The organism is uncultured Polaribacter sp., assembly GCF_947503875.1.
Lineage (GTDB): Bacteria > Bacteroidota > Bacteroidia > Flavobacteriales > Flavobacteriaceae > Polaribacter.
Map to the genome: position 1 here is coordinate 1 of NZ_CANNFH010000005.1, position 57,671 is coordinate 57,671.

Sequence of the window (57,671 nt, forward strand, 5' to 3'; positions counted from 1 at the left end):
TTTGTACCAGCATCGAACTACAATGGTCCAGTACCGGTAGTGAACTATGATTTGGTAGATGACAATGATGCTACAGATACAGACAGTTCAACCTTAATAATTACGGTAGCTGCGGTAAATGATGCACCAGTAGCAACAGATGATGTTTCAACTACATTAGTAGATACGCCTGTTATTTTAGATGTAGTAAATACAGATAATAGCAATGGAGTTGATTCTGATGTAGATGGCGATACTTTAACGGTAATAGACATCAATGGAACTGCAGTAACTCCAGGAGATGGAGTTGAAGTAGCAGTAACAGGAGGAACAGCAACGTTATTAGCAGATGGAACAATAGAAGTAACTCCAAGTTTAGGTAGTACAGATACCATTACATTCTCTTACACGATTAATGATGGAAATGAAGTAACAGATACTGCAAACGTAACAGTTACTATAGGAAATACAGCACCAGTAGCCACAGATGATGTTTCAACTACATTAGTAGATACGCCTGTTATTTTAGATGTAGTAAATACAGATAATAGCAATGGAGTTGATTCTGATGTAGACGGCGATACTTTAACAGTAACAACTATCAATGGAACAGCAGTAACTCCAGGAGATGGAGTTCAAGTGCCAGTAATAAGAGGAACAGCAACGTTATTAGCTGACGGAACAATAGAGGTAACACCAATCTTAGGTAGCACTGAAACCATTACTTTCTCTTACACGATTAGTGATGGAAATGGAGGAACAGATACTGCAAACGTAACAGTTACAGTAATTACAGATCCAGACGACGAAGGTGAACCAGAGTTAGATACTGATAAAGATGGTATTCCAGATACAGTAGATTTAGATGATGATAATGATGGTATTCCAGATTCAGTAGAAGAAAATGGAGATCCTTTAAGAGATACAGATGGTGATGGTATTCTAGACCGTTTAGATTTAGATGCAGACGGTGATGGTGTGAATGATGTAATTGAGGCAGGTCATGGTGAATTAGATACAGATAAGGATGGTAGAATTGACGGTGCAGATACAGGATCTGGTGATAATGGTTTGTTTGATGAATTAGAAGATACACCTGATAATAATGTTATTAACTATATCCCATTAGATACTGATAATGATGGAATTCTAAACTTCCAAGATGTAGATGATGATGGAGATGGCGTACTAACAGAAGACGAAGATGTAGTTACAGTAGATGGAGATCCTACAAATGACGATACAGATGGTGATGGAGTCCCTAATTATTTAGATACAGATGACGATAATGATGGCGTACCAACTGAAGACGAGGATGTAGTTACAGTAGATGAGGATCCTACCAATGACGATACTGATGGTGATGGAATCCCTAATTATTTAGATACAGATGATGATGGAGATGGTGTTCCAACAGAAGACGAAGATGTAGTTACAGTAGATGGAGATCCTACAAATGACGATACTGATGGTGATGGAATCCCTAACTATTTAGATATAGACGATGATGGAGATGGTGTTCCAACAGAAGACGAAGATGTTGTTACTGTAGATGAAAATCCTACGAATGACGATACAGATGGTGATGGAATCCCTAACTATTTAGATTCAGATGACGATAATGATGGCGTACCAACTGAAGACGAGGATGTGGTTACAGTAGATGAAGATCCTACCAATGACGATACAGATGGTGATGGAATCCCTAATTATTTAGATACAGATGATGATGGAGATGGTGTTCCAACAGAAGACGAAGATGTTGTTACAGTAGATGAAGATCCTACGAATGACGATACAGATGGTGATGGAATCCCAAACTATTTAGATATTGACGATGATGGTGATGGTGTTCCAACAGAAGACGAGGATGTAGTTACAGTAGATGAAGATCCTACGAATGACGATACAGATGGAGATGGTACCCCAAACTATTTAGATATTGACGATGATGGTGATGGTGTTCCAACAGAAGATGAAGATGTTGTTGTAATAGATGAAGATCCTACAAATGACGATACAGATGGAGATGGAATCCCTAATTATTTAGATACAGATGATGATGGAGATGGTGTTCCAACAGAAGACGAGGATGTAGTTACAGTAGATGAAGATCCTACCAATGACGATACTGATGGTGATGGAATCCCTAATTATTTAGATACAGATGATGATGGAGATGGTGTTCCAACAGAAGAGGAAGATGTTGTTGTAATAGATGAAGATCCTACGAATGACGATACAGATGGAGATGGTACCCCAAACTATTTAGATATTGATGATGATAATGATGGTATTTTAACGATTGATGAGGATAACAACGGCGATGGAGATTTTACGAATGATGACGACAATTTAGATGGAGTTCCAGATTATTTAGATAGTACAGATACAGATGGTGATGGAGTTCCAGATTCTGTAGATTTAGATGATGATAATGATGGTATTCCAGATTTAATAGAAAATGGTGGAGATAATTCATTAGATACAGATGGCGATGGTATTCCTGATCATTTAGATTTAGATTCTGATGGTGATGGTCTTACAGATCTTGAGGAGTCAGGTTCAGGAGCATTAGATGCTAATGGAGATGGAGTTATAGACGGTTCTAGAACCGGTTCAGGGCTTAATGGATTGTTTGACGATTTAGAGACGTTCCCAGACAGTGGTATTATAGCTTACACAGTTATTGATACAGATAAAGATGATAAGCGTAATTTCCAAGATGTAGATGATGATAATGATGGTATTCCTACTTCAGATGAATTTATGTTTGATTGTGATACAGATGATATAGCAGATCACTTAGATTTAACAGATTGTGATTTGGTGCCTAATGCATTTTCACCAAACGGAGATGGTACTAATGATTTGTTTGTGATTCCTGCATTAGTAAAATATCCAAACTTTACATTAGAGATTTATAACAGATGGGGTAATCAGGTATATGATTATAAGAATAATGGTAGTACATCTCCAACATGGTGGGATGGTTTTTCTACAGGAAGGTTAACGTTAAATAAAAGTAAGCCAGTACCTTCAGGAACGTATTACTACATTATTAACTTTAATGATGGTACAAGGGAACCAATTGCAGGTTGGGTTTATTTAAACAGATAATAGATAAAAATAAAGGCAATAGAGATGAAAAGATTGATATTAATAATTGCAGTTGTACTATTTACTGTTTCGGCAAAAGCACAACAAGATCCTCAGTATACACAGTATATGTATAATATGAATATCATTAACCCAGCGTACGCTGGGTCTAATGATGCATTGAGTTTAAATTTTTTAGGGAGAACCCAGTGGGTTGGTATAGATGGAGCGCCGCGCACATTTACTATGGGTATTAATTCACCTGTAGGAAAGAATGTAGGCTTAGGTTTGTCATTAATAGTAGATGAAATTGGGCCTATTCAGGAGCAGAATGCTTATGGAGATTTTTCATACACGTTAAGGTTAAGTGAGAAGGCTAATTTAGCTTTAGGGTTAAAGGGAGGGTTTACCTTTTTTAATGTGTGTTTGCCTTGTTTAAATCCTGTTAATGGAGGTGATCAAGCCTTTGTGAATCAGAATGTAAATAGAGTAATGCCAAATATAGGAACGGGTATTTATTATTATACAGATAAGTTTTTTTTAGGAGCTTCTGTACCCAATTTATTAGAAACTTTGCATTTTGATAAGCGAGGTGGACAAATTACGAGAGCCTCCGAGAGGAAGCATTTATTTGTAACTTCGGGTTATGTTTTTACGTTATCAGATGCAGTTAAGTTTAAGCCTTCTGCAATGGTAAAAGCAGCAGAGGGAGCCCCATTATCTATAGATTTATCAGGGAATGTTTTGTTATACGACAAATTAGAATTTGGTTTATCTTATCGTTTAGACGAGTCAGTTTCTGGTTTGGTAAATGTTAGAGCTTCTAACAGTTTACGAATCGGATATGCTTATGATCATACCATAACTAATTTAGGTAATTTTAATTCAGGATCCCATGAGATATTTTTGTTATTTAATTTCGATTTTGAACGCGATAAGATTAAATCCCCAAGATTCTTTTAGAAAACATCCAATTATGAAAAAAACACTACAAATTACAATGGTTCTTTTTCTCTGTTCTATTACTTTATTAGGACAAAGTAGAGCTACCAGACAAGCAGATACATTTTTTGCGAATCTTTCTTATGCAGACGCATCAAAGGCCTATAAGGCTTTGTCTAAAGAGAACGCTACAGAACATGTTCTTAGAAGATTAGGAGACAGTTATTATTTTGGGGCACAAATGCAAGATGCATTTGAGGCTTACAAAGAATTATTTGATAGATTTCCAAATCAAAGTTCAGAGCAAATGTTTAGGTATGCACAAGCGTTAAGAAGTGTAGGCAAATTTAAAGATTCAGATATCTGGATGAAAAAGTTTTACCAGAAGGCCAGTAAAGATGGTAGAGGGAAAAACTTTACATCAAGTCTTATTACTGTAGCAGACCTTACCCCAACAGTACCAAGTTATACGGTAGAGAACTTAAAAAGCATCAATACAGTAAACTCAGATTTTGGAGTTACCGATTATGGGAATACGATTTTGTTTTCATCACCCAAAAAGCCAAGTGTTTACATAAAGCGTGGTCATACAAGAAATAATAAAAACTTTTTAGATATCTATAAGGTTGTAAAGGATAATATTAGCACTACAGCCGGGGATAATTCAGAAGTTAGACCAATGTTTACAGATAAGATCAACTCAAAGTTTCATGAATCTTCGGTTACTTTTTCACCAAAAAGACAAACGATGTATTTTACAAGAAACAATTACCTTCGAGGTAAGTATAAAGAAGATAAAGATGGCGTTAATAAGTTAAAGATTTATAGGGCTACATGGAACAAGCGCAAGTGGGATGATGTTGAAGAGTTGCCGTTTAATAGTGATGATTATTCTACAGGACATCCAAGTTTAAGCGCAGATGGAACAAAATTATATTTTGTATCAGATATGCCAGGCGGATTAGGAGGAACAGATATTTATGTAGTATCAATAGAAGAAGACGGTAGTTTTGGCGTACCCCAAAATTTAGGACCTACAGTAAATACAGAAGGTAGAGAGATGTTTCCTTACATAGCATTAGATGATGTGTTGTACTTTTCGTCAGACGGTCACTTTGGTATTGGGGCCTTAGATGTGTTTTCTACTGTAAAAGGCAAAGAAGGTTATACAATACCAGTAAACTTACAAGCCCCTGTAAATTCAAAAATGGATGATTTTGCATTTTCTATAAATCCTTTTACAAAGCAAGGGTATTTATCTTCTAATAGATTAGGAGGTTTAGGAGACGATGATATTTATGGAGTAACACAATTAGAAATAGTTAAACCTATTGCACCTTGTGAGCAAATGGTAACTGGTATTGTAAGAGATACAAGAGACCAAAGTTTATTACCAGGCGCAAAAGTTGTTTTAAAAGATACAGAAGGTAAAATAGTACAAGAGGTTTATGCAGATGCCAGTGCTCAGTTTAGTTTTACGAGATTAGCTTGTGATACAAATTATACCTTAACAGGCTCTAAAGAATATTACAAGGATGACTCTGCAGTTGTGTTAACCACCAAAGATAAAAAGTTAACAGTAGATTTAGATTTAGCTATTGCCTCTGACTTTGCACGAAATGAAAGGGGAGATTTAATCATACGAATAGAACCTATTTATTTTGATTATGACAAATCTAACATAAGGCCAGATGCAGCTGTTGAATTAGATAATATTGTAAATATTATGCGCAAATACCCAAATATGATCATAGAGAGTGGTTCACATACAGATGCCAGAGGAAGAGCATCTTACAACGAGGCTTTATCCGAAAGGCGCGCACAATCTACGGTTAACTATATTGTAAGCAGGGGCATCAATCGTTCTAGAATTTCAGGCAGAGGGTATGGAGAGACAAGATTGGTAAATGGTTGTACAGATAATGACAGCCATACAAACCGCGTAAAGTGTAGCAGAGAAGAGCATCAACAAAACAGAAGAACAGAATTTGTAATTGTAACAAAATAACAAATTTTAGTTAAATAAAACCAAAAGAGCCCAAAAGGGCTCTTTTTTTATGCCCAAAAGTCGGTATTTTCAATAAATTGATTAATTTCGCAATCTGATTAGAAAAGAGATAAAATGAGCGCTAAATTTACTGAATATAAAGGACTTGACTTACCAAAAGTTGCAGAAGAAATTCTTAGTTATTGGCAAGAAAATGACATTTTCGATAAAAGTGTAACTTCTAGAGCAGGAGCAGAGCCTTATGTATTTTTTGAAGGGCCGCCTTCTGCAAACGGACTTCCAGGAGTTCACCATGTTTTGGCAAGAGCTATTAAAGATATTTTTCCGCGTTATAAGACCATGAAAGGTTACCAAGTAAAGCGTAAAGCTGGTTGGGATACACATGGTTTGCCTATAGAATTAGGTGTAGAGAAAGAATTAGGAATTACAAAAGAAGATATTGGTAAAAAAATATCTGTAGAAGAGTACAATGCTGCTTGTAGAAAAGCAGTAATGCGTTACACAGATATTTGGAACGATTTAACAGAAAAAATGGGCTATTGGGTAGATATGGAGAATCCGTATATTACTTATGAGCCTAAATATATGGAGTCTGTTTGGTGGTTGTTAAAAGAAATTTACAACAAAAAACTAATTTATAAAGGCTATACAATTCAGCCATATTCTCCCAAAGCAGGCACAGGTTTAAGTTCGCATGAGTTAAATCAACCAGGAACTTACCAAGACGTAACAGATACCACAGTTGTTGCACAATTTAAGGCTGTAAATAAAACACTACCAGATTTTTTACAAAATTTGGGTGATATTAATTTTATTGCTTGGACCACCACTCCTTGGACTTTGCCCAGTAATACAGCTTTAACTGTTGGGCCAAAAATAGAATATGTTTTAGTAGATACTTTTAATCAGTACACATTTAAACCAGTAAAAGTTATTCTAGCTAAAAATTTAGTTGGAAAACAATTTGGAGGTAAAAATGCTTTTGAAGTAGAGACTTCTGAAGAATTACAGGCATATAAAACAGGAGAAAAGAAGATTCCTTTTTATATTGTAAAAGAATTTGTAGGTAAAGATTTAGTAAATATTAAATACGAGCAAATTTTAGACTATAACTTAGAATTTGCTAATAAACAAGATGCTTTTAGAGTAATTTTAGGAGACTTTGTTACCACAGAAGATGGTACAGGAATTGTACATACAGCACCAACTTTTGGGGCTGATGATGCCTTGGTTGCTAAACAAGCAAATCCAGAAATACCTGCGTTATTAATAAAAGATGAAAATGATAATTTAGTTCCTTTAGTAGATTTACAAGGTAAATTTAGAAAAGAAATTAAAGATGATGTTTATGGTTTTGCAAGTGAATACGTAAAATCGGAATATTTAAATGAAGCAGATTTTGCAGTTGAATTAAAAAATCAACAAGAAAAATTAAAAGACGTTTTAAAAAATCAAGATAAATATTTAACCGTTGATGAACGTTTAGGACTAAAATTAAAGAACGAAAACAAAGCGTTTAAAGTAGAAAAATACAAGCACAGTTACCCAAATTGTTGGCGAACAGATAAACCAATCTTATACTATCCATTAGACTCTTGGTTTATAAAAGTAACCGATGTAAAAGACAAAATGCATGGTTTAAATAAAACCATTAACTGGAAACCAGAGTCTACAGGAACTGGGCGTTTTGGAAATTGGTTGGCAAATGCTAATGATTGGAATTTATCTAGATCTCGTTATTGGGGAATTCCATTACCAATCTGGAGAACAGAAGATGGTAAAGAAGAAATTTGTATTGGTTCTGTAAAAGAATTAAAAGAAGAAATGGCAAAGGCTGTAAAAGCTGGCGTTTTAGCGAAAGATATTTTTGAAGATTTTGAAGTGGATAACAATTCCGAAGAAAACTATGCAAAAATAGATTTACATAAAAATATTGTTGATGAAATTATTTTAGTTTCAGCATCAGGAAAACCGATGAAACGTGAAAGCGATTTAATAGATGTTTGGTTTGATTCTGGTTCTATGCCTTATGCACAATGGCATTACCCATTTGAAAACAAACAAAAAATTGATGGAAATGAATCTTTTCCAGCAGATTTTATTGCGGAAGGTGTAGACCAAACACGTGGTTGGTTTTATACGCTTCACGCAATTGCTACTATGGTTTTTGATTCTGTAGCTTACAAAAACGTAGTTTCTAACGGTTTAGTTTTAGATAAAAACGGTCATAAAATGTCTAAACGTTTGGGCAACGCTGTAGATCCGTTTACTACCTTAAGCACATATGGTGCAGATGCCACACGTTGGTATATGATTGCAAACGCAAATCCTTGGGATAATTTAAAATTTGATTTAGAAGGTATAGAAGAAGTAAAACGTAAGTTTTTTGGTACGTTATACAATACCTACTCTTTTTTCTCTTTATATACTAATATAGATGGTTTTACTTACAAAGAGCCAGATATTCTTCAGAATAAAAGACCTGAATTAGACAGATGGATTTTATCTGAACTACATACTTTAATCAATAAAGTAGATAAATTTTATGCAGCATATGAACCAACAAGAGCAGCAAGAGCAATATCTGATTTTACACAAGATTACTTGAGTAATTGGTACGTGCGTTTAAGTAGAAGGCGTTTTTGGAAAGGAGATTATCAAACAGATAAAATATCTGCATATCAAACGCTATACACTTGTATGAATACCATAGCTAAGTTGGCAGCCCCAATTGCGCCATTTTTTATGGATAGATTGTACCAAGATTTAAACTCGGTAACGGGTAAAGAAACATCAGAAAGTATACATTTAGCAAATTTCCCTGTTTTTGATGAAAGTTTTGTTGATGAAAGCTTAGAACGTAAAATGGAAAATGCACAAACCATTTCTTCTTTAGTACTTTCTTTAAGAGCAAAAGAAAAAATAAAAGTGCGCCAGCCGCTGCAAAAAATTATGATTCCTGTTGATAATTTGCAACAGAAAGAAGAAATATTGGCAGTAGCAGCATTAATAAAGAATGAGGTAAATATTAAAGAAGTTCAAATATTAGAGGATGCTTCAGACATATTAATCAAACAAATAAAACCAAATTTTAAAGCTTTAGGTCCAAAATTTGGAAAGGATATGCGTTTTATAGCTGGTGAAGTACAGAAGTTTACGCAAGAAGATATTAACACAATAGAGAAAGATAAAAACATTTCTGTAAAAGTTAATGGAAAAAATATTACCTTAGAAATCTCAGATGTAGAAATTTCATCTAAAGATATAGAAGGATGGTTGGTAGCAAATGAACGCGGTTTAACAGTGGCGTTAGATGTTACCATAACAGAAGAATTGCGTAAAGAAGGTGTTGCTAGAGAATTGGTAAACAGAATACAAAATGCACGTAAAGATACTGGTTTAGAGGTAACAGATAAAATTAAGTTAACCGTTTTAAATTTTGAAGATTTGCAAACATCTATACAAAATAATAAAGACTATATTATGAGCGAAACATTAACCAAGGAATTGGTTTTTGTAGATGCATTAGAAAATGGTACAGAAATTGAATTTGATACCATTAAAAGTAGAATATTAATTGAAAAAATGTAAAAATATGCCAGATACTAAATTAAAATATTCGGAAGAAGATTTACAAGAATTTAAAGCTATTATAAATAAAAAAATAGCAAGAGCACAAGAAGATTTGGCTTTATTAGAGGCTTCTTATAAAAATGACGCTAACAACGGTACAGATGATACTTTAGCTTCTTTTAAATCTTTTGATGAAGGCTCTGAGGTAATGAACAAAGAAAAAAATGTACAATTAGCTATTAGACAAGAAAAGTTTATTAGAGATCTTAAAAATGCCTTATTACGCATAGAAAACGGAACTTATGGTGTTTGTAGAGTTACTGGTAAACTAATACAAAAAGAACGTTTAAGATTAGTACCACATGCTACTTTAAGCATAGAGGCAAAACGCAAACAATAATAATTTAAAGCTTTCAATTTTTTTGAAAGCTTTTTTTAATTAAAAAATAAATTTAAAGTGTTTAAATTTAGGTTGTTTTTCTTTAAAACCGCTTTAGTAATATTTATAATTTGTGTTAATTTTTTATCTATAAAATCTTATGCTCAAAAGAAAGTAACTAAAAGTTTTACCACAGAAAGTAATAAAATATTTATTAATACAGAAGGTTTAGATAATGTTGTTTTAGAAAATGCAGAAACCAATTTTTTAGAAGTTATTTTATATGCAGAAAATCCTACGCAACAACATATTGTAATAAATCAAAAATCTTACGAGACTAGTATTAACTTTAAATTACCCGTAGTTTTAGAAAAAGAAATAATTTTTAGAAAGTTTATTACAGAAAGGCTGCAAAGAGCAAAAGCAATTATAAGAATTCCAGAAAACAAACAAGTTATTGTTTATGGAGATAATATAGATGTAACTTCTAAAAGCTGTAAAAATCATTTAGAAATTTACTTAGAAAATGGTATTGTAAAATTAAATCATGTGCAAGCAAATGTGCTTTTAAAGTTGTATTCTGGCAATGTATATGCTTCTTTAAAAAACACAAATGTTGCTATTACTTCTAAAAAAGGTACAATAGAAATAGATAAGATTCTCTATACGCAAACGTTTAAAAAACAAGTAAAAGATTCTCAAACCCAATTCGCAATTTATAGCATAAAAGCAAATGCTTTTATAAATTTAACTAAACAATAGTTTTATTTATAATGTTAGAAACTATCTAAAAATTAATAGTTTAAAGAAAACTTAATTTTCTTTAGATAGACTTACAGAGGCTATAAAAAACAAGTGTATTTTGAATAATATGCTTATTTTTGTGAATATAAAATTAACAAAATGTCAAAAAAGACAATCGCTATACTTACAGTTTTAATTGCTATTATTTTAGATCAAGTTATAAAAATTTACGTAAAAACACACTTTTATTTAGGAGAAGAAGTGGTTGTTTTTGATTGGTTTAGAATACATTTTACCGAAAATAACGGTATGGCAATGGGTTTTGAGTTTGGTGGTAAAACAGGAAAATTATTTTTAACTTTATTTAGAATAGTTGCTGTAACTGCCATAGTATATTGGCTTGTAAATCTCATAAAAACTAAAACGCATAGTGCCGTTGTTGTTGCGGTAGCTTTAATACTTTCTGGTGCTGTGGGTAATATTTTAGATTCTATTTTTTATGGGGTTATTTTTAATACGCCACAACATGCTGTTGCCACGCTTTTTTCTGAAGAGGCTAACGGTCAACTTTTTTATGGTAAAGTGGTAGACATGTTCTATTTTCCTATTTGGCAAGGTAATTTGCCAGAATGGTTGCCTTTTGTTGGTGGAGACCCATTTACATTTTTCCAGTATATCTTTAATCCTGCAGATGCCTATATTTCTGTTGGTGTTGCCTTGTTATTTATTTTTAGTAAACAAGCTTTTCCCAAAGAAGAATCAGGTGTAACTACTTAATGTTTTACAATCAGTATTTATTACCTCGTGTAAATTATTGTTTTAAAATTTCAGTTTTAGTACGCTAAAAAACAACGCTATACTACTATATTTTTGCCTTAATAATAACTTAAAATTTATATATTATGGCAGTAACACATCACAAAGAAGACATTTTAAAACGCATTAATGGTCCAGAAAGTTTGGCGGGCCAAGTAACGGCAAGTCACGCTTGTGTAACATTATTAGATGTTATAAAAGTATGCGCAAGTGTGCAAGGAGATAATGTACACGTAGAAGTAAAATTAGCAGGAGTTACAATTGGGACTGGAACTCTTAATTTAAAAAATCCATCTATAAAAATAGGAGGCGGGGCTGCTGGTTTTAAAGCAGAAGTTACTATTACATTAAAAGAAAATCCTATAGCTTTAGAGTTCTGTGGTAAAGTAGGTTTACCAATTATAGGTTCTAAATCTGGTTGTACTACTTTGCATTTATAATCTTTTTTTCTTTTATCTTTAAAACCTGTTATAAATTTTATAACAGGTTTTATTCGTTTATAAATTTTGGGGATGTATGCGTATTTTTAAGTATTTAAGTGTTTTTCTTTTAGGATTTTTATTAGCTAAGTTGTGGTATGAGAAGAATAATATACAGCACAAACAAGAAGATATTTAAGTAGTGGTAAATGCTATTGAAAATCTAAGTAAATTAGTCGTCACTAGCGGTACTTTTTCTTAAGTCTATAATTATTCAGATTCAAAAAAATATTTTTTATGATTATCTTTCTTTTGATAAAAAAGCAATTGTTACCAGAAATGCTAAAGTAGAAATTGGTTATGATTTATTGAAGTTAGAAATAGCGCTCGATTCTTTAGGTAAAAAAATAATTATAAATAAAATACCAGAAGAAGAAATTGTAATTGTGCCAGACATTAAATATTTCGATTTACAACAAAGTAGTTTTAACGCTTTTTCTAAACAAGAATTAAACAAAATAAATGAAAATAGTATTGCTAATATTAAGGAAACTATAGCGATTACCAATTTAAAAAAAGAGGCAAAAGAACGTTTTTTTGAAGAGATTGCTAAAATTTATCAGCTCTCAGTGGTTTATAATTGGCAAGTAATAGACAATACTAAGTCTGGTTTCTTAGAACGATTTAAGGATTAAATTCATTTGACTTCGTTTATAAAACTAAAAAAGACCAACACTTAAATGTTGGTCTTTTTTTATTAGGTTTTCAAATTTTTAAAAACCAGCCCCTGGTATTTCTGGACTTTGTGCTTGTGCTTTTTGCGGGTTTAAAATTAAATAGGTTCCTAGTGCAGTTAAAGCTGCATATTTGCCATAATTACCAATCTTTTTAATTGCTTGTTTACGTGTAATTTCTGGAGAAATATCTTGATTGCTTTTTATGTCTTTTTTCATGATGTTGTATTCTTTAAAATTACTGTTATTATTCAATTATTATTTTTTTGTTAACTGCTATTTTTTCATTTTGAAGTTTTACTATATATACACCAGCAGCTAAATTTGGTAAAGAAATACTGTTATTGCCGTTTGCTATAAAAGATGTACTTAAAACCTGTTTACCAATAGCATTATAAATTATTACAGAAGAAGTACCGTTTTGTAATCCTGTAATTTTTAAAGTGGTATTATTTGCTTTAAAAATGTTTACATTGTCTGCAATTTCTGACGCAGTACTTAATGCTTTTGATAAGGTATGTATGTAAAAACGACCTGTATTATTCGTTTTTTTAGAAAGTACTATTTTATAGTTTGCATTTTTTTGGTTGAACTTTACAAATGTGTTTGTTACCCTATCTTCTAAATAAATATTTAATCCTTTAGGTATGTTATTTTCTTTGAGAGAGAATACAATTTCTTCACCAGCATTTGCAATAACACCTACAGGAATTACCAAATTATTATAATTATCTGAAGGTAACGTTTGTATTGCTAATTTTTCACCTTTATTGTTTGCTAGTAACTCAGTGTAAATTCCAAAATCTTGCGCTACACCGTCAAACATTTTAGAATCATACCCATTATCAAAACCTGTTGTTTTGCCTTCTATATAAAAAACTTTAGCAGCTCTTTTAACTGAATTATTTTCTACCAATAACTCAAAAGAGGCATTACTAGTAGTACTCTTTAAGAAAGTATCTGTATTTTGATGACTTTGATTAGCAGTAGAGAATATAACATCATTGCTACTTCCAGCCTCTATAAAGAACCCCTGTGCTGGGGCTATATTAACTGGATTTGTATTATTGTAAGTTACATATTGTGAGCCATCCCATAACCAAAATGTACTGTTGCTTATTACAGAATTATTGCCTGCTAAAACTGCGGAATTAATATATGAGGTATATGGATTCCCTAAGAGATTAAAAGAATTTCTTGTACCTACTGTGACAGGTATGGTAACGTTGGTTGTAACAGCATTACCAGTTATAGATAAATCACCAGGGGTGTCTAATTTTACAGAAACGCCAAATCCTGGAAAAACATTTCCTGTAGATAAATTTGTAGCATATATCCAAGATGGCCCTGTGTTATTAGAAAAAGTACCAATACCAATATTACTGCCAGTACCGGTTGCAAAACTATTGTTCGCAATAATGTCTTGTTGTGTTTCTCCAAGAACAGGTGTAGCTACTAAATACCAGTTTGTAGTTGGTAAGTTTCTATTGTAAGTCACATTTCCAGTAACAGAGGCATTTGCAATTAAACTAGCGCCAGAAGCAATATCAATTGAGTTTACAGTAACTGCTGAAGAAATAGTTGGGTAATTTGTTACATTATTAGGTACAATTACATTTGCGCTTATCGGAGGTGCAGCATTACCTATCCAGTTACTTGCTGTTTGCCAATTATTATCTGTGGTGCCAGACCAAGTATAGGCAGAAGAAACGGTAGTTGCTGTTGCTATTTCTAAATTATCAATAGTGAAGCCACCAAAAATAGGACTTTCAGGAGTAATAACTATTTCATCAATATCTGAAAAAGTACCTGTAGTTGTATTAGATAAATCTATACTTAATAATGTGTTATGTGCAGGCATATTTAATTGTAAAGTACCTACTTCTATACCATCTTTTTTACCTGTAAATGTAAAATTTAAAGTCTCATTTCCTACAGCCCTTTGGTATGCAAAATCAAGAGAATTAATTTTTGTTTCTGCACCGTTATTTGTAGCTAAGGTAGCAGAAGATACCGCAACATTACCATTACCAAACCAGCCTAAAACAGCTTCTTCTTCAGAAGCAGTTGCCTCAGTACCTGCACCATTACCACTAGGTGCCAAAGCTAAAAATATAGGTGCTGTGGTTTCAGACGAAACTCCAGAAACATTAAAGTTATTTAACAAGCTGTTTGCACTTTGGTTTACATTAGGGTTTGCCGTATTTGCTAAAACAACTAAAGAATTTCCAAATTCCATGGCGCCCGGTGTTTGCGCATAATTATTTGTAATACTAATAATTGTAATTATTAATATAACTATGTTGTAATTATTTTTCATATGAGGTTATTTTACTTTATTAGTATCGTTATGTTTTTAACTGTTTAAGGTTAAATGTAGATACTAGAAAACTTTAATTTCTAGAAGGAAAAGTACCTTGTAAAGCAATAATGTAGTTGATTACTAAAAAAGGAGGTCGGTTTTCAAAAGCTTGACTATTTCCTGTGAAACCTATTTGAGTAGATGCGCTAGAAGTTTGGCTTGTAACCGTATTCGTTGCTGGCCCGTAAGATTTTACTGTAGTAGTACTTAACCCTGGTCCAAAATTAGCAACCGCAGGTACATCACCAGTTACAGGTGTTGTATTTACAGCATTGTCTGTGCTTATTACATTTGCAGAGTTTGTAATAGTGGTAGTAGCAACATGATTATGTTGAGGGAGATTAAGAGTATTAAGAACTTGACGGTCTACCCCTCCTCGATCACCAATTCTATTTGTTGTTTGTAAGCCAGGACCATTACCAACACCTACAGCAACTCTACCTCTTAAATCTGGTAAAGCAAAAGTTGTTCTACCATCTCCTCCATATGTAGTTCCTAAAATAGAAAATAATGCTTCATTTGATGAAATAGGTAATATCTGTCCTTGGCATAAAGCCCATCCTCGTGGTGCAAAATTACCTGCAAATAATTTTACTTCTCCTAATAAAGGATCACTTTGTGCGTTTATTTTTATTGTTGAAAAGAATATGAATAAAATTAAAAATCCGATTTTAGTAGATAGTGTTTTCATGTTTGTTTTAGTTTAGAAGAAATTAGTTTTTAAAATTGAATACTTAAATAAGTAGAATTTCTAAATGTACTGATTATGTAACAAATAAAAAAACAGGTAGTTATACCTGTTTTTTTATTTGTCTTTAATTTTAAATTTTAGTGTTGTTTTACAAATTAAAATCTGGTGTAATTTCTATGAGTTTTTTTTGGATACCATAAATAACCAAACCTGCCACGTTTTTAGATTGTGTTTTTAAGAGTAAATTATTTCTATGACCTTCTACAGTTCTTGGACTTATAAATAGTTTTTCTGCAATTTCTGCAGTGGTATGTTCTGCGCAAATTAATTCTAAAACATCTATTTCTCTTTTAGATAATAGTTTCTTATCTAAATCGCTTTTTATGCGTTTTCCGCTAGAAGAAATTATGTTTTCGTGAATAATTTTTAATACAATTTCATCATAATAAAAACCTTTATTAAAAACCTCTTTAATAGTTTGTATTACTGTTTTAGGATTAGAGTTTTTTAATAGATAAGAAGAGGCACCAACATCTATCATATTTGTAATAAAAGATTTGCCTCCATAACTAGTTAAGGCTATAATTTTAATATCTGGTTGTGCTTTGTGTATTATTTTTGTGGCTTCTACACCATTAACTTCTGGCATTTTTAAATCCATTAAAATAACATCTGGAAACTCTTCTGTGTTGGCAATAAAGTTAATAAGTTCTTGCCCGTTTTTTGCTTCAAAAACAATGTTAAAGTTGGGTTCTCTTTCTAATAAAAATCGAATTCCGGCTCTAAACAATTCTTCATCATCTGCAATTGCAATATTTATTGTGTTCATTTTTTAGGGGGTTTATAATATTTAATGTAATTTCAAAGCCTGTATTTTTTTGGCTTTCTACCAAAAAATTAGCGTTTAGTAAAGCCGCTCTACTTTCTATGTTTTTCATTCCTAAACCTTTTTGGTGTTTGGTATCATCTATATCAAACCCTACACCATTATCTGTATAAGAAAAAAGTAAATTTTTGTTTTTTGTAACAATATTTACAACACTATTTTTTGCTTTACCATGCCTTACAGAGTTGTTAATTAACTCTTGTACAATTCTAAAAAGATGTAATTCTTTAGCTTTGGATAAAAACTCTTTTGGATATTCTAAATTATAATCTATTGCAATTTTTCTACTATTGCTAAAACTATCTGCCAATTCTTCTATGGCTTCTTTTAAGCCAAACTTATCTAATATTGGTGGTAATAAATTGTGAGCTATTTTTCTGGCGCTTTCTAATGTTTTATCCGTTGCTTTTAAAATAGCATCATTTACTAAAGTGTATTCTTCTGGTTTAAGATTGCCATCTTTTAAAAGGTTTGCATTTAAATTTATTACGTTTAGTTTTGCGCTAATATCATCATGTAAATCTTGGGCAATACGTTTGCGTTCTTTTTCTTGTGTTACAATAATAGATTGTATCATCTCTTTTTGATGATTGATTGCCAGATTTTTTTTTTGCAATTCTTTTTGTATTATTTTTTTTCTAGATAAAAAGAAAAATAATAGCAAAGCAAGTCCCATTAAAAGTAGCAGTAAAACGCCTATAAGTACAATTGTTATCACTTGGTTTTCTTTTGTAAACAAATTTTCCATTAGGGCTTAAGCTATTTTGTAAATAACGAAGTTAAGGAAAATACTTTTTTTAATAAAAGTACTTATTTATTCAGCAAAAAAATTACCTAATATAAAAAACAGGTACTTATACTTGTTTATTTAAAAGAGACATCTTTTACTTTTCTAAAGTTTTTATACCATTCTGCAAATACCAAGATTTGATAAGATAAATAAAGAAAACTATTTATTTTCCAGACTATTATTTTAATAGGTTTAATCTCTATATTTTCTAATCCAATATTTCCTAAAGTAAATAGTAAGGTGCTAGATAATAGGTAAACAAAAAAACCAGAATTAAAATAAATAAACAAATTATTTGCTTTAAAGTCTATTTTTTGAGTAAAAAAAATAAAACTATAAATTAATAAAGGAATTGATGTAATGGCTATTTCAAAAACATTCCATCTAAAATAATCTTTAGGGTAAAAACTGTAATATCCAATTAATAAAATAATAATTGCAATAAGAATTTTTTTTATTGCAGCAACTAGCTTTTTTCCATTAAGTATCTTAGAAAAAAATATGCTTAAAAGAATAAACTGACCTATAAAATAATAGTGAGAAAGATATAAGTTATTTTCTCCTAAATTATTTAAGTAGCTCGAATACATTTGTATAAGCAAGCATATTAGTAAATACCAAGATAGTATTTTAAAAGCTATCGAGTTTTTTCGATAGCTCTTAAAATATAAAAGAGTGTTTATAAAAAGTACAAAATAACCGCTGTAGATTAGAAATTTATCCAATTTTTAACTATTTAAAACACTATCATCATCACAATACTCTGGACAAGGATTTGTAAAATCATAGATATCTCCACCACCATCTTCATCTAAAGTAACACCATCACTAGATTTAATCATGTCTTTGCCATTGGCATCAACACCCACAATAATTAGCTTTTCTATAAATACATCTTCGCCTTCAATAATTTGTTTTTCTACACCAATATAACCCCTTACACTTGCTACACCTTCTTCTGCTAACACTTCTGTTAAGTCTTTTAATGGTATGTTAAATGCTCTACAATCGTTATGCGCATTATAATCACTTTCCATTGCACGCCATCTGGTTGTCCAGTCTTTTGCAATTTCTAAGCTTATTGTGTTTCTTTTGTTTGGTTTTGGTACATCATTAATAGTTGCCATAATTTTAATATTTAATTTAGTTGGATTTTAAAAGTATATATTTTGAAATTAAACCAGATGCTTTTACCTTAACTTTAACAAAAAACAGGTGTTTTTACGTGTGGCAAAAATATTTATATGAGTTTTTTTACTTTAAAAATTCTATTAATTAATGTAATTTCGTAGCATGTCTGCATCTTTAGAACTTCAACTACAAACTTTACCTAATACGCCAGGTGTGTATCAATATTTTGATAAAAACGACGTAATTATTTATGTAGGTAAAGCCAAAAATTTAAAGAAAAGAGTAAGTTCTTACTTCACTAAAAATCACGATAGTGGCAAAACTAGAGTTTTGGTTAAAAATATTGTGCGCATAAAACACATTGTTGTAAATACAGAAACAGACGCCCTTTTACTAGAAAATAACTTAATTAAAAAATACAAACCACGTTATAATGTTTTATTAAAAGACGATAAAACTTACCCTTGGTTGTGTATTAAAAAAGAACGTTTTCCTAGAATATTTTTAACACGTAGAGTTATTAAAGATGGTTCAGAATATTATGGACCATACACTTCTGTAAGAACGGTAAGAACGTTGCTAGATCTTATAAAAGAATTGTACCCGCTAAGAACGTGCAAGTACGATTTAAGTATGCAAAATGTAAATGAAGGCAAGTATAAAGTATGCTTAGAATATCATTTAAAAAATTGCAAAGGGCCTTGTGAGAATTTACAAACGGAAGCCAATTATAACAACGCTATAAAAGAGATTAGAAATATTATTAAAGGAAATTTTAAAGAGAGTTTGGCTAAATTTAACGAGATAATGTTGGCTTTTGCTGCAAAGATGGAGTTTGAAGAGGCACAAAAGATTAAAGAAAAATTAGATCGTTTAAACAGTTATCAAGCAAAAAGTACTATTGTAAATCCGTCTATTAATAATGTAGACGTGTTTTCTATTATTTCTGATGAAACCCATGCGTATGCTAATTTCTTAAAGATTTCTAACGGAAGTATTATACAATCTCACACCACAGAAATTAAGAAAAAGTTAGATGAAAGTGATAAAGAATTACTAGAATTATTTATTGTTGAAATTAGACAGCGCTTCAACTCTTTAGCGCCAGAAATTTATGTGCCTTTTAAAGTAGATTTGGGTGATGTTGTTAAAGTAACTATACCAAAGTTAGGTGATAAAAAACGTATTGTAGAACTCTCTGAAAGAAACGCTAAGTTTTACAAATTAGAGCAATTAAAGCAAGTACAAATTGTAGATCCAGATAGACATGTAAAGCGTATTATGGCGCAAATGAAAAAAGATTTGCGTTTGTCTGTAGAGCCACGTCATATAGAATGTTTCGATAATTCTAACATACAAGGTACAAATCCAGTGGCAGCTTGTGTGGTTTTTAAAGATGGCAAGCCAAGTAAAAAAGATTACAGACATTATAATATTAAAACCGTTGTTGGGCCAGATGATTTTGGTTCTATGGAAGAGGTGGTTTACAGACGTTACAAGCGTTTGTTGGCAGAAGACCAACCTTTGCCACAGCTAATTATTGTAGATGGTGGTAAAGGGCAATTGTCTTCTGGCTTAAAAGCTTTAGAACGTTTAGGTTTGCGTGGTAAAATTGCCATAATTGGTATTGCCAAACGTTTAGAAGAAATTTATTATCCTGGAGATCCTGTGCCTTTGTATTTAGATAAAAAATCTGAAACTTTAAAAATTACTCAGTATTTAAGAAACGAAGCGCACCGCTTTGGAATTACTTTTCATAGAAATAAACGTAGTAAATCTGCCATACAAAGTGAGCTAGAACAAATACCAGATGTTGGTAAACAGACCATTACAACTTTATTGCGTAAATTTAAATCGGCAAAAAGGGTAAAAGAAGCCACTTTAGATGAGCTTAAAAAAGAAATTGGGCATGCTAGAGCTATGAAAGTTTATGGCTTTTATCATTCCCAAAAAACAAAATAAACCCCAAAATGAGCAGTTTTATAAAACGTATTATACTTTTTTTTTTACTGATTAAGGGTACGCTTTTATATGCACAAAAACAACCTAAAGTTGGTTTGGTATTAAGTGGTGGTGGGGCAAAAGGTTTTGCTCATGTAGGTATTTTAAAAGAAATAGACAAAGCCGGCTTAAGGTTAGATTATATTGGTGGTACAAGTATGGGCGCAGTTGTAGGTGGCTTGTATGCTTATGGCTATAACGCAGAACAAATAGAGCAAATTATTACAACTACAGATTTTTCTAGGCTTATGCGAGATGTGCTACCTAGAAGCTCTAATACCTTTTTTGAGAAAGAATATGGCGAAAATACCATAGTTACTTTACCTATAAATAAAGGTAATATTGGCTTGCCTAAAGGAATTTCTAAAGGACAGCGTGTCTTAAATTTATTGTTAGAACTTGTTGGATCTAATGACAATATGGTAGATTTTTCTAAATTGCAAACTCCGTTTTTTTGTATGGCCACAGATATAGAAAATGGAGCACAAATAGTTTTAGAAAAAGGTTCTTTGCCAATGGCGTTAAGAGCTAGTGCTTCTATACCTTCCATTTTAAATCCTGTAGAAATAGATAATAAATTGTTAATTGATGGTGGGGTTTCAAATAATTTTCCGGTTTCTGTAATGAAAGATAAGGGTATAGATGTTATTATAGGTGTAGATGTAGAAGGTAAGTTATATGAAAAAGAAAATATAAATTCTTTAGTAGCTATTTTAAATCAAGTAGTTAGCTATAAAATGTATAATAAAACGGAACAAGAACGAAAAAAATTAGACGTTTATATACATCCAGATATTTATAAATATGCTGCTTCAGATTTTGATAAGAAAGATGAAATCATGCAAAAAGGTTTTGAAAAAGCGAAGGAATATAAGGAGGTATTTAAAGAAATTGCAAAAAACCAAAAAGTAAAAAGTACTAGAAAAAAAATAGATTTTGATACTGATAAAGTACTAATTTCTGCTATTAATATAACTGGTCTAAAAAACTACACAAGGGCATACACACTTGGAAAGCTAAATATTATTGAAGGCGATAGTTTATCTAAACAAGAGCTTACCGAAAAAATTTATTTGCTTTCGGCTACAAGAAATTATAGCAACATAAATTATAATATAGTACCAAACACAAATGGCAATAGTACACTAAATTTTAATCTGGTAGAATCTAATGAAAGGTCTAATTTAAAATTAGGTGTGCATTATGATTTTTTGTACAAGTCTGGTTTATTGGTAAATTACAATCATAAAAGATTACTTAATAAAAATGATGTATTGTCTTTAAATGCTGTTTTGGGTGATAATTTGCGTTATGATTTTAATTATTTTGTAGACAACGGTTTTTATTTTAGTTATGGCTTTAGATCTAGATACAATCATTTTAGATCGCAAGTACCTTTTAGCGATGCAAGTTTGCCAGATATTAATAGTTTAAGTTTAAATTATAGCGATTTTACCAATCAGTTTATTGTGCAAACAACGTTTAATAGACGTTTTGCAGTAGGTATAAAAACAGAACTTCAAAGAATAAGGGCAATTACAGAGAACATTACACCAGAAAATGATCTAAATATTTCTGATAATAGTACTTATTTTAATGCTGCTGCATTTTTAAAATTAGATACCTATAATAAACGCTATTTTGCTACCAAAGGTTTTTATTTAGATTTAGAGCTTAAGTGGTATATGGCATCTTCAGATTTTGCGAATAATTTTAGAAACTATCAGCAAGCAAAAGGTACATTTGGTTTTGCAATACCAATTCTAGAAAACCTAACCCTTCAAAATACTAATGCTGCTGGTTTTTCTCTAGAAGATGTTCCCTCTAATGTATATGATTTTTATTTAGGTGGTAATAATCAAAACTACATTAACAATTTTGTTTCTTTTTATGGTTATGAATTTGCTGCGTTAGCAGACAATTCTTTTATAAAATCTGAGTTTGATGTACGCTATAAATTTGTACCAAGACATTACCTTTCTTTTATTGCAAATTATGCAAGGGTAAATAATAATGTATTTAAAGATTTTAATTTATTTGACAATATAAAATCGGGTTATGCTGTGGGTTATAGTTACAATTCTTTTATTGGACCTATAGAATTAAAATACAGTTGGTCTCCAGATAATAAAGATTCTGGCATGTTTTTATTTAACCTTGGGTATTGGTTTTAACGCATAAAAAAGGCGGTTTAAAAGTAATTTTGAGCTCTTGTTTTATGAGAAAACCTAAAAATTACCAAAGGCAACACCATTATACAACTATTTTGTATTACTTTGAAGCTTTTTAAATTTCTGTACTAATAGTAGCAGGCTCTATAGAACCATCAAAAGAGTTGTGGTATTCTTCTAAAAGATTCATAGTAGCATCAAATAAATCTTTTGTTTCTAAAAGTACACCAAAATGTAAGGTTGTGTTTTTAGGGCTAGACTCTTCAGAACGTGTTCTTTCAATTTGTTTCTCAATTTTTTGATTCAACAAAATATAAACCGATTTCTTCTCTTTTAAAATTTCTCCAATCTGTTCAAAAGAACCTGTTTTAAAGGCATTTTCAATATCACTAAAAATAATTTCTAATTTATTATCAATTTCTTTTAGCTCTTTTATTTGCCCTATTTTTAATTTCTTATGATTGTTGTTAATGTGTTTGTAGCTTATTTTAGAAATGTACTCTAAAGATTGAGACATGTCTTGTAAGTGCCCTAAAATATTAATGTAAAAACCACTTGCCTCTAAGCTAGACGCATCTAGATTTTTAATAAAATAAGTAATATTGTTTCTAAGTTCATCTATTTCATCAGATAATTTAACTACTTGGTTTTTACTCTTTTTAAGTATGGCTACATCTTGTTTTGCTAGGCCAGTAATAGCGTTTGTATAAATTCTGTTTGTACGTTTTACTACTTTTGTAATATTTTTTGCACTTTCATAAATAACGCCTTGCACAGAGCTACTTTCTGCTTCACTTAAACTGTCTTCGTCTTCTATTTCTGTAGCTTTTACTTTATGCGCTTTATAGTTTCTATAAAGTAATATACCTGTTAATAACAATAAAACTGGTACAATAAATGCAGGTTTAAAGCTAATTAGAAGTACAACAATACCAGCTGCCACAAAAGCAATTATTGCAGTACTAAACCAACCACCAATTACATTTAACACACCTGCAACTCTATACACGGCACTTTCACGTCCCCAAGCTCTATCTGCCAAAGATGTACCCATTGCCACCATAAATGTAACATAAGTTGTAGATAAGGGTAACTTCATAGAAGTGGCAATAGAAATTAAAACACTAGCCATAATTAAGTTTACAGAAGCTCTAACCAAGTCAAAAGCTGGTATTTCGTAAGTTTTATCTTTAGGTAGTTTTAATACAGGTTTTTCAAATTTAGAATTTATAAAGCTTTGCGTTTTAAGAGGTATAATAGTATTTATTCCTTGGTTTAATAACATGGCAAAACGCACCGTAATTCTAGAAAGATTATTGGCTTGAAATTTTTCATGACCTTCTCCTTGTCTAGACAAGTCTATACCTGTTTTTATTACGTTTTGTGCTTTAGAAGAGGTCCATAAAGTAATTACCATAATTGCACCAGCCAATAATAAAAGCCAAATATTAGAAGGTACTTTTTCTGCTAAAACACCCATAGAAAACTGAGTAGCATCTAAGCCAGATGCGTTCCAAGCTTCATAAGAATTTAAGGCTGCAATAGGTACACCAATAAAATTTACCAAATCGTTACCAGCGAAAGCCATGGCCAAAGAAAACGTACCAACACCAATTATTAAAACTAAAATATTTAGTTTAAAAAATTTAATTAAAAGGCCAGATAAAGCAGTCCATATTATAAAACTAACGGCAATAATTGCTATGGTATTTCCTTCTAAAACACCTTTTACACTAGCATAAAATTCGGTTCCTTTTAACCCTTTAATAATTATAAAATAGGTAATTGCTGTAATAGCAAAACCACCAAATAAGGCATTAATATAAGTTGGTCTACTTTCAAAATTAAAAGAATAGATTAGTCTAGAAAAATACTGTACAATAGCACCTACAGAAAAAGCCACAATAACAGAAAGTAAAATACCAAGTACAATATCTGTTGCTGTGTCATAGTTAATATATTTCCAAATGGCAGAAATATCTTCTGCATTGTTGCTTGTAATTTTAATTAAAGCAATTACAACTGCAGCACCTAAAAGTTCAAAAACAATAGAAACTGTGGTAGAAGTAGGCATTCCTAAAGAGTTAAAAACATCTAAAAGTAAAATGTCTGTAATCATTACTGCCATAAAAATGTACATTACATCTTGAAAGACAAACATGTTGGGATTAAAGATACCTTTTCTGGCAACTTCCATCATTCCACTTGAGGTTACTGCACCAAAAAAGACACCAACACTTGCAATAATCATTATTTTTTTAACTGAAATTGCTTTAGAACCTATAGCAGAATTTAAGAAGTTAACAGCATCATTACTAACGCCAACCACAAGATCTATAACTGCTAAAACAGCTAATGCAACTAGCATTAAAATATATATATCACCCATTTTTATTCAAAAAATTTAGAAAGACAAAGTTAAAAAGACCTTTAAATGCAAACGTTATCTTATTGTTATGAAATTCAGTTTAAAAAGTTCGAAAATAGTTAATTTATTTTGAACTCTAAACAACTAAAGAAATATTAAATTAACATAAAAACAGCTCTGTTAACATTCTCTTAACAGCCTTATAACTAAACCATAATTTATAACTAACACAGACTTTACAAAACTAGCAGACTTTTGCATCAGTAAAATAAAACAGAATAATGAAGAAAATTTTATTTATTGCTTTAGTAGCATTAACACAAGTTTTAACAGCGCAAAGTAAGGGTACGTTAAAAGGATTATTAACAGATAAAGAAACTAATAATGAGCCTTTACCGTTTGCAAATGTTGTAATAAAGGGAACAACTATTGGTACCACAACAGATTTTGATGGTAATTACGTTTTGCAAGTGCCAGCAGGAGTAAAAATAGTACAGTTTAGTTTTTTAGGATATAAAACAGTAGAAAAAACTATTACAATTGTTGCTGGAGAAACCATTACAGTAAATCAATTAATGGCAGCAGAAGAAGGTGTAGGCTTAGATGAGGTTGTAGTAAGATCTACAACAAGTAAAGAAAAAACAAGTGCTCTAGTTTTAGAACAAAAAAAAGCAGTTTCTATTAAAACTACTATTGGTGCACAAGAGTTAGCAGAAAAAGGTGTTTCTGATGCAAAAGGAGCAGTTGCTAAAACAGCAGGTGTATCTAAAGGCTCTAAAAATGTAATTGTAAGAGGTTTGGGAGATAGATACAATTCTACTACTATGAATGGTTTACCATTACCAGCAGAAGACCCAGAATATAAAAATATTTCTTTAGACTTTTTTGATACAAGTATTATTAAAAACATTGGTGTTAATAAAGTGTTTTCTGCAGATTTAAGTGGAGATGTTGGTGGCGCTAATATAGATATTGTTTCTAAAGAAGTTACTAAAAGAAGAGAGGCAAGTTTAGGTATTGGTTTGGGTGCAAACTCACAAACTATTAATAGCGAATTTTTAACTATAGATGGTACAAACAGATTTGGTACACAAAGACTAAATAATACAGTAACAGATTTAAACGTGTATTCTTTTCAGAATTCGTTTCTGCCAAACTCTCAAAATTTTCAATTAGATAACAGTTTTTCTTTTAAATATGGTAGAAAATATGATGTTGGTGAAGACAATTCTTTAAGCTATTTTTTAGTAGGTAATTATGATGCTAAATATAATTTTATAGAGGGTAACATTAAACAAAATACTACAGATGGTAGTGTTTTACCTTTTAGAGATCAAGATTTTTCTAAATATGAATTTAACGTTTCTCAATTATTAATGGGTAATGTAAAGTTTAAGGCAGAAGATTTTTCTGTAGAATACAATCACTTATTTATACATAATAATAGACAGTCTATTGGAGATTATTTTGGTAGAGATAACCCAGAGAATGATGTAAATGGAGTAGAAGATTTGGCTTTTTTAAGAAGACAGCAAACCAATAATAACGAATTGTATGTAAATCAGCTTTTAGCAAATTACAAAATTTCAGACCGTTTAGATTTACAAGCAAAAGGTGCTGCCAATTTTGTAAGAGGTAATGAGCCAGATAGAAGAACAAATAACTATATTTTAAGAGATGGTATTTATAGTCCAGATCCAAGTTCTGCGGGTACAAATGAGCGTTTTTACTCTAAATTACAAGAAAATGATTATGCAGCAAAAGTAAATTTAAGCTATAAATTAAAAGAAGACGAAGACGATAAATCTACTATAGATTTTGGTGCAGACTATAGATATACAGAGCGTTTATTTGCAGCTACTATATTTAACCACGGTTTTTTAGGGTTAACACCAATAGATATTAATAATCCTGATGCTGTTTTTAATCAAGAGTCTATAGATAATGGAGTTTTTGTAATGGAAACAGGTAGAGGTAGAAATGTTCGTGTTTTTGATCCTTTTACATATAGAGCTAAAAGATTAATTTCTGGTGTTTATAGTAATATTGTATATGAATTTAATGAAAATTTAATTGTTTCTGGAGGTTTAAAATTTGAAAGAAATCACCAAAGAGTAACTTACGATACTAACATTGCATCTAGTAGAATAGATGGCCCATCTGAAATAGATAGAAGTTATGTATTACCAAGTTTAAACATTAAGTATAATTTTAATGACAATAGTATTGTTCGTTTTGCAGCAAGTCAAACTTATACTTTTCCACAGTTTAAAGAAATAGCACCATTTAAATATCAAGATGTAAACTTTTCTTCACAAGGTAATCCAGATTTAGATCCATCAGACAATTATAATTTTGATGCAAAATATGAGTACTATTTTTCTTCTGGTGAGTTAGTAACCGTAACCGGATTTTACAAATACATTCAAAACCCAATTGCAAGAAGTGAAATTCCTTCTGGTGGTAATACATTAACTTATTTAAATGTGGGTGATGATGCTTCTCTTTATGGTGTAGAGTTAGAAGCGCGTAAAAATATTTTAAAGAGTGATGAAACTGCAGAAAGCGAGTTTACGTTAAATGCCGGTTTAAATATGTCTTTTTTACTTTCTGAAGTAAATTTAGATCCAAATTCTATTGCACAGTTTCAGCAAGCTACTAGTCAACTAGAAGGAGCTACGCCTTTTTTAATGAATGCAGATATAACGTTTAATCAAAAATTTGAAAACAGCGAATTAACTTCATCTGTAGTATTCAATTATTTTTCTGATAGAGTGTATTCTATTGGTACCAGAGGTTTTGAGAATATTATAGAAAAAGGAATACCAACTTTAGATTTGGTTACTTCTTTAAGATTAAGCAAGAAATATAGTATTAAGTTAAAAGGAACAAACTTACTAAACCCTAGTTTTCAGTTAAGTAGAGATAGTTCTACAAGTGGTAACAATGTAGTGTTAAGTAATTATAAAAGAGGTGTTAATTTAAGTTTAGGATTCTCTTACGATTTTTAGAAAACCCTAAGATTTAGTAACAATTCTTTAAAAAATAGGAAACATAAAAAACACAATAGTATTGCAACTTTGTAAGAGTTAAAAAAAACAATAAAACTAATAAAAACAAAAAATGAAAAAAGTAATTTTATCAATGTTAGCAGTTTCTGCATTATTAATGACTAGTTGTTCTTTAGATAATGATGATGAAAATTCAAGTGCACCTATAGGTGGTGTTGTAACCCCTGCAAATTTAGCAGGTAACTTAACAGAAGATTTAACTTTATCAGCTTCAGTTGCTCATAATTTAACGGGCGCACTTTTAGTAAAAGATGGTGCTACATTAACCATAGAAGCTGGCGCTAGAATTAATGCTTTAGCAGGTGGTACAGATGTTTACATTTTAATAGAAAAAGGCGGTAAAATTATTGCAGATGGTACAGCAGCAAATCCAATTTTATTTACTTCTAATGCATCTATACCAGCAGCAGGAGACTGGGGTGGTATTATAATAAATGGTAAAGCTCCTTTAAGTAGACAAGCATCGGCAGCTAGTAATGCAGCTACAGAAGTACAAAATGCAATTTTCTTTGGTGGAGATGCAGCAGATGACAATTCTGGTATTTTAAACTACGTAAAATTAGAGTATACAGGTGCAAGAATTGATGATGAGGCAGAACACAATGGTTTAACTTTAAATGGAGTAGGTACTGGAACTACGCTTTCTAACATAGCTATTTTAAACGGAGATGATGATGCTATAGAGTTTTTTGGAGGTACAGTAAACGCAACTAACATTTTAGTGGTAAACCCAAGAGATGATATGTTTGATTTTAGCCAAGGTTACACAGGTACTTGTACTAACTTATATGGTATAAGAGAGGCTAATTTTACAGCAGTAACATCAGACCCAAGAGGTATTGAGGCAGATGGTAATTTAGATGGTAATACACCAACAGATATTGCACAATCTAATTTTACAGTTAATGGTTTAACTATTATAAACAATGGTAATGCAGTTAATATGGCAGATGCTATTAAGGTAAGAAGAGGTGCTACAGCAACTATTACTAATGCTTACGTAGCTTTAGGTGCAGGAGCTTCATATTCAGACTTTATAGATTTGCAAGATGGTAAAACAGATGCAAATGATAATACCAATATTACAGCAATTGGTAACACAGATAATGGTTTAGATATTAACGATAATAAAAATACAACAACTGGTGGCGCAACAATTTCTACTTCTGCAGGTACTTCTGGAGGAGCAGATAATTCAGTTTTTGCTTGGACAGGGTATTCTTTCTAAAACAATATTTTAGTACTATAAATAAAAAAGCAGGCGATAAGCCTGCTTTTTTTATGGAATAAAAGTAAAGAGATTACTTTGTTGTTTTATCTGCACAACAAGCCATTTTACAATCTGCTAAACAACTCATTTTTCCGTCTGCGTCTTTTACACAGCATTTCGCTTTGTCTGCCATTTTCATTTCGCAGTTTTCACTGCAATTGTCAGCACAAGTATGTGCCATTTTTTTAGAAATATTAATTTTAGCTGTTGTTTCTGATGCTTTGTATAAATCTCCACCAGCAATACCACCTACAAAAGCAATTAAGTCTTTTTTAGAGGTTGTGTTGGCATCATACTCTATATTGGCAATACTATCTGTAAAAACAACTTTTGCGTCTATTACACCCTCTTTTTTAGATAGTTTAGATTGTATGGTTTTTGCACAACCAATCTCACAAGTCATACCAGAAATAGCCAAAGCTATTTTTTCTTTTTTAACATCTTTAGTTTCTTTACAGCTAGTTAGTGTAAAAAGAGCTATCGCTATTGCGAAAAATATATTTTTTGTCGTCATCATATTTACTGATTAAATTATGTTACAAATTTATTAATAATCAGGCGTATATTTTAATAAAAGTGGCACTTTTGCATTTTTAAAATAAGTATACATGAATAATCAGCAAAAAAAATGGCTTTATTTGCTATTACTTTCTTTAGTTTGGGGTAGCTCTTTTATTCTAATGAAAAAGGCTCTTTTAGGAGTTACACCTATACAATTGGGTGCAATACGCATGCTATTTACCGCTATTTTTCTGTTAACTTTCGCATTTCCATCGCTTAAAAAAATTAAAAAGAAGCATTACAAGTATATTGTATTTACCTCTTTTGCTGCCACCTTTATACCAGGGTTTTTATTTGCATTTGCCATTACAAATATAGACAGTGCTGTGGTTTCTATATTAAATTCTTTAACGCCATTTAATACTTTAATTTTTGGGTCTTTTTTATTTGGTTTTGCATTTAAAAAGAAACAATTGTTTGGTATTTTAATTGGGCTTGTTGGTACACTAATCTTAATATTACAAGGTGCTGTTTTAAATCCAGATCAAAATTATTGGTATGCCTTATTAATAATTATAGCCTCTATGGGTTACGCGTTAAACGCAAATGTGGTAAAAAAATATTTGAGTGATTTAAATGCGCTATCTATTGTAACTGGTAATTTTTTAGTACTTATAGTTCCTGCATTTATAGTGTTATGTTTTACAGATTTTTTTAAAACCTTTAGTTTTAAAGATGCTGTTGTAATGGAATCTTTAGGATATTTAGTAATATTATCTATTGTTGGTACAGGAATGGCAAAGGTTATTTATAACAAATTGGTGCATATTTCAGACCCTGTTTTTTCGTCTTCAGTGACTTATTTAATTCCTTTAGTAGCAATTTTTTGGGGTTTTTTAGATGGCGAAGAATTAAGTCTGCTACAAATTATAGGTGGTTTTATAATTTTATTAGGTGTTTATTTAGTCAATAAAAAGAAATAATTCTTTTTATTTTAAACTTTCAATTTTAAAATAAATGTATTTTTAGAGCTATAAATTTATAGGCCTTAATATATGATTAGAAAGATTGTTTTATGTCAGATTTTCCACCAGTTTTTTCTAACAACTTTACTTCTTTAATTATCATTTTCTGACTAATGCTTTTGCACATATCATAAATGGTTAAACAAGCAATATTTGCACCTGTTAAGGCTTCCATTTCTACACCAGTTTTACCAGTAATGGTTACTTTACAAAATACTTCTATGTTTTCTTGGTCTGTGATGTTTATGTCAATATCTACACCATTTATTAATAATGGATGACACATAGGAATTAAATCAGAGGTCTTTTTTACACCTTGTATACCAGCAATAATTGCTGTTTGAAAAACGGGTCCTTTTTTAGTCTGTAACTCCTCATTAGAAAAGTTAGAAATTACCTCTTTGCCAAGAAACATAGTGGCTTTTGCAATGGCAGTTCTTTTGGTAATTTTCTTATCAGAAACGTTTACCATTTTTGGGTTTCCTTTAGAATTTAAATGTGTAAAAGTCATTTAAATAATTTTTAGTTTTAAATGTTTAGTTTTTAGTTAAATTACTTTGAGACGTTTTAACTATTGAAGTTAAAATTCTAATTAATTCGTGAATGTCTAAAATTAAAGAATCTACGTCTAGATTTGTTATCTCACTTTCTTTTAATAAACGTAACCAATATTTAGTTTCTCTAGCTTCTTTAGATGAAATAGACATTTTTGCGATAAAATCTCTCTTACTTTGTCCTGCTAAAGCTTCTTCAATATTTGCTCCTATTGAAGTTCCACTTCTTAAAATTTGATTTGAAATTACAAATTCTTTTTCTATTTGCAATTTTTTATAAAGAGAAATGATTTTTAATGAAAATTCAAAGCTCTTTTTTTGAACGATACTTTCTTTCATAACTATTTTTAAAACTTAACACTCAAAACTAAACATTTAAAACTATAATTAGCGATAGCTAATTATATTAAAAACTTCTCCTTTTTTAAACTCAGTTTTATCACTTGGTAACTCAATAAAAGCATCTGCATTTACCAAACTTGCTAAATCTCCAGAACCATTTCCTGTAATTGGTGTGGCTATTAAATGGCCAAATCTGTCACTTAATTTTACTTGTAAAAAATAGGTTAAATTCGGTTTAAAAGTAACATCTGCATTTAAAATTGCAGTTTCTTCTTTAATTTGTAATCCAACAGATTTATAATACCAAGGATAAAAATAGGCCAAACAATTTACAAAGGTAGAGATTGGGTTTCCTGGAAAACCGAACACAATTGTATTCTTTTTTATATTACCCTTTCCATTCTGATAAACATTTTGCTCACGCATACAAAAAGAAGCTGCGCTTCCAAACCAAAAAGGTTTTCCTGGTCTTTGTGCCACTTTATGAAACAGTTTTTCTACACCAAGTTCTTCAAAAACTTCCGGTAAAAAATCAAATTTTCCTTTGCTAACTGCACCACTAAAAAGTAAAACATCATATTCTTGTAAATAGTTTTTTATTTTAGATTTTAAAACAGGTTTATCATCTGTAATATGTGCAGTTTCAGATGGAATTTGTAATCTTTCTAACAAAGAAACCAAGGTAAAAACATTGCTTCTTCTAATTTGATGCGCTAAAGGAATTTCTGCTACACCAACCAATTCATCACCTGTAGAAACAATCATTACTTTTGGTAGTTTTGCTACTTTTACTGTTGCTTTACCAACGGTTGCTAAAACACCAATTTCTGCTGCAGAAATTATTTTATTTTCCGCAATTAAAATATCGTTAACCTTGCCATCTTTTCCTTTTGGATGTACATTTTGCTTCTCTTTTATTGCATCAACAGTAATTGTTGCAATTCCGTTTTCTATCACAACATCTTCGTAACGAATTACAGTATCTGTGTTCTTTGGTAACACTGCGCCTGTCATTACTTCAATACAATTTTCCTTATTTTGCATTGATAGTTGTGTACTTCCTGCTGCTTGTATTCCTTCTATTTTAAAATTTCTTTGTCCGTTTTTAAAAAAGGAATAATTGATTGCAATACCATCCATTGCAACTCTATTAAATGGCGGAAAATCTCTATCTGCCTTAATTTCTTCTTTTAATATTCTACCTACAGATTTTAAAAACGGAATTTCTTCCACACCAAAATCTTGTACTGAATTTAAGATGCTATTTTTTGCTTCGTTTACAGAAATCATAAATTTATCTTTTGCTGAATTTTTTCTAATTCAGTATCTCTATCATTTACAACAAATTTATATGTTGTTCCCTTTTTAGTAATTAATTTGATTCCATTATTAAATAGTTTTGCTGTTTTCTTTTTGCTGACAGAAAGGATATCTGAATATTTTATATTGGTTTGTCCTTTTTGAATATTTAAAGAATGGCTTTTAAATATCAATCTTTCATTGGTTAAAAATATTTTACCTCCAACACCTTCTATACCTTTAAATAAATTTGCAAAAATTTCATCGTTAACCATTTCGTTTTCTAATAACTCTGGTTGAATAGTATTTATTCTTTTTCCAACCAACTTTTTCATCATCCAAGGAAACAAGAAAATAAAAAAAAGTGTCATAGCAACACCATAAATTAAAGATTGTTTTATGATTGCATCAAGACTTTGACTTGTATTTAAAAGATATAATATTAAACCATATAAAAAGGTTATGGAAATGCCTAACAAGGTTATTTGTTTCCAATTCATTTTTATTTCAAAATCTTTTTTCATGTTATTTTTTTAATGTGTAATTGTTTATTTGTTGAATCGTGTAATTGTAAACAATTAAACAGTTACACAATTAAACCTTTTTACCCTCCAATTGTACTCATACTTTCAGATGCACCACCATCTTTTCTATTGGCTTCTGCAATAAAACCATTTTCTGGTTTTTCTTTTATCAAACTTAAAAAAAGCTCTTTTAAATCGTCATTAGAAGCGCCATTTCTTATAAAATCTCTTAGATTAAAAACACCATCATCAAACAAACAGTTTTTAAAAGTTCCTGTAGAGGTTATTCTAATTCTATTGCAATCGTTACAAATAGTTCTTGTAAATGCAGGAATAATACCCACAGTTCCTAAATGATTATCTATCTTATAATTTCTAGAAGTGGATGATTTTTCTGATTGCATTGCAGTAACATCAAACGCTGTTTTAATTTCGCTTAAAATCTTTTTTAACGTCCAGTTTTCTTGCATAGCTCTTTGTCCTTTTCCGTTAAAAGGCATTTCTTCTATAAAACGAACAGCTACGTTTTTGTCTTTGGTTAATTTTACAAAATCAACAATTTCATCTGTATTAAAACCAGATTGCACCACTACATTTAGTTTTAAATTTAAACTACTTTTTTCTAAAAGTTGAAAGGTTTTGTGCACTTCAGGAAAAACATCTCTTCTTGTAATTTTCGCAAATTTTTCTCGATTTAAACTATCGATACTTAAGTTGATGTTTTTAACTTTTTTGAGCGATTCTATTTTTTCTATATGATGCGAAATTAAAGCGCCATTTGTAGTAATGTTAATGGCATCTAACAAATCGTTATAAGACAGCATTTCTAAGAAACCCACAAAATCTTTTCGTACAAAAGGCTCACCACCTGTTAAGCGTACTTTTTTTACGCCTAATTCTGTAAGAACACGAATTAAACGATACATTTCTTTAAATGTGAGTAGTTCTTGTCTTGGCACAATAGCTATACCATGAGCAGGCATACAATATTGGCATCGCAAATTACAACGATCTGTAACTGCCAATCGCACATATTCTATTTGTCTTCCAAAACTGTCTACTAGATTACTCATTTAATTTGGTAATTTTTTACTGATTAAGCCGTACAAAAAAGCACCTAACAAAGCACCAAAAAGTAAAATTAAGGCAGGAATTAATTCAAAGCCTAAAATTACAAAAATGGGTGCTGCACATGCACCAGAAATTCCCCAACCTAAACCAAATAATGTTCCACCAAAAATAGTGCTTATATATCCTTTTTTCTTTGGTTTTGGTATAATTTTGTTTCCATTAATATCCTTTATTTTTCCGCTTTTAAATAATTGCATAATTATTGCTGAAATGACAACTGCACCTCCAATAATGCCATACATATGAAAAGACTGGAATTTAAACATTTCGTAAAAACGGTACCAAGAAATGGCTTGCGATTTACTTAAAACGATTGCAAAAAAGATACCTAGTATTAAAAATTTGATGTTTTTCATTTCTATATTTTTATGTTTTCACTTCGGCAAGCTCAGTGTGACATTCTGATGTTCGATTGATATAACGTTTGTTAGTCTGAGCTTGTCGAAGACATTTTTTTTAATTCTGTGATAATTGCAGGGTTTTTAAAATTTGGCAAGATTTATGTTTAAAATAACATCGGAATAATAAACCAAGTCGCAATAATACCACCAATAAAAAAGCCTATTACAGCCAATAAAGAGGGTAGTTGCAAACTACTTAATCCTGTAATTGCATGGCCAGAAGTGCAACCACCTGCATAGCGTGTTCCAAAACCAACTAAAATACCTGATATTAATAAAATTAAAAATCCTTTTAAAGCAAATGCATTTTTACCAAAAATTTCATCAGGAAAATATTGATTTGCTACATTAGAAAAACCCAACTCTGTAAGTTCTTTTACTGTAGTTGGATTTAAATTTACATTAGCATCTGGAATTAAATACGTAGACGAAATAAACCCCCCAATAATTAAACCAATAACAAATAGCAATGCAAAATCTCTTTGTTTCCAATCTTTTTTAAAATAATCAGAAACTTTTCCTGCACCAGCCATGGTACATAGCGTTTCAAAATTGGTAGATGCACCAAAATTTTGTCCAAAATAAAAATATAAAAACAGTGATAGTGCTATTAATGGGCCACCAATAAACCAGGGCCAAGGTTGTAGTATAAAATCCATAATTTGTAATATTAATTAGTTTTCTTTATAACTTTTATTGACTTCGACAAGCTCAGTCTAAAAGATAATTATTTCTATAAAATCGTTTTTAAATAATTCATAATTTCTTTTGTTGCTCCTAAATTGTCTTCAATATATTTTTTATTGATGACACCTGTTAAGTTTCTAAAACTATTATCTTCTTTTAAATGAATAAAGGTGCTGTTAAATTTTTCTTGATTTTTTACAGAAAGACAACCTCCTATTTTTACCAAATCTACTGCTTCCTTAAACTTATCGAATTTATTTCCAATAACTATAGGAATTCCAAAAGTAGCGGGTTCTAAAATATTATGTAACCCTGTTTTTAAACCACCACCAACATAAGCAACATCTGCAGCTGCATATATTTTGGTTAAAATACCAATATTATCAATAATAAAAACTTGATATTGTTTTAGATTTCTTGGCTGCGCTTGAAATGACAAATCATTCTTAAGAACATTTGAGTATAAAACTGTTTTTGTATTGATTGATTTTTGCAGTTCTAAAATTGCATCGGTTTTAATATTGTGTGGTGCAATTATAAATTTTTCGTTTTCTGAAGCGTTGTTATTAATGTAATTCACTAACAATTCTTCATCTTCTTGCCAAGTGCTTCCTGCAACAATGGTGTATTTAGTATCTTTAAATTCGTTTATAAAATCTAAAGAATTATCTTGTTCTAAAACTTTACTAACCCTATCAAAACGAGTATCTCCAGCAACCGTTACATTTTTAAAGTTGATGGTTTTTAATAATTCTTTAGAGTTTTGGTCTTGTACAAAAAAGTGATTAAAAGCTTTTAAAGACTCTTTCATAAAACCACCATACCATTTAAAAAATAATTGATTTTCTCTTAAAATACCGGAAACTAAAATTGTTGGGATCTCTTTTTTATTTAACTCATTTAACAAGTTCGGCCAAAATTCATACTTTATAAAAATTGCCATTTTAAGGTTTAGGTTTGCAATAAATTTTTTGGCGTTTTTTTTAGAATCTAATGGCAAATAACAAACCACATCTGCTAATTTGTAATCTTTTCTAATGTTGTAACCAGAAGGAGAAAAAAAAGTGACTAAAATTTTATAATTGGAATAGGTTACTTTTAACTCTTCTATTATGGGTCTTGCCTGCTCAAATTCACCTAGAGATGCTGCATGAAACCAAATAATTTTATGGTTTTTTAATTTAGAAATTTTACCAAAGGACTCGTTCCTTCCTTTAACAAATAAGTTAAGTTTTTTATTAAATTTTGCTAAAATAGGTAGGCAAATAGAGGCCAAGAAAACTGTAAAACTGTAAGCGTAAATCATCTGTAGCAAAAGTACAAAAGTACACTGCAAGTTTTAGGAAATATTTAAAAATAAAAAAGCTACCAATTAAGGTAGCTTTATTATTGTAAAGATTTGGTTGTTTTAATACTTCATATTCCCCCGAAAAGAAAACTAAAACTTACCAATTCAATAACAAAGGTAGTTTAATAAAGCAATAAAATCGTATAAAATGTTCTAAACAACAACATAATGTTCTTAAAATACAATTATATTACATTAATTTTGTTTAAAACATTTTCTTTATACTTTTTACCAATTGGTATTTCTACATCAGCTATTTGCAATGATGTTTGTGATAGCTGATTTAAATATTTAGTGTTTATTATATAACTTCTATGAATTCGAACAAAATAAGTATTTAATTTATTTAGAATTTCGTTTAAGCTAGTTCTTACAACAATTTTTTGTTTATTTCTTAGCATTATTTCAATGTAAACGTGTGCACTTTTTAAATACAGAATATTAGTAAATTGTATTTTCGTATAACACCCTTTATCTTTCACAAAAAGTGCGTCTTTTATTATAAGATTTTGCGTATTTACTTCTCCTATTTTTTTAGAAAAGTTATGCAGTGCTATTTCAATAGAGGTATACAATTCTTCTTTAGAGAAAGGTTTTATTAAATAAGCAGGTGGCCTTACTTCTTTTGCTTGGTTTAAGGTAAATTGGTCTGAATTTGAAGTAAGAAAAATAAAAGGGAAATTATATGATTCTATTATTTTTTTTGCAATATCTATACCTGTTTTTTTACCCGATAATTGAATATCTAAAATAGCAATATCTGGTTTTTCTTTTTCTATGGTTGCAATTGCTTCAGTATAATTTATGGCAGGTTCTAAGGCATTGTACCCTAAATCGATTAAGGTATCACAAATATTATCTGCAATAATTAGCTCATCTTCTACAACTAATATTTTTACTTTACCCATTTTTAATCTATTGCTTTTCTAGCTTCAAAATCTTTTACAGTAATTTCAAACCTAGTGCCATTTACATTATTAATTTTTAAAACCCCATGTAATTGTTTTACCAATCTCTTAATTAACCTTAAACCTAAGCTTTTTGTTTTGTTTAAGTCTATTTTTTCTGAAATTCCAGGACCATTATCCTGCACAATTAACGTAATGTCTTCTGCAGAGCTTCTATTCATAAATACTTCTAATCTTTTGTTTTCTAAATCTATAAAGGCATATTTATAAGCATTTGTTATAATTTCATTAATAATTAATCCTAAAGGAATTGCTGTATCTATGTCTAATAACATATTTTTAGAATCAATTATTGTAGATACTTTATTATTACTGTCGTAAATAGTATTAATTTCTTTCACAAGTAGGTTAATAAATTCATTAAAATCTATTAATCCTTTTTTATTTTGATATAGTTTTTGATGAATTAGAGCCATAGAGTTTACCCTATTTTTACCTTCTAGGGCCAATTGTAAAGCTTTTTCATCTTCAATATCTTTTGTTTGTAACTCTAATAGACTGGTTATTAACTGAAAATTATTTTTTACACGATGATGCATTTCTTTTACCAGTAAGTCTTTTTCATTAAGTGATTTTTTAATAATTTTATTTTTATCTGATAGCTCTAAAGATTGTTTTTTTAATTTTTTAAGTGTAATAAATGTAATACTTAAAAGAAAAAGTGAGAGTAGGGCTATAATAAGGTATAAGTTTGTTTTTTCTTTTTCTTGTTTTAACTCTCTTTCCTTTTCTTTTTCTGCTTGTGTAATTTTAAAATTTGCCAATGATGCAGATAGTTCTTCAGAGTAAATTTTTCTGGTTAAGGCTATTCCTTTTTCTTTATACGCCAAAGCCTCGTCATAATATTTGTGTTTTTGTAACGCTCTTGAAAATTTATCTATTAAAAAAAAGTATCCGTTAGAGTTTTGGTTTTTACCCAAAACTTCTAGTTTTTTTATTAATTCTAAAACATTGCTTACTTCAAACTTTTTTAAGACTGTCTTAAAAACTTCTGAGTCTTTATTTAATTTAGTAATCATCTGAACATACAGTAAGTATGAGTATACTCTTGCTTCAGAATTGTATAATTCTTCAATTAATTTAGCTACTTCTTTATCATACCCACCTTTATAGATATAGGCATTAATAATATTTCGTATAGTTTTGTAATAATAAAAACTATGCTTTGGTAATTGCTTGTCTAAAGAAAGTATTCTCTCTGACGTAGTTATAAATTTATCTACATTAAGTTCATTTAGCAGATAACCGCCATAATTATATAAGAAGGCAATTTGTAAATCAATATCGTTTAAATCTTCTGCTATTTTTAAGCATTTTAAACTAAGATTTTTTCCCTTTTTTAACTCTTTTTCTATAAAATACATTACTACAGAATGTGTTTTTAGTTTTGTAGTTGCCCAGCGATAGTTGGGGGTATTTTCAGAAAATTGGTTTACGTAGTTTTCTAACTTTTTTTGCTCTTCATTTCCCTCTTTTAAGTGTGCATCCTCTAGTAATTTTGTAGTTAAAATCCACTTTATATTGTAAAAATCTTTATCAATTTTGTTTTTATTCAAGGGGTCTAGCACAGTATTATTTATATAACGTTGTACGTCTAAATAATTAACACCTTGCCTTTTTGTTAAATTAGAAATAAACAGATAATAGTCTGCATAAGTTAATTTTTCTGTTGTAATTAAATTATTTAATAGTTCTTTTTGAGGAGAATCTTTTAAGGTATTTAAAAAGTAGGACGCAGAATCTAGTTTATTGTTTAAAATATATTGTTCTACTTTAGAATAATCTAAATTTGTTTGGGAAAAAAAGTGTAAGGATGAAAGTAAGACAAAAAAACTAAAGAATAATTTCATAGGTTAGAGGCAATAAGTAATGAAAATTACGAAAAGATTTTAAGAAAACCTTGTTTTTTTGCAAAAAAAAACACCTAAACATAATGTTTAGGTGTTTTTAAAATTTAAATTTTCTTAAATTTTAAGCTTCAAATGGAGTTACAGATACGTAAGATCTGTTGTTTCTCTTCTTTTGAAACTCTACAATTCCGTCTACTTTTGCGTGTAAAGTGTGATCTTTACCCATGTAAACATTTTCTCCTGGATTATGTGTAGTTCCTCTTTGTCTAACGATTATGTTACCAGCAATTGCTGCTTGACCACCAAAAATCTTTACGCCTAAACGTTTCGATTCTGATTCTCTACCGTTCTTAGAACTACCTACACCTTTTTTATGTGCCATTTTCTTGAGTTTTTATAGGTTAAAGTTAAATTAGAGTTGGTTATTTTTCAACACCACCATCTAGTCTATCTTGTAATTCATTTAATTCATCCCACTTACCATCTGCAGCTAACTGCGCTTGAGTTGGCCACGTATCTGTAACGTGGTTTCCACGCACTCCTGCAATAATTTCAGAAATTTTTGCTGGTTCAGCTTTAGCTAAATCTGCAAATGTCGCAATTCCTGCTTCTACTAGCGTAGTTGCAATTTTTGGTCCAATTCCTTCAATTTTCTTAAAATCATCTGCTTTTGCAGCTTTTTTAGGAGCAGCTTTTTTAGCTACAGCTTTAGGAGCTGCTACTTTTTCTTCTTTTTTAGGAGCTGCTGCTTTCTTAGTTGCTTTTTTAGCACCTGAAACTACAACAGATTCTATTTGAATCTCTGTAAAAGATTGTCTGTGTCCGTTTTTCTTTCTGTAACCTTTTCTTCTTTTCTTTTTGAAAACAATTACTTTATCACCTTTTAAGTGACCTAGAATTTTTGCCGTTACTGCGGCTCCTTCTATAGCTGGGGCGCCAATAGTTACGTTACCTTTGTCATCAGTTAAAAGAACATTGTCAAAAGTTAATTTTGATCCTTCTTCGCCCTGTAAACGGTGTACGTATACTTTTTGGTCTTTTGCTACTTTAAATTGCTGCCCTGCTATCTCTACGATTGCGTACATACTTTTAATTTTGCGTATTTATACTAATTATAAGCATTTTATCTTTAAAATGCGGATGCAAATATACATCTTTTTTTAGAATACAGCATATCATTTCACAAAAAATAATTAATTAAAAAGCAAGCTATTTTTCTATTTTTAACAAAAAATTAGTTATTAATTTCTTTATTTTTGGATTACAAAAAATGCTAAAAAACGTAACACAATTAATTTGTTTGCGTCTAACCCTTATCTTATTATTATTATTAACTAAATTAACTTTAAATGAAAAAAAGTATTTTATCCCTTGCTAGTGCAATGTTATTCGCTTTTTCAACAAATGCTCAAAAGGTAGATTTTGAAGAGTACGATTTGAGTAACGGAATGCATGTAATTTTACACAAAGACACTTCTGCCCCCGTAGTAATTACTTCTGTAATGTACCATGTTGGGGCCAAAGATGAGCAACCAGACAGAACAGGAATGGCACACTTTTTTGAGCACTTGTTGTTTGAGGGTACCAAGAACATTAAAAAAGGAGAATGGTTTAAGATTGTTTCTTCTAACGGTGGTACGAATAATGCAAATACTACAGATGATAGAACGTATTATTATGAGATTTTTCCTTCTAACAAATTAGAATTAGGACTTTGGATGGAGTCTGAACGTTTACTACACCCTATAATTAAACAAGAAGGAGTAGATACACAAAATGAGGTTGTAAAAGAAGAAAAAAGATTGCGTGTAGATAATCAACCTTACTCAAGATTTTTAGAGTATGTAAAAGAAAATATATTTAAAAAACACCCTTATAAAGGCACCACAATTGGTAAAATGGAGCATTTAGATGCTGCTACGCTAGATGAGTTCTTAGCGTTTAACAAAAAGTTTTATGTACCTAATAACGCTACTTTGGTAGTTGCTGGTGATATAGATTTTGCTACTACAAAAAAAATGGTACAAGACTATTTTGGTCCAATACCTAGAGGTGCAGAAATTACTAAAAACTTCCCAAAAGAAGATCCTATTACAGCTCCTATGAGTGCTAAGGGTTATGACCCAAACATACAAATACCAGCTATAATGGCAGCATACAGAACGCCATCTATGAAAACTAGAGACTCTAGAGTTTTAGATATGATTTCTTCTTATTTAAGTTCTGGTAAAAGTTCTGTTTTATATAAAAAATTGGTAGACAATAAAAAGATGGCATTACAAGCAGGTGCTATTAATGTGAGTCAAGAAGATTATGGTACTTACATTTTGTTTGGTTTGCCACAAGGCGAAACTAAGTTGGCAGATATTATTTCAGAAATCGATGAAGAAATAGTTAAAATACAAACCAATTTAATTTCTGAAAAAGATTATCAAAAACTACAAAATAAGTTCGAAAACAATTTTGTAAATTCTAATTCTAGTGTAGAAGGTATTGCAAACTCTTTAGCGCGTTACCACGTAATGTTTGGCGATACTAATTTAATAAACACAGAGATTGATATTTTTAGATCTATTACTAGAGAAGAAATTAGAGATGTTGCTAAAAAATACCTTAACCCAAACCAAAGATTAACTTTAGAGTACTTACCAAAAGCAAAGTAGTTTAAGTAGAGTCTAAAATTAATTTCGAACAAAAGAAACAATTATGAAAACAAAAATAGCATCACTAATAGCACTGTTTGTAATAAGCATAAGTGTTAATGCACAAATAGATAGAAGTAAAATGCCAGAGCCAGGGCCAGATCCTGTGGTAAAACTTGGTAAACCAGAAACCTTTAAACTTAAAAATGGTTTGCAAGTAATTATGGTAGAAAATAACAAATTGCCTAGAGCTTCCGCAAGTTTAACAATAGACAATAAGCCTTATTTTGAGGGTGAAATTGCTGGTGTATCTGGTATGATGGGTAGCTTATTGGGTAGAGGAACAGCCAATATTACTAAAGATGAATTTAATGAAAAAGTTGACTTTTTAGGAGCTAGTGTTTCCTTTTTTAGTTCTGGAGCATTCGCATCATCTTTAAAAAAATATTTCCCAGAAATTTTAGAATTAATGGCAGATGGTGTTAAAAATTCTGAATTTACAAAAGAAGAGTTTGATAAAGAGGTACAAATTACATTAGATGGCATAAAATCTAACGAAAAAAGTGTAACTTCTGCTGCAAGAAGAGTAGAAGATGTGTTAACTTATGGTAAAAACCATCCTTTTGGAGAATATACTTCTAAAGAAAGTGTAGAGAAAATTACTTTACAAGACGTAAAAAACAATTACAACACCTATTACAGACCAAACAACGCATATTTAGTTATTGAAGGTGATATTGATATTAAAGCAACCAAAAAGTTAGTAAAATCTTTATTTTCTGGTTGGAAAAAAGGAAACATACCTGCTTACACAATGCCTGCAACTACAAACCCAAAAACTGCAGAAATTAATTTTGTAAATATGGACAATGCAGTGCAATCTGAAATTGCTATCATTAACAATATCGATTTAACTTTGGGCGATAAAGACTATTATGCAGCTTTAATGGCAAACAACATTCTTGGTGGTGGTGGTACAGCACGTTTATTTATGAATTTACGTGAAGATAAAGGTTATACTTATGGTTCATATTCTAGATTAAGTCAAAGCAGACATGCAGGTACTTTTAGAGCAACTGCAAGTGTTAGAAACATGGTTACAGATAGTTCTGTTGTAGAATTGCAAAAAGAAATTAATAAAATTAGATATCAAAAAGTTTCTGCAGAAGAATTGGAAAATTCTAAAGAAGAATATATTGGTAGTTTTGTAATGAATGTGCAAAAACCAAGAACAGTAGCCAATTTTGCTTTAAATATTGCACGTTATAATCTGCCAAAAGATTTTTATGCAAATTATATTAAAAATATAAAAGCAGTTACTTTAGAGGATGTTCAAAATGCAGCTATTAAGTATTTTAGAGGAGACAAAGCAAGAATTGTAGTTACTGGTAAAGGTATAGAAGTTCTTAAAAATTTAGAAAAAACAGATTATGTAATTAAGTATTTTGATAAATACGGGAATCCAACAGAAAAGCCAGAAATGACAATGCCAATACCAGATGGAATGACTGCAGAAACTGTGGTAAATAAGTATTTACAAGCCATTGGTGGTAAAGACAAAGTTATGGCTGTAAAAACAACTATGATGGTTGCAAACGCAACTGTGCAAGGTACACCTGTAGTTATGACTATGAAAGCTGCAGCGCCAAATAAAACATCTCAAGTAGTTTCTGTAATGGGCAATACAATGAGCAAAGCTGTATTTAATGGAGAAAATGGTTACCAAGAAGCTAGAGGTCAAAAAATGAATTTACCAGCAGAACAACTTGCAAAAGCAAAAGATGGCAATGCATTATTTAAAGATTTAGGCTATACTTCTGGTAAACTATTAAGAATAGAGCCATTAGAAGGTAAAAATGCTATTGTTTTACAATATAAAGATACAGAAGTGTTTTATGATATGGCTTCTGGCTTAAAAGTAAAAGAGGTAGAAACTAGCAAAACTCCTGATGGTAAAGAAGTAAAAACACCAACTGTTTTTTCTGATTATAAAGCTGTAAACGGAATTTTATTTCCACACGGAATTGGCGTTAAAATGGGACCAATTAGTTTAGATTTAAAAGTATCTGATCTTAAAGTAAACGAAGGAGTTTCTGATGCAGATTTTGAATAATCTCAATAGAAAATCAAAATAATGAATAAGAGTCAAGATTTATTTCTTGGCTCTTTTTGTTTAGCTACTTTTAAATTAAATATTTATTTTGAATGGAAACAATATCTAAAAGAAGAAAATTTATAATCTTTGTAATACTAATTTTAATAAAACGAAAACATATTTTTAATAGGAACAAGATTTATTGCAGTAGCAAGGCATGATTTTTGAAACTATGTTTGTTGTATAGAATTTGAAATAAGAGAAACAATTACAATACGTAAAGTGTCACATGAAAAAACACAAAAAACACGCCAACTTAGAAAGACGAAATAATGATAATTTTGCGCCAAATGAAATATCAATTTTAGGTACAAATTGCAATAATATTTCTGATTTGGTTTCTAAAGTTTCAGAAAAGCTTAGCAAATATAAATTGGCTTATTTTGATGCTTCTCATGCAAAAGATGTAGCAGAAAATAGGTTGTCAGAATATGTTTTTCATCATGAAGGAAACTTACAAATTACTAAATCTGGCAACATAAATAAGTTTGAACAACGTTTGCAATTTTCACAATATGATTCTATTTTTATAAACGGAAATCATTACCAAGGTGCAAAACAAATTCTAATTTTAGATGAAGCTAAAGAAGCATCTGTTTTAAAAAGATTAGAGCAATTAGATAATATTCAATTTATGGTAAAATTAAAATCTGAAACTGAATATTTTGACTTTTTAGTTGAAAAATACCCTAACATAAAAAATAAGATTTGTTATACTATTGATGAAGTTGATGCAATAGCGAATCACATCAATAATCTTGTTCAAGAAAAAATAGCACCTATTAAAGGTTTGGTTTTGGTTGGTGGAAAAAGCACAAGAATGGGAACAGATAAATCTGAACTCAATTATTTTGGTAAAGCTCAAAAAAATCACGTAAAAAATCTATTAGAAAACCAAAATTTACAAACGTTTTATTCTGTTGGATATGAAGGTAATAAAGTCGATGAAATTTCGGATAAATTTATAAATTTAGGTCCTTTTGGCGGTATTTGTTCTGCGTTTCAAAAAGACCCAAATTCGGCTTGGTTTGTATTGGCAACAGATGTGCCTTTTGTAGATTCAACCATAATTCAACAATTATTAAAACATAGAAATCCAAGTAAAGTTGCCACAGCAATTAAAGGAAAAAGCAAAGAATTTGTAGAGCCGTTAATAACTATTTACGAGCCAAAAGCTTATCCTATTTTATTACAATATTTAGCACAAGGGTATTCTTGTCCGCGTAAAATGTTAATTAATTCTGATGTAGAAATTGTTGAGATTGATGATGCTTTTATCAGAAATATAAATACACCTGAGGAGTTTGAAGCTGCCAAAAAAGAGATAAAAAACTAACGATTGTCATTTCGACTTTATGGAGAAATCTCAAAAGAGAAATATTGAAATTACTAAATAGTAAATAGAGTTTTAGACTACATAGTATTTTGTTCAAAATAACACGCAATTTGTCATTCCTGTGAAAACAGGAATCCATAAAAAGTAAGTTTAGATTCCAGCTCAAGCAAGAATAATAAAAAGATACTGATACAAGTTCAGCATAAAATGAAACCAACAAAAACACAACTTTTTAAACGTCAAATTACCTTAAAAGAAATTGGAGAAATTGGCCAGCAAAAATTACAAAACGCTTCTGTTTTGGTTGTAGGTTGTGGAGGTTTGGGAAGTCCTATTGCAGTTTATTTAGCGGCAAGCGGAATTGGAAAAATCCATTTGATAGATTTTGATACTGTAGACGAAACCAATTTGCACAGACAAGTTTTTTACAGCTTAGACGATATTGATAAGCCAAAAGCAGCTGTTTTATCAGAATTTATAAAGAAAAGAGCGCCATTCACGGAAGTAACTTTTACCAACAAACCCGTTACAAAAGAAAATGTTTTTGAATTGATAGAAAATATAGATATTGTAGTGGACGGAACAGATTCTTTACCCACAAAATACTTAATAAATGATGCTTGCGTTATTAAAAGTAAACCTCTAGTGTACGGTTCTTTGTATAAGTTTGATGGTTATGTAGCTACTTTTAATGTATTGCAAAAAGATGGAACTTATTCAGCAAATTTAAGAGACGCTTTTCCAGAAATGGTAATAGACATACCCAATTGCGAAGAAGCAGGCACTTTAAATGCTATTGTTGGGTTAATAGCAACACAACAAGTAAACGAGGTTTTAAAACTCGTTACAGGTGTAGGAAAACCTTTAATTAATCAATTATTGATTTACAATGCTCTACAAAACACACAGTTTAAAATGAAGTTAAAACCTAAAGTTTTTAAAGATAAAATTGCCAAACTTTTTAAAGTGCAAACGTATGTAGATGCTGCTTGTGCAGGTCAAAATCCTGATTGGCAAATATCACCAGAAAAATTAAAAGAAAGTTTAGGTGATGATACTCTAGAAATTATAGCTGTTTTAGAAAATTTAAAACTGCCATTTAAAGTTGATAAAACCATTCATATTAATACATTTGATGCAGATAAATTAGAAGTAGATTTTAATAAAACCTATGTTATGATTTGCCAAAGAGGTTTTAATAGTTACAGAGCAACTTCAAAGTTAAAAGCAAAATATCCAGATTTAAAGGTGTTAAATTTAACTGGTGGAATTTCTAGTTATAAATAAAATTTAGATGCAAAATCCCTTAGAGTTCTATACAAACACAAAGCGTGTTTTAGAAGAAGAAGCTGCTGTTTTAAAGCGAAAATCAATACAATTAAGTATTTTTAGACTTAGTGTATTTTTAGCAACTTGTTTTTTAGTTTACCTAACTTTAGGTAAATATCCAGATGTTTTTATAGTGGCATTTTTAGGTGTTTTATTATTTGCTTTTGTGCTTATAAAACATCAAAATTTACAAAGAAAAAGAGCTGTTGTAAAGGCTAAAATTACTATTAATACCTCAGAAATTAGTATTTTAAGTAGAGATTTTTATCATTTAGAAGCTGGAGATGAATTTGTAGATCCTACGCATTTTTATAGTAATGATATCGATTTGTTTGGCAAAGGTTCTTTTTTTCAATACATCAACAGAACCAAAACAAAAGATGGAAAGCAACTTTTAGCTGCTACTTTAACTAGTAATATTTTAGCTAATATTAAAGATAAACAAGAAGCTTTAAAAGAATTGGCTAAAAAGCCAATTTGGAGACAGCATTTTACGGCTTTAGCAAGTTTGGTTTCTGTTAAAAATACATCACAATCTATAGTAAGTTGGATTGGCAATTACAAAATAGTATTGCCCAAGTATACTGGTAAATTTCAAGTAGCTTTTTCTATAGTTTCTGTAATTTTAATTGGATTGGTTTCTTTAGGTTTTGCAGATTTTAATTACTTGTTAGTTTGGTTTTTTTTAGGTTTATTTATTGCTGTCAGTTTTTTGAAAAAAACAGGTAAGTTGTACACAGAAACAGATAGTGTTAGAGAAACGTTTAAACAATACCATGTACTATTAAATGAAATTGAAAACGAAGATTTTTCTTCTCAAATTTTAAGTAAAAAACAACAAGTTATTAATTCTGAAACTAAAAAAGCATCAAAAATATTTAAAGAGTTTGCTAAAATTTTAGATGCTTTTGATCAGAGAAACAATATAATTATTGCGCTTTTAGGAAACGGACTTTTTTTAATTGAAATAGGAAATGCTTATAGGGTAGAAAAATGGATAACAAATTACAAACACACTGTAGAAAAATGGTTTGAAGTTGTAGCATTTTTTGATGCGCAGAATTCTTTAGCCAACTTGGTTTTTAACAAACCAAAATTTAATTTCCCAGAAATTTCATTAGAAAATAATGGAGTAGAAGGTGTTAATTTAGGACATCCTTTATTAGATGAAACCAAAAGAGTAGATAACAATTTCACCATTAAAAAATCTGAATTTTTTATAATTACAGGTGCAAATATGGCTGGTAAAAGTACCTTTTTAAGAACGGTTTCTTTGGCTGTTGTTATGGCAAATTGTGGTTTACCTGTTTGCGCAGCACGTTTTAAATATGCGCCAATAAAGTTAATTACAAGCATGCGCACAACAGATTCTTTAACGGAAGATGAGTCTTATTTTTACAGCGAATTAAAACGTTTAAAGTTTATTGTTGATGAAATTCAGACAAAAGACTACTTTATTATTTTAGATGAAATTTTAAAAGGAACCAATAGTAAAGACAAGGCAATTGGCTCTAAAAAGTTTGTAGAAAAACTAACCAAATCTAAATCTACAGGAATTATAGCAACGCATGATGTTAGTTTGTGTGAATTAGAAAACGAGTTTTCTACAATAAAAAATTACTATTTTGATGCAGAAATTTCTAATAATGAGCTGTCTTTTGATTACAGCTTAAAAATCGGAATTTGCAAAAATATGAACGCTTCTTTTTTATTACAAAAAATGGAGATTGTTTAATTTTACTCTGCAGATTTTAGATAGGAAACAAGATTTTGGCTTACAAGAAAAAAGGTAAAATAAATTTCTAATAATATTAATTTAACTGCACAGTTTTCCCCTTTGGGGAATTTAAGGGCTTCCACTCCGTTGTTTCCATCAATTTTAAAATGTCTTTTTTAATATAATTTACTGCTGGTAAAATGGAGTCGTAATTGGGTTTTGCATAAAAATATAAAGAACCTTTTATAAAGTTTTTAGTACTATCTGTAATATGAAATTGTAAATGCGATGCTGCATTTCCAGTAATTTCATACACACTACCAAACACTTTTTTTTGGTAATTGGTAAAATCTTTTGGTATTATTTGTTCTGCTTTTACGGCGTGTTTAAAAACTAGTTTTTCAGCTTCTTTTAAAAGTTCGGTAATATTATTGTTTACAGGTCTGTACGTAATATCTATAGATGCTTTTAAATTGGGATATTGTATAGAAAGCCAATTATTAGATTTGTCTATGATTTTAGAGTCTTTTAAAACCTTAAACGTATAAGGCCTTTCTAACTGTAGTTTTTTATACTCTTTTGAAGGATAAGTTAAACTTAAATATCCTTTGGGTTTAGGTAAAGTGTCTTCTTTACAGGAAGTTAGAAGAAATAAAAATGAAAAAATAAGAAAAAGAGTTGTATTTTTTTTACACATTTCTTGTGACTTTTATTTGTTTAACGCGTTTTTTATCTAAGCCTTCTATGGTAAACGTATACTTTTTAAAATTTATTTTCTCTCCTTTTTTTGGGAATCTGCCAGAGACTTCTAAAATAAAACCGGCTAAGGTTTCACTTTCTCCTTTTTCTTCTTCAAAAATTGCTTCATCTTCATTATCTAAAACCCTGCAGAAGTCTTTAATTGTGGTTTTACCATCAAAAACGTAGTTATTGGTATCTATTTTAGAGTAGGACAAATCGTCGTCATCAAATTCGTCATTAATATCTCCAACAATTTCTTCTATTACATCTTCTAGCGTAACCAAACCACTTGTGCCACCATATTCATCTACAACAATAGCTAAATGGTTTTTAATGGCTCTAAAATCGCTTAATAAATCGTCTAGTTTTTTGTTTTCTGGCACAAAAAAGGGTTCACGAATAAGCGTTTGCCATTTAAAATTTTTCTTATTTAAATGTGCTAATAAATCTTTGGCATATAAAACACCAACAATTTGGTCTATATTCTCTTTATAAACAGGGTTTCTAGAATAGCCATTTTTTAGAATTTTATCTAAAACAACTTCATAAGTCTCATCATCAGCAATAGCAAAAATATCTATTCTTGGTTTCATTATTTGCACCGTTTCTGTATTACCAAAATTTACAATGCCTTGTAATATTTTTTGTTCGCCTTTATTACTCTCATCTTGTGTAGTTAATTCTAAAGCTTGTGATAACGTTTCTACAGAAAAATTTGTGCCTTTACTGCCCAATTTTTTCTCTACCCATTTTGTAAGTGTAATTAAAGGCAAACTAAAAGGCGTTAAAATTATATTTACATTGTGTAGAAATTTACACATTAATTTAGAAAAGCGTAATGCATTTCTAGAGGCATAAACTTTTGGTAAAACTTCACCAAAAAGTAAAATTAAAAAGGTTATTACTATAATTTCTATTAAAAAACGTAAAGGAATCGTAAAATAGTAGAGGTCTATATTTAAATTAAAACTACCAAAAAGTGTTTTACCTAAAGAGGCAAAAAGTAGTACAATTAAAATGTTTATAAAATTATTGGTAATTAAAATGGTAGCCAATAATTTTCTTGGTCTTTCTAATAGTTTAACTACAATATTTTCTTCTTTTCCGTTGTTAGAAAGCTCGTTTAAATCGGTTTGTGATAAAGAAAAAAAAGCAATTTCTGAACCAGAAATTAATGCAGAACTAATTAGTAAGATAAGTAATGCAATTACGTTTAAAGACGTAACAATGTCAAAAGAAATTAAGGTTGTAAATAATATTTCGGGATCTGGGTCCAAAGTAAAAGTTTAGGGTTAAGTATTAAAATGGTAAATCGTCGGTTTCTTCTGGTTCAGGAGTTTTTGTTGTTGCCGGTTTTGGAATGTCTTTTACTGGTGCAACTTTTGCAGTGTTATCTGCATTTCTTTTTGTAGAAAGCATGGTCATTTCTATAACTTGTACTTCTGTAGCGTAGCGTTTTACACCATCTTGTTCCCACTGTCTGTTTTTTAATTTGCCTTCTACATACACTTTATCTCCTTTAGATAAGTATTTTTCGCAAACCTTTGCTAAACCATTTCTAACCACAAGATTATGCCAATCTGTATTGGTAATTTTTTCGCCAGTTTGTTTGTTGTTGTAACTTTCTGATGTTGCAATAGAAAAACGACCCACACAGTTTTGATCATCAAAATAATGCATTTTTACATCGTCTCCTAAATTACCTATTAAAATTACTTTATTTATTGTACCTGCCATAGCTTTGTTTGTTAAATTGATTGCAATAGAAGTCTAACTTTATCTTTTGAATTTTTAAGGAGAAATAAATTTAGCAATCTATATTTATATCAAAAGTACTAAAAATATCAATTACTTTTTAAGTTGAAACTGCTCCAAAAAATTTGCAATTAAAACAGGTACAGGAAAATCTTGTATATCTGCCCAAGCAATTGTAGCTTTTTCGAGTGTTTTTATCTCTACAATCCAAAATTGGGTGTGTAAATGTTGATGCGAAAGTTTGTGAACAATTTCCTTTTGGTTGATTAAGCTAAGCGTAGTTTCTGCTGTAAATAAGGTTTTAAATTCTTCGGTAGCTATTAAATCTTCTTTATTTATAGTTTTTTCGCTTTCAATAAGCGGAAATTGATATAAACCTTGCCAAATACCTTTGCCTGTTCTTTCAGATAAAATGGTTTTGTTGTCATCCGTTTTTATCACTAGAAAATTAAAAAAACGTTTTCTAACTTTTATTTTTTTCTCTTTGATAGGTAATGTTTCTGTTAAGTTTTTTTGAAGTGCAACACAACTATCCGCTAGCGGACAAAACATACACAATGGTTTTTTTGGCTTGCATTGTATGGCACCAAACTCCATAATTGCCTGATTGTAATCTGCTGGTTTTTTTGGGTCTATTAATGTATCTGCTAATTGTTTAAATTCTTTTACACCTTTGGTGGAATTTATAGCAGTCTCAATACCAAAATAACGCGATAAAACACGATAAACATTACCATCTACAACAGCTTTGGCTTCATTAAAAGAAAAAGAGGCAATGGCAGCTGCTGTATACTCGCCAATTCCTTTTAATTTTATAATTTCAGAAAATGTAGTTGGAAACTCACCATTTAATTCGTTTGCAATATATTTTGCTGTAAAATGTAGGTTTCTGGCGCGCGAATAATAACCTAAGCCTTGCCACATTTTTAATACGGTACTTTCATCTGCTTTTGCAAGATCAAAAACTGTAGGAAAAGTGGTTGTAAATTTTAAATAATAAGACAAACCTTGGGCAACTCTTGTTTGTTGCAGCATGATTTCGCTTAACCAAATAAAATAGGGATTCTTGGTTTTACGCCAAGGTAAATCTCTTTTATTTTGTAAATACCACGTTATTAGTTTGTTAGAAAAATTCATTCGTAAAAAATAGAAATGCAATATTACATTTAAAAATTCAGATAATTTTAATGTTTAATATTTTTGGAATTGATTAATTATCATATATTTGCATCCGCATTTTTGAAAGTAAATTAATAAAAATATAGTAAAAATAGAGACATGACGAAAGCAGATATCGTATCGAAAATTTCAGATAAATCAGGAATTGAAAAAACAGATGTTTTGGCAACTGTAGAAGCATTTATGACTGAAGTTAAAGGTGCATTAGAGAGTGGAGATAACGTATATTTAAGAGGTTTTGGTAGTTTTATTATAAAAACTAGAGCAGAAAAAACAGGTAGAAATATTTCTAAAAATACAACTATTAAAATTCCAGCTCATAACATACCAGCTTTTAAACCAGCAAAAACTTTTACAGAAGGTGTAAAAAGTAAAGTAGCTGTAAAGTAACACAATATTAACCTAAGCTTTAAGAGCTTATTAAACAACAAGCATTATGCCAAGTGGTAAAAAAAGAAAGAGAGCTAAAATCTCTACACACAAAAGAAAGAAAAGAGCTAGAGCAAATAGACATAAGAAAAAGTAAGCATTTGCTTACTTTTTCGTTTATTGTTTAGCTAAAAGAAAAAAATCAATCAAAAAAAGTTCATTGACATAAGAAAATTTGCATGCAGTGTAAGGCTGTAAATTTTCTCACGGTATTTAAAAATACCTGAATTTCAATTAATCCATCTGCACAATGAAGTGCAGTGTTAAAACCATTTTCAGTATGAAAACAGAATTAATAATTCGTTCCAATTCATCTGATATTGATTTTGCCTTATTAAGAGATGGAAAACTTATTGAATTAAATAATGAAACAACTGGAAACAAGTTTTCTGTTGGCGATATATTTTTGGCCAAAATAGGAAAAGTGTTAACGGGTTTAAATGCAGCCTTTGTAAATGTAGGTTACCCAAAAGATGGGTTTTTACATTATCATGATTTAGGTGCGCAAGTAAATTCATTAAATACATTCATTAAGAAAGTAAGCACAGGTAAGTATAAAGAATTCACTTTAAAAAACTTTCGAAAGGAAGTTGACATTAACAAAGATGGTAGTATAAAAGATGTACTAAAAACAGGGCAAAACTTGTTGGTACAAATTGTAAAAGAACCAATATCTACAAAAGGACCCAGATTAAGTTCTGAGTTGTCTATAGCAGGCAGATATTTAGTTTTAGTTCCGTTTTCTAATAGAGTTTCTGTTTCTCAAAAAATAGAAGATCCTAAAGAAAAAGAACGCTTAAAAAGATTAGCAAAAAGCATAAAACCAAAAGGTTTTGGCGTTATTTTAAGAACTGTTGCCGAAGGTAAAAAGGTAGCAGAATTAGATAAAGATTTGCAAAACTCTCTAGAACGTTGGGTAACAATGTGCAAACGCATTGCAAATACAAATACACCCACAAAAATCTTAGGAGAATTAAACAGAGCATCTTCTATTTTAAGAGATGTAATGAACGACTCTTTTACAAACATTATTACTAATGATGAAACTTTAAAAGTAGAGATTCAAGAGTATCTACAAGAAATTTATCCTGAGAAGGAAAAAATAGTAAAGTTACACAAATCTGAAGTACCAATTTTTGAAAAATATGGTATAGAAAGACAAATTAAAACTTCTTTTGGTAAAACAGTTTCTATGAGCAGAGGTGCGTATCTAGTAATAGAACACACAGAAGCCCTACACGTAATAGACGTAAATAGTGGAAACCGTTCTAATAAAGCAGGTTCTCAAGAAGACACTGCGTTAGAAGTTAATTTAATTTCTGCAACAGAAATAGCACGCCAATTACAATTACGTGATATGGGTGGTATTATAGTAGTAGATTTTATAGACATGCATAAGGCTGAAAATAGAAACAAACTATACCAGCATTTAAAAGAACAAATGGCTTTGGATAGAACAAAGCATAAAATATTACCTCCAAGTAAATTTGGTTTAATTCAAATTACAAGACAAAGGGTAAGGCCAGAGTTAAGTATAAAAACTATGGAAGCCAACCCAAATAAAAATGGAGAAGTAGAAGCGCCAATTGTCTTATTAGACAAAATAGAGGCAGATTTAGAAAAATTTATTTCTAATACTAAAAATAAAAAGATACAATTACACTTGCATCCTTTTATTGCTGCATATTTATTAAAAGGCGTAAATTCTATTCGTTTTAAATGGTATTTAAAACACAAAAAGTGGATTACTATTATACCTCGTGACGCTTACACATACTTGCATTATAGATTTAAATCTGTTAAAGAATAAATCGCTCTTGCAAAAGGCAATAATTTTTTATCAAAAAAAACCCAAAACTTTAAAAGTTTTGGGTTTTTTGTTTTTATAATTTTTCTTTTATTAAATACATATATACAGGAAAATGGTCTGAATAACCGCCTGTAAAACCACCATTGGAAAAACTTCTAAAAGGATACCCTTTGTACCTTCCTTTTTTTTGACTTAAAAAACTTTTGTTAAAAATATTGGCTTGATACATTTTATAGCTAGAAAAATCTTTTTTATGCTTATTTAAAAATGGAGCTGTAATTAAAATCATATCAAAAAGATTTAAATTATCTCTGTAAGCCAAGGTGTTAAAACCTCTTTTATACAAGTCTTCATAAGGGTTATAAATATCATTCTTGCTTACATTTCTTTTTTTACTTATTGTTTGTAATACCTTTTTAAAACTCGCGTTTATGGGGTCATCATTAAAATCGCCCATAATTATAACTTTGGGATTTTCTTCTTTTTCTTTTATGTTGGCTATAATTTTTAAATTCTGATAGGCAGCTTTTTCACGTAGAGGACTGCTTTTAGCTTCTCCACCTCTTCTAGAAGGCCAATGATTTACAATAACATGAATTAACTCATCATCTAAATAACCAGAAACCAATAGTTGGTCTCTTGTATAAATCTTTTTATTTTCTCTATAAATATTTGGGTTAAACGTTTGGTGGTATATAGGCTTAAAATATCTTTTTTGATAGAGTAAAGCTACATCTATGCCTCTTTTATCAGGAGAATCGTAATGTATAATTCCGTATTTTTTGTTGTTTAGGTGTTTGGTTTGTGTCAAATCTTCCAAGACACTTAAATTTTCAACTTCAGCAACACCAATAATAGCAGGGCTAGTTTTTGCTTTTTCTAAACCAATTTTAGAAATGGTATAACCCATATTATTAATTTTACTCCAATACACTTTAGATTTATTGGTATTTAACTCCATCATTGGGCTAGCTTCATCGTTTATAGCAAGATCATTTATGGTATCAAATAAGTTTTCTAAATTGTAAAAAGCAATCGTTCTAATTGTATATTTTTTCCCTTTTTTTTGAGAAAATAAACTAGTACTTATTGGAATTAATAGTAATAATAATACTGTTGTTATTCTTTTCATGCTTTCTCTTTTTCTGACATAAAAATAGTAAACAAAAAACTATAATTCATAATAAAATTTGATTTTAGTTAAAAATTTTATAAATTTAAGGGCTAAATTGAATGAAAAAGTAAGAGAATTATGATAAAAGTTATTTTATCTACAATTTTTGTGCTATTGTTTTTTGCTACAACAAATGCACAAAAAATTGTAAAAGGATTGGTTTTAGACAATACTTCAAAAAAACCATTACAAGATGTAATTATTGCCATTAAAGACACAAAAACAGCTTCTAAAACGTTAATTGATGGTAGCTTTACAATTAACTATGTAACTAACCAAAAGTTACTAATAGAAATTAGAAAAGATGGTTATGAAACACAAATATTTCCAATTGAAACCTCTAGAAAGTTAATTGATTTAGGTATAATTTTATTGTATAAAGACTTATCTGAAGAACAAGATTTAAGCTTAATCACGTTAACAGATGATGAGTTAAATGACGATGCAAGTGCTGCAGATAATATTGCTGGTCTTTTGCAAGCCACAAGAGACGTATATTTAAGAACGGCTGCTTTTGAGTTTAGTTCTTCTTTTTTTAGAGTAAGAGGTTTAGATTCTGGAAATGGTAAAGTGCTTATTAATGGCATAGAAATGAATAAACTCTTTGATGGAAGAGCACAATGGAGTAATTGGGGTGGTTTAAATGATGTGTTAAGAAATCAGGAATTTAGTAATGGTTTGGCGCCTTCTAATTATACTTTTGGTGGCCTTTTAGGGGCAACAAATATAAATACAAGAGCATCAGAACAAAGAGCAGGTACAAGAATTTCCTATGCATCTTCTAATAGAAGTTATGTGCACAGAGTTATGGCTACCCATGCAACAGGAATGTTAAAAGGTGGTTGGGCATTTAGTTTTTCTGGCAGTAGAAGAGCAGGTTTAGAGGGTTTTAATGAAGGTACTTCGTATAATGCGTATTCGCTTTTTACATCTGTAGATAAAAAAATTAACGATAAACATAGCATAACTTTTACAGGAATTTTTGCACCAAATAGAAGAGGTAAATCATCTCCAAATACACAAGAGGTTTTTGATATTAAGGGAATTGCTTATAACGATTATTGGGGATTTTTAAACGGAAAAAAAGTAAATTCTAGAATTAAAGAAGTTGCAGAGCCTATTGTAATGTTGAATCATTTTTGGGATATTTCTAGTAAAACAAGTTTACAAACCAATCTTTCTTATCAAACAGGTAAAATTGGCAATAGTCGTATCGATTTTAACGAAGGTGCAAATCCAAGTCCTACCTATTATCAATATTTACCAAGTTTTAATTTAAGAAATAACGATTTTGCAGGGGCTTACATAGCGTTACAAAACTTTCAAAATGATGGGCAGTT

The 57,671-nt window shown here is 30.3% G+C and carries 48 protein-coding genes (1 of these 48 running past the window's edge); 22 read left to right on the forward strand and 26 right to left on the reverse strand.

Annotated elements, in window-relative coordinates:
* The 9 genes from Q0684_RS09025 to Q0684_RS09065 all read left to right on the forward strand — a co-directional run.
* Positions 1 to 3,099, forward strand: a 3,099-nt coding sequence (locus tag Q0684_RS09025) for a gliding motility-associated C-terminal domain-containing protein (RefSeq protein WP_299015575.1), incomplete at its 5' end; no start/stop codon positions are given.
* Between the two features lie 24 nt (positions 3,100 to 3,123).
* Positions 3,124 to 4,041, forward strand: coding sequence for a type IX secretion system membrane protein PorP/SprF (locus Q0684_RS09030; protein WP_299015578.1), 918 nt, complete (start codon positions 3,124 to 3,126; stop codon positions 4,039 to 4,041).
* A 13-nt stretch (positions 4,042 to 4,054) separates the two neighbouring features.
* Entirely contained in the window at positions 4,055 to 6,028 is a 1,974-nt protein-coding gene (locus tag Q0684_RS09035) for an OmpA family protein (RefSeq protein ID WP_299015581.1), read from the forward strand.
* Between the two features lie 114 nt (positions 6,029 to 6,142).
* Complete coding sequence (ileS, locus tag Q0684_RS09040; protein WP_299015584.1) at positions 6,143 to 9,619, forward strand: isoleucine--tRNA ligase; 3,477 nt, start codon at positions 6,143 to 6,145, stop codon at positions 9,617 to 9,619.
* A 4-nt stretch (positions 9,620 to 9,623) separates the two neighbouring features.
* The gene (locus Q0684_RS09045) at positions 9,624 to 10,001 is read left to right on the forward strand and encodes a TraR/DksA C4-type zinc finger protein (RefSeq protein ID WP_299015587.1); all 378 of its coding nucleotides are present in this window, start codon (positions 9,624 to 9,626) and stop codon (positions 9,999 to 10,001) included.
* 57 nt (positions 10,002 to 10,058) lie between these two features.
* Positions 10,059 to 10,742 carry a hypothetical protein gene (locus Q0684_RS09050; RefSeq protein ID WP_299015590.1) on the forward strand — a complete coding sequence of 228 codons (684 nt, stop codon included), beginning with the start codon at positions 10,059 to 10,061 and terminating at the stop codon, positions 10,740 to 10,742.
* A gap of 141 nt (positions 10,743 to 10,883) precedes the next feature.
* A complete protein-coding gene (locus tag Q0684_RS09055; RefSeq protein ID WP_299015593.1) occupies positions 10,884 to 11,501 on the forward strand; it encodes a lipoprotein signal peptidase in 618 nt (205 codons plus the stop codon).
* A 125-nt stretch (positions 11,502 to 11,626) separates the two neighbouring features.
* Complete coding sequence (locus Q0684_RS09060; protein WP_299015596.1) at positions 11,627 to 11,980, forward strand: hypothetical protein; 354 nt, start codon at positions 11,627 to 11,629, stop codon at positions 11,978 to 11,980.
* Positions 11,981 to 12,237: 257 nt separating this feature from the next.
* The gene (locus Q0684_RS09065; RefSeq protein WP_299016418.1) at positions 12,238 to 12,654 is read left to right on the forward strand and encodes a DUF4230 domain-containing protein; all 417 of its coding nucleotides are present in this window, start codon (positions 12,238 to 12,240) and stop codon (positions 12,652 to 12,654) included.
* A 78-nt stretch (positions 12,655 to 12,732) separates the two neighbouring features.
* Here the strand turns inward: Q0684_RS09065 and Q0684_RS09070 are convergent, their stop codons facing one another.
* The 7 genes from Q0684_RS09070 to Q0684_RS09100 form a co-directional block, all read right to left on the reverse strand.
* On the reverse strand, positions 12,733 to 12,912 hold the full coding sequence (locus tag Q0684_RS09070; RefSeq protein ID WP_299015599.1) for a hypothetical protein: 180 nt from the start codon (positions 12,910 to 12,912) through the stop codon (positions 12,733 to 12,735).
* A 28-nt stretch (positions 12,913 to 12,940) separates the two neighbouring features.
* Positions 12,941 to 15,013, reverse strand: coding sequence for a T9SS type A sorting domain-containing protein (locus tag Q0684_RS09075; RefSeq protein ID WP_299015602.1), 2,073 nt, complete (start codon positions 15,011 to 15,013; stop codon positions 12,941 to 12,943).
* A gap of 73 nt (positions 15,014 to 15,086) precedes the next feature.
* On the reverse strand, positions 15,087 to 15,746 hold the full coding sequence (locus Q0684_RS09080; protein ID WP_299015603.1) for a tail fiber protein: 660 nt from the start codon (positions 15,744 to 15,746) through the stop codon (positions 15,087 to 15,089).
* A gap of 148 nt (positions 15,747 to 15,894) precedes the next feature.
* Entirely contained in the window at positions 15,895 to 16,575 is a 681-nt protein-coding gene (locus Q0684_RS09085; RefSeq protein ID WP_299015605.1) for a response regulator transcription factor, read from the reverse strand.
* Entirely contained in the window at positions 16,544 to 17,380 is an 837-nt protein-coding gene (locus tag Q0684_RS09090) for a sensor histidine kinase (RefSeq protein ID WP_299015608.1), read from the reverse strand. The genes Q0684_RS09085 and Q0684_RS09090 overlap by 32 nt, the downstream gene beginning before the upstream one ends.
* A gap of 116 nt (positions 17,381 to 17,496) precedes the next feature.
* Positions 17,497 to 18,012: a hypothetical protein gene (locus Q0684_RS09095; RefSeq protein WP_299015611.1), complete on the reverse strand. Its 516-nt coding sequence runs from the start codon at positions 18,010 to 18,012 to the stop codon at positions 17,497 to 17,499.
* A gap of 138 nt (positions 18,013 to 18,150) precedes the next feature.
* Entirely contained in the window at positions 18,151 to 18,549 is a 399-nt protein-coding gene (locus Q0684_RS09100) for a hypothetical protein (protein WP_299015614.1), read from the reverse strand.
* A 166-nt stretch (positions 18,550 to 18,715) separates the two neighbouring features.
* Here Q0684_RS09100 and uvrC point away from each other — a divergent pair, with 166 nt between their 5' ends.
* Together uvrC and Q0684_RS09110 are read left to right on the forward strand one after the other, a co-directional pair.
* Entirely contained in the window at positions 18,716 to 20,515 is a 1,800-nt protein-coding gene (uvrC, locus tag Q0684_RS09105; protein WP_299015617.1) for an excinuclease ABC subunit UvrC, read from the forward strand.
* 8 nt (positions 20,516 to 20,523) lie between these two features.
* Positions 20,524 to 22,728 (forward strand): patatin-like phospholipase family protein, encoded by a 2,205-nt coding sequence (locus Q0684_RS09110; protein WP_299015619.1) that lies wholly within the window; start codon positions 20,524 to 20,526, stop codon positions 22,726 to 22,728.
* 112 nt (positions 22,729 to 22,840) lie between these two features.
* Here Q0684_RS09110 and Q0684_RS09115 read toward each other — a convergent pair whose 3' ends face one another.
* The gene (locus Q0684_RS09115) at positions 22,841 to 25,114 is read right to left on the reverse strand and encodes an inorganic phosphate transporter (RefSeq protein ID WP_299015622.1); all 2,274 of its coding nucleotides are present in this window, start codon (positions 25,112 to 25,114) and stop codon (positions 22,841 to 22,843) included.
* Between the two features lie 260 nt (positions 25,115 to 25,374).
* Here Q0684_RS09115 and Q0684_RS09120 point away from each other — a divergent pair, with 260 nt between their 5' ends.
* Both Q0684_RS09120 and Q0684_RS09125 read left to right on the forward strand, forming a co-directional pair.
* Positions 25,375 to 28,104: a TonB-dependent receptor gene (locus Q0684_RS09120; RefSeq protein ID WP_299015625.1), complete on the forward strand. Its 2,730-nt coding sequence runs from the start codon at positions 25,375 to 25,377 to the stop codon at positions 28,102 to 28,104.
* A 112-nt stretch (positions 28,105 to 28,216) separates the two neighbouring features.
* Entirely contained in the window at positions 28,217 to 29,392 is a 1,176-nt protein-coding gene (locus tag Q0684_RS09125) for a hypothetical protein (RefSeq protein WP_299015627.1), read from the forward strand.
* Positions 29,393 to 29,465: 73 nt separating this feature from the next.
* Here the strand turns inward: Q0684_RS09125 and Q0684_RS09130 are convergent, their stop codons facing one another.
* Entirely contained in the window at positions 29,466 to 29,951 is a 486-nt protein-coding gene (locus tag Q0684_RS09130) for a heavy metal-associated domain-containing protein (protein ID WP_299015630.1), read from the reverse strand.
* Positions 29,952 to 30,042: 91 nt separating this feature from the next.
* Here Q0684_RS09130 and Q0684_RS09135 point away from each other — a divergent pair, with 91 nt between their 5' ends.
* Positions 30,043 to 30,918, forward strand: a complete 876-nt coding sequence (locus Q0684_RS09135) for a DMT family transporter (RefSeq protein WP_299015633.1) — start codon at positions 30,043 to 30,045, stop codon at positions 30,916 to 30,918.
* A 76-nt stretch (positions 30,919 to 30,994) separates the two neighbouring features.
* On the opposite strand, the gene moaC is transcribed toward Q0684_RS09135, so the two are convergent.
* The 12 genes from moaC to rplU form a co-directional block, all read right to left on the reverse strand.
* Positions 30,995 to 31,471: a cyclic pyranopterin monophosphate synthase MoaC gene (gene moaC / locus Q0684_RS09140; RefSeq protein WP_299015636.1), complete on the reverse strand. Its 477-nt coding sequence runs from the start codon at positions 31,469 to 31,471 to the stop codon at positions 30,995 to 30,997.
* Positions 31,472 to 31,496: 25 nt separating this feature from the next.
* Entirely contained in the window at positions 31,497 to 31,853 is a 357-nt protein-coding gene (locus Q0684_RS09145; protein WP_299015638.1) for a four helix bundle protein, read from the reverse strand.
* A gap of 48 nt (positions 31,854 to 31,901) precedes the next feature.
* On the reverse strand, positions 31,902 to 33,146 hold the full coding sequence (locus Q0684_RS09150) for a molybdopterin molybdotransferase MoeA (RefSeq protein ID WP_299015640.1): 1,245 nt from the start codon (positions 33,144 to 33,146) through the stop codon (positions 31,902 to 31,904).
* Positions 33,143 to 33,679 carry a GRAM domain-containing protein gene (locus tag Q0684_RS09155; protein ID WP_299015643.1) on the reverse strand — a complete coding sequence of 179 codons (537 nt, stop codon included), beginning with the start codon at positions 33,677 to 33,679 and terminating at the stop codon, positions 33,143 to 33,145. The genes Q0684_RS09150 and Q0684_RS09155 overlap by 4 nt, the downstream gene beginning before the upstream one ends.
* Before the next feature lie 80 nt (positions 33,680 to 33,759).
* Positions 33,760 to 34,752: a GTP 3',8-cyclase MoaA gene (gene moaA, locus Q0684_RS09160; RefSeq protein WP_299015645.1), complete on the reverse strand. Its 993-nt coding sequence runs from the start codon at positions 34,750 to 34,752 to the stop codon at positions 33,760 to 33,762.
* Positions 34,753 to 35,166: a YeeE/YedE thiosulfate transporter family protein gene (locus Q0684_RS09165; RefSeq protein ID WP_299015648.1), complete on the reverse strand. Its 414-nt coding sequence runs from the start codon at positions 35,164 to 35,166 to the stop codon at positions 34,753 to 34,755.
* 149 nt (positions 35,167 to 35,315) lie between these two features.
* Positions 35,316 to 35,870, reverse strand: coding sequence for a YeeE/YedE thiosulfate transporter family protein (locus Q0684_RS09170; RefSeq protein WP_299015651.1), 555 nt, complete (start codon positions 35,868 to 35,870; stop codon positions 35,316 to 35,318).
* Between the two features lie 74 nt (positions 35,871 to 35,944).
* Positions 35,945 to 37,204, reverse strand: coding sequence for a glycosyltransferase N-terminal domain-containing protein (locus Q0684_RS09175; protein WP_299015654.1), 1,260 nt, complete (start codon positions 37,202 to 37,204; stop codon positions 35,945 to 35,947).
* A gap of 227 nt (positions 37,205 to 37,431) precedes the next feature.
* Positions 37,432 to 38,154 carry a response regulator gene (locus Q0684_RS09180; protein WP_299015657.1) on the reverse strand — a complete coding sequence of 241 codons (723 nt, stop codon included), beginning with the start codon at positions 38,152 to 38,154 and terminating at the stop codon, positions 37,432 to 37,434.
* A gap of 2 nt (positions 38,155 to 38,156) precedes the next feature.
* Positions 38,157 to 40,064 carry a histidine kinase dimerization/phosphoacceptor domain -containing protein gene (locus Q0684_RS09185; protein WP_299015660.1) on the reverse strand — a complete coding sequence of 636 codons (1,908 nt, stop codon included), beginning with the start codon at positions 40,062 to 40,064 and terminating at the stop codon, positions 38,157 to 38,159.
* A gap of 121 nt (positions 40,065 to 40,185) precedes the next feature.
* Positions 40,186 to 40,446, reverse strand: coding sequence for a 50S ribosomal protein L27 (rpmA, locus tag Q0684_RS09190; protein ID WP_299015665.1), 261 nt, complete (start codon positions 40,444 to 40,446; stop codon positions 40,186 to 40,188).
* Positions 40,447 to 40,486: 40 nt separating this feature from the next.
* Positions 40,487 to 41,149, reverse strand: a complete 663-nt coding sequence (gene rplU, locus Q0684_RS09195) for a 50S ribosomal protein L21 (RefSeq protein ID WP_299015668.1) — start codon at positions 41,147 to 41,149, stop codon at positions 40,487 to 40,489.
* Positions 41,150 to 41,413: 264 nt separating this feature from the next.
* Between rplU and Q0684_RS09200 the strand changes: the two genes are divergently transcribed.
* The 5 genes from Q0684_RS09200 to Q0684_RS09220 all read left to right on the forward strand — a co-directional run bounded on the left by Q0684_RS09200 (position 41,414) and on the right by Q0684_RS09220 (position 49,261).
* Positions 41,414 to 42,727 (forward strand): pitrilysin family protein, encoded by a 1,314-nt coding sequence (locus tag Q0684_RS09200; protein WP_299015671.1) that lies wholly within the window; start codon positions 41,414 to 41,416, stop codon positions 42,725 to 42,727.
* A 43-nt stretch (positions 42,728 to 42,770) separates the two neighbouring features.
* Positions 42,771 to 44,819, forward strand: coding sequence for a pitrilysin family protein (locus Q0684_RS09205; RefSeq protein ID WP_299015674.1), 2,049 nt, complete (start codon positions 42,771 to 42,773; stop codon positions 44,817 to 44,819).
* Between the two features lie 271 nt (positions 44,820 to 45,090).
* On the forward strand, positions 45,091 to 46,197 hold the full coding sequence (locus Q0684_RS09210; RefSeq protein WP_299015677.1) for an NTP transferase domain-containing protein: 1,107 nt from the start codon (positions 45,091 to 45,093) through the stop codon (positions 46,195 to 46,197).
* Between the two features lie 207 nt (positions 46,198 to 46,404).
* Positions 46,405 to 47,484, forward strand: coding sequence for a HesA/MoeB/ThiF family protein (locus Q0684_RS09215; protein WP_299015680.1), 1,080 nt, complete (start codon positions 46,405 to 46,407; stop codon positions 47,482 to 47,484).
* Positions 47,485 to 47,491: 7 nt separating this feature from the next.
* Complete coding sequence (locus tag Q0684_RS09220; RefSeq protein ID WP_299015683.1) at positions 47,492 to 49,261, forward strand: DNA mismatch repair protein MutS; 1,770 nt, start codon at positions 47,492 to 47,494, stop codon at positions 49,259 to 49,261.
* A gap of 76 nt (positions 49,262 to 49,337) precedes the next feature.
* On the opposite strand, the gene gldD is transcribed toward Q0684_RS09220, so the two are convergent.
* The 4 genes from gldD to mutY all read right to left on the reverse strand — a co-directional run bounded on the left by gldD (position 49,338) and on the right by mutY (position 52,876).
* Positions 49,338 to 49,940: a gliding motility lipoprotein GldD gene (gldD, locus tag Q0684_RS09225; RefSeq protein WP_299015686.1), complete on the reverse strand. Its 603-nt coding sequence runs from the start codon at positions 49,938 to 49,940 to the stop codon at positions 49,338 to 49,340.
* Positions 49,933 to 51,261 (reverse strand): gliding motility-associated protein GldE, encoded by a 1,329-nt coding sequence (gene gldE / locus Q0684_RS09230; protein WP_299015688.1) that lies wholly within the window; start codon positions 51,259 to 51,261, stop codon positions 49,933 to 49,935. Before gldE ends, gldD begins: the two co-directional genes overlap by 8 nt.
* A gap of 22 nt (positions 51,262 to 51,283) precedes the next feature.
* The gene (ssb, locus tag Q0684_RS09235) at positions 51,284 to 51,721 is read right to left on the reverse strand and encodes a single-stranded DNA-binding protein (RefSeq protein ID WP_299015691.1); all 438 of its coding nucleotides are present in this window, start codon (positions 51,719 to 51,721) and stop codon (positions 51,284 to 51,286) included.
* A gap of 111 nt (positions 51,722 to 51,832) precedes the next feature.
* Complete coding sequence (mutY, locus tag Q0684_RS09240) at positions 51,833 to 52,876, reverse strand: A/G-specific adenine glycosylase (protein WP_299015693.1); 1,044 nt, start codon at positions 52,874 to 52,876, stop codon at positions 51,833 to 51,835.
* Positions 52,877 to 53,017: 141 nt separating this feature from the next.
* Here mutY and Q0684_RS09245 point away from each other — a divergent pair, with 141 nt between their 5' ends.
* Both Q0684_RS09245 and Q0684_RS09250 read left to right on the forward strand, forming a co-directional pair.
* On the forward strand, positions 53,018 to 53,308 hold the full coding sequence (locus Q0684_RS09245; protein WP_187482354.1) for an HU family DNA-binding protein: 291 nt from the start codon (positions 53,018 to 53,020) through the stop codon (positions 53,306 to 53,308).
* Between the two features lie 319 nt (positions 53,309 to 53,627).
* Entirely contained in the window at positions 53,628 to 55,157 is a 1,530-nt protein-coding gene (locus Q0684_RS09250) for an Rne/Rng family ribonuclease (RefSeq protein ID WP_299015695.1), read from the forward strand.
* A gap of 73 nt (positions 55,158 to 55,230) precedes the next feature.
* Here the strand turns inward: Q0684_RS09250 and Q0684_RS09255 are convergent, their stop codons facing one another.
* Positions 55,231 to 56,289, reverse strand: coding sequence for an endonuclease/exonuclease/phosphatase family protein (locus tag Q0684_RS09255; protein ID WP_299015696.1), 1,059 nt, complete (start codon positions 56,287 to 56,289; stop codon positions 55,231 to 55,233).
* Between the two features lie 120 nt (positions 56,290 to 56,409).
* Between Q0684_RS09255 and Q0684_RS09260 the strand changes: the two genes are divergently transcribed.
* Positions 56,410 to 57,671: the 5' portion of a TonB-dependent receptor gene (locus Q0684_RS09260; RefSeq protein WP_299015698.1), read on the forward strand. Its footprint extends 1,498 nt past the window's final position; 1,262 of the gene's 2,760 nt are visible here — the first part of the coding sequence; the start codon lies at positions 56,410 to 56,412; its stop codon lies beyond the right edge, outside the window.

Coding starts and splice junctions, on each gene's coding strand:
- Q0684_RS09030 (WP_299015578.1), top strand. CDS start 3,124: ATGAAAAGATTGATATTAATAATTGCAGTTGTACTATTTACTGTTTCG.
- Q0684_RS09035 (WP_299015581.1), top strand. CDS start 4,055: ATGAAAAAAACACTACAAATTACAATGGTTCTTTTTCTCTGTTCTATT.
- ileS (WP_299015584.1), top strand. CDS start 6,143: ATGAGCGCTAAATTTACTGAATATAAAGGACTTGACTTACCAAAAGTT.
- Q0684_RS09045 (WP_299015587.1), top strand. CDS start 9,624: ATGCCAGATACTAAATTAAAATATTCGGAAGAAGATTTACAAGAATTT.
- Q0684_RS09055 (WP_299015593.1), top strand. CDS start 10,884: ATGTCAAAAAAGACAATCGCTATACTTACAGTTTTAATTGCTATTATT.
- Q0684_RS09060 (WP_299015596.1), top strand. CDS start 11,627: ATGGCAGTAACACATCACAAAGAAGACATTTTAAAACGCATTAATGGT.
- Q0684_RS09070 (WP_299015599.1), bottom strand. CDS start 12,912: ATGAAAAAAGACATAAAAAGCAATCAAGATATTTCTCCAGAAATTACA.
- Q0684_RS09075 (WP_299015602.1), bottom strand. CDS start 15,013: ATGAAAAATAATTACAACATAGTTATATTAATAATTACAATTATTAGT.
- Q0684_RS09080 (WP_299015603.1), bottom strand. CDS start 15,746: ATGAAAACACTATCTACTAAAATCGGATTTTTAATTTTATTCATATTC.
- Q0684_RS09085 (WP_299015605.1), bottom strand. CDS start 16,575: ATGAACACAATAAATATTGCAATTGCAGATGATGAAGAATTGTTTAGA.
- Q0684_RS09090 (WP_299015608.1), bottom strand. CDS start 17,380: ATGGAAAATTTGTTTACAAAAGAAAACCAAGTGATAACAATTGTACTT.
- Q0684_RS09095 (WP_299015611.1), bottom strand. CDS start 18,012: ATGTATTCGAGCTACTTAAATAATTTAGGAGAAAATAACTTATATCTT.
- Q0684_RS09100 (WP_299015614.1), bottom strand. CDS start 18,549: ATGGCAACTATTAATGATGTACCAAAACCAAACAAAAGAAACACAATA.
- uvrC (WP_299015617.1), top strand. CDS start 18,716: ATGTCTGCATCTTTAGAACTTCAACTACAAACTTTACCTAATACGCCA.
- Q0684_RS09110 (WP_299015619.1), top strand. CDS start 20,524: ATGAGCAGTTTTATAAAACGTATTATACTTTTTTTTTTACTGATTAAG.
- Q0684_RS09115 (WP_299015622.1), bottom strand. CDS start 25,114: ATGGGTGATATATATATTTTAATGCTAGTTGCATTAGCTGTTTTAGCA.
- Q0684_RS09120 (WP_299015625.1), top strand. CDS start 25,375: ATGAAGAAAATTTTATTTATTGCTTTAGTAGCATTAACACAAGTTTTA.
- Q0684_RS09125 (WP_299015627.1), top strand. CDS start 28,217: ATGAAAAAAGTAATTTTATCAATGTTAGCAGTTTCTGCATTATTAATG.
- Q0684_RS09130 (WP_299015630.1), bottom strand. CDS start 29,951: ATGATGACGACAAAAAATATATTTTTCGCAATAGCGATAGCTCTTTTT.
- Q0684_RS09135 (WP_299015633.1), top strand. CDS start 30,043: ATGAATAATCAGCAAAAAAAATGGCTTTATTTGCTATTACTTTCTTTA.
- moaC (WP_299015636.1), bottom strand. CDS start 31,471: ATGACTTTTACACATTTAAATTCTAAAGGAAACCCAAAAATGGTAAAC.
- Q0684_RS09145 (WP_299015638.1), bottom strand. CDS start 31,853: ATGAAAGAAAGTATCGTTCAAAAAAAGAGCTTTGAATTTTCATTAAAA.
- Q0684_RS09150 (WP_299015640.1), bottom strand. CDS start 33,146: ATGATTTCTGTAAACGAAGCAAAAAATAGCATCTTAAATTCAGTACAA.
- Q0684_RS09155 (WP_299015643.1), bottom strand. CDS start 33,679: ATGAAAAAAGATTTTGAAATAAAAATGAATTGGAAACAAATAACCTTG.
- moaA (WP_299015645.1), bottom strand. CDS start 34,752: ATGAGTAATCTAGTAGACAGTTTTGGAAGACAAATAGAATATGTGCGA.
- Q0684_RS09165 (WP_299015648.1), bottom strand. CDS start 35,166: ATGAAAAACATCAAATTTTTAATACTAGGTATCTTTTTTGCAATCGTT.
- Q0684_RS09170 (WP_299015651.1), bottom strand. CDS start 35,870: ATGGATTTTATACTACAACCTTGGCCCTGGTTTATTGGTGGCCCATTA.
- Q0684_RS09175 (WP_299015654.1), bottom strand. CDS start 37,204: ATGATTTACGCTTACAGTTTTACAGTTTTCTTGGCCTCTATTTGCCTA.
- Q0684_RS09180 (WP_299015657.1), bottom strand. CDS start 38,154: ATGGGTAAAGTAAAAATATTAGTTGTAGAAGATGAGCTAATTATTGCA.
- Q0684_RS09185 (WP_299015660.1), bottom strand. CDS start 40,064: ATGAAATTATTCTTTAGTTTTTTTGTCTTACTTTCATCCTTACACTTT.
- rpmA (WP_299015665.1), bottom strand. CDS start 40,446: ATGGCACATAAAAAAGGTGTAGGTAGTTCTAAGAACGGTAGAGAATCA.
- rplU (WP_299015668.1), bottom strand. CDS start 41,149: ATGTACGCAATCGTAGAGATAGCAGGGCAGCAATTTAAAGTAGCAAAA.
- Q0684_RS09200 (WP_299015671.1), top strand. CDS start 41,414: ATGAAAAAAAGTATTTTATCCCTTGCTAGTGCAATGTTATTCGCTTTT.
- Q0684_RS09205 (WP_299015674.1), top strand. CDS start 42,771: ATGAAAACAAAAATAGCATCACTAATAGCACTGTTTGTAATAAGCATA.
- Q0684_RS09210 (WP_299015677.1), top strand. CDS start 45,091: ATGAAAAAACACAAAAAACACGCCAACTTAGAAAGACGAAATAATGAT.
- Q0684_RS09215 (WP_299015680.1), top strand. CDS start 46,405: ATGAAACCAACAAAAACACAACTTTTTAAACGTCAAATTACCTTAAAA.
- Q0684_RS09220 (WP_299015683.1), top strand. CDS start 47,492: ATGCAAAATCCCTTAGAGTTCTATACAAACACAAAGCGTGTTTTAGAA.
- gldD (WP_299015686.1), bottom strand. CDS start 49,940: ATGTGTAAAAAAAATACAACTCTTTTTCTTATTTTTTCATTTTTATTT.
- ssb (WP_299015691.1), bottom strand. CDS start 51,721: ATGGCAGGTACAATAAATAAAGTAATTTTAATAGGTAATTTAGGAGAC.
- mutY (WP_299015693.1), bottom strand. CDS start 52,876: ATGAATTTTTCTAACAAACTAATAACGTGGTATTTACAAAATAAAAGA.
- Q0684_RS09245 (WP_187482354.1), top strand. CDS start 53,018: ATGACGAAAGCAGATATCGTATCGAAAATTTCAGATAAATCAGGAATT.
- Q0684_RS09250 (WP_299015695.1), top strand. CDS start 53,628: ATGAAAACAGAATTAATAATTCGTTCCAATTCATCTGATATTGATTTT.
- Q0684_RS09255 (WP_299015696.1), bottom strand. CDS start 56,289: ATGAAAAGAATAACAACAGTATTATTATTACTATTAATTCCAATAAGT.